Origin of the sequence: Bacillus sp. ILBB4 (assembly GCF_035064545.1) — a bacterium.
Lineage (GTDB): Bacteria > Bacillota > Bacilli > Bacillales > Bacillaceae_H > Priestia.
Genome location: NZ_JAIQVD010000005.1, coordinates 173014 through 230684, shown reverse-complemented (window position 1 = coordinate 230684; position 57671 = coordinate 173014). Strand labels below are relative to the sequence as shown.

General features: G+C 38.2%; 54 protein-coding genes (2 of these 54 only partly in view). 10 read left to right on the top strand and 44 right to left on the bottom strand.

Annotated elements, in window-relative coordinates:
• The 7 genes from hprK to uvrB all read right to left on the bottom strand — a co-directional run.
• On the bottom strand, positions 1-890 hold the 5' portion of the coding sequence (gene hprK / locus LAV82_RS22015; RefSeq protein ID WP_013059726.1) for an HPr(Ser) kinase/phosphatase. Its footprint begins 46 nt before the window's first position; only the first 890 of its 936 coding nucleotides appear in the window; its start codon is at positions 888-890; the stop codon falls past the left edge of the window.
• Between the two features lie 190 nt (positions 891-1080).
• On the bottom strand, positions 1081-1446 hold the full coding sequence (locus LAV82_RS22010) for a phage holin family protein (RefSeq protein ID WP_013059727.1): 366 nt from the start codon (positions 1444-1446) through the stop codon (positions 1081-1083).
• A 2-nt stretch (positions 1447-1448) separates the two neighbouring features.
• Complete coding sequence (locus LAV82_RS22005) at positions 1449-1643, bottom strand: PspC domain-containing protein (protein ID WP_013059728.1); 195 nt, start codon at positions 1641-1643, stop codon at positions 1449-1451.
• 41 nt (positions 1644-1684) lie between these two features.
• A complete protein-coding gene (locus LAV82_RS22000; RefSeq protein ID WP_499716891.1) occupies positions 1685-2776 on the bottom strand; it encodes a DUF4097 family beta strand repeat-containing protein in 1092 nt (363 codons plus the stop codon).
• Positions 2777-2815: 39 nt separating this feature from the next.
• Positions 2816-3127 carry a hypothetical protein gene (locus tag LAV82_RS21995; protein WP_013059730.1) on the bottom strand — a complete coding sequence of 104 codons (312 nt, stop codon included), beginning with the start codon at positions 3125-3127 and terminating at the stop codon, positions 2816-2818.
• Between the two features lie 87 nt (positions 3128-3214).
• Complete coding sequence (uvrA, locus tag LAV82_RS21990; RefSeq protein WP_211078588.1) at positions 3215-6091, bottom strand: excinuclease ABC subunit UvrA; 2877 nt, start codon at positions 6089-6091, stop codon at positions 3215-3217.
• A gap of 6 nt (positions 6092-6097) precedes the next feature.
• Positions 6098-8077, bottom strand: coding sequence for an excinuclease ABC subunit UvrB (gene uvrB, locus LAV82_RS21985; protein WP_013059732.1), 1980 nt, complete (start codon positions 8075-8077; stop codon positions 6098-6100).
• A gap of 335 nt (positions 8078-8412) precedes the next feature.
• Here uvrB and LAV82_RS21980 point away from each other — a divergent pair, with 335 nt between their 5' ends.
• Entirely contained in the window at positions 8413-10074 is a 1662-nt protein-coding gene (locus LAV82_RS21980; RefSeq protein WP_211078589.1) for a sigma-54 interaction domain-containing protein, read from the top strand.
• 65 nt (positions 10075-10139) lie between these two features.
• Here the strand turns inward: LAV82_RS21980 and pruA are convergent, their stop codons facing one another.
• The 8 genes from pruA to ftsE all read right to left on the bottom strand — a co-directional run bounded on the left by pruA (position 10140) and on the right by ftsE (position 19121).
• The gene (pruA, locus tag LAV82_RS21975) at positions 10140-11711 is read right to left on the bottom strand and encodes an L-glutamate gamma-semialdehyde dehydrogenase (RefSeq protein ID WP_499716890.1); all 1572 of its coding nucleotides are present in this window, start codon (positions 11709-11711) and stop codon (positions 10140-10142) included.
• A gap of 27 nt (positions 11712-11738) precedes the next feature.
• Complete coding sequence (locus tag LAV82_RS21970; protein WP_499716919.1) at positions 11739-12653, bottom strand: proline dehydrogenase family protein; 915 nt, start codon at positions 12651-12653, stop codon at positions 11739-11741.
• A 315-nt stretch (positions 12654-12968) separates the two neighbouring features.
• Entirely contained in the window at positions 12969-13199 is a 231-nt protein-coding gene (locus LAV82_RS21965) for a DUF2198 family protein (protein ID WP_029711203.1), read from the bottom strand.
• Between the two features lie 20 nt (positions 13200-13219).
• Positions 13220-14410: a PDZ domain-containing protein gene (locus LAV82_RS21960; RefSeq protein WP_499716889.1), complete on the bottom strand. Its 1191-nt coding sequence runs from the start codon at positions 14408-14410 to the stop codon at positions 13220-13222.
• 162 nt (positions 14411-14572) lie between these two features.
• Positions 14573-16012 carry a S41 family peptidase gene (locus tag LAV82_RS21955; protein ID WP_013059738.1) on the bottom strand — a complete coding sequence of 480 codons (1440 nt, stop codon included), beginning with the start codon at positions 16010-16012 and terminating at the stop codon, positions 14573-14575.
• Between the two features lie 173 nt (positions 16013-16185).
• Positions 16186-17394, bottom strand: coding sequence for a murein hydrolase activator EnvC family protein (locus tag LAV82_RS21950; RefSeq protein ID WP_499716888.1), 1209 nt, complete (start codon positions 17392-17394; stop codon positions 16186-16188).
• Positions 17395-17554: 160 nt separating this feature from the next.
• Positions 17555-18445 (bottom strand): permease-like cell division protein FtsX, encoded by an 891-nt coding sequence (gene ftsX / locus LAV82_RS21945; protein ID WP_014457813.1) that lies wholly within the window; start codon positions 18443-18445, stop codon positions 17555-17557.
• The gene (gene ftsE / locus LAV82_RS21940; RefSeq protein WP_013059741.1) at positions 18435-19121 is read right to left on the bottom strand and encodes a cell division ATP-binding protein FtsE; all 687 of its coding nucleotides are present in this window, start codon (positions 19119-19121) and stop codon (positions 18435-18437) included. Before ftsE ends, ftsX begins: the two co-directional genes overlap by 11 nt.
• Positions 19122-19462: 341 nt before the next feature.
• On the opposite strand from ftsE, the gene LAV82_RS21935 reads away from it, so the two are divergent.
• Complete coding sequence (locus tag LAV82_RS21935; protein WP_013059742.1) at positions 19463-19999, top strand: flavodoxin family protein; 537 nt, start codon at positions 19463-19465, stop codon at positions 19997-19999.
• Positions 20000-20024: 25 nt separating this feature from the next.
• Here LAV82_RS21935 and cccB read toward each other — a convergent pair whose 3' ends face one another.
• The 6 genes from cccB to secA all read right to left on the bottom strand — a co-directional run bounded on the left by cccB (position 20025) and on the right by secA (position 27238).
• Positions 20025-20339, bottom strand: a complete 315-nt coding sequence (gene cccB / locus LAV82_RS21930) for a cytochrome c551 (RefSeq protein WP_013059743.1) — start codon at positions 20337-20339, stop codon at positions 20025-20027.
• 124 nt (positions 20340-20463) lie between these two features.
• Positions 20464-21180 (bottom strand): twin-arginine translocase subunit TatC, encoded by a 717-nt coding sequence (gene tatC, locus LAV82_RS21925; protein ID WP_013059744.1) that lies wholly within the window; start codon positions 21178-21180, stop codon positions 20464-20466.
• Between the two features lie 59 nt (positions 21181-21239).
• A complete protein-coding gene (locus LAV82_RS21920) occupies positions 21240-21458 on the bottom strand; it encodes a twin-arginine translocase TatA/TatE family subunit (protein ID WP_013059745.1) in 219 nt (72 codons plus the stop codon).
• 26 nt (positions 21459-21484) lie between these two features.
• Positions 21485-23218 (bottom strand): alkaline phosphatase PhoD, encoded by a 1734-nt coding sequence (phoD, locus tag LAV82_RS21915; RefSeq protein WP_499716918.1) that lies wholly within the window; start codon positions 23216-23218, stop codon positions 21485-21487.
• Positions 23219-23523: 305 nt separating this feature from the next.
• A protein-coding gene (prfB, locus tag LAV82_RS21910; protein WP_115655064.1) for a peptide chain release factor 2 occupies positions 23524-24622 on the bottom strand; the annotation gives its coding sequence in 2 pieces (ribosomal slippage) (positions 23524-24558 and positions 24560-24622; 1098 coding nt in all).
• 99 nt (positions 24623-24721) lie between these two features.
• Positions 24722-27238: a preprotein translocase subunit SecA gene (gene secA / locus LAV82_RS21905; RefSeq protein ID WP_499716887.1), complete on the bottom strand. Its 2517-nt coding sequence runs from the start codon at positions 27236-27238 to the stop codon at positions 24722-24724.
• A gap of 226 nt (positions 27239-27464) precedes the next feature.
• Between secA and LAV82_RS21900 the strand changes: the two genes are divergently transcribed.
• Positions 27465-27869, top strand: a complete 405-nt coding sequence (locus tag LAV82_RS21900) for a GNAT family N-acetyltransferase (RefSeq protein ID WP_211078599.1) — start codon at positions 27465-27467, stop codon at positions 27867-27869.
• Between the two features lie 71 nt (positions 27870-27940).
• Here LAV82_RS21900 and hpf read toward each other — a convergent pair whose 3' ends face one another.
• From hpf to LAV82_RS21875, 5 genes are all read right to left on the bottom strand, one after another.
• Complete coding sequence (gene hpf / locus LAV82_RS21895; protein ID WP_013059750.1) at positions 27941-28492, bottom strand: ribosome hibernation-promoting factor, HPF/YfiA family; 552 nt, start codon at positions 28490-28492, stop codon at positions 27941-27943.
• Positions 28493-28681: 189 nt separating this feature from the next.
• Positions 28682-29020: a flagellar protein FliT gene (gene fliT / locus LAV82_RS21890; RefSeq protein ID WP_499716886.1), complete on the bottom strand. Its 339-nt coding sequence runs from the start codon at positions 29018-29020 to the stop codon at positions 28682-28684.
• Positions 29021-29022: 2 nt separating this feature from the next.
• Positions 29023-29424 carry a flagellar export chaperone FliS gene (gene fliS / locus LAV82_RS21885; protein ID WP_211078601.1) on the bottom strand — a complete coding sequence of 134 codons (402 nt, stop codon included), beginning with the start codon at positions 29422-29424 and terminating at the stop codon, positions 29023-29025.
• Between the two features lie 16 nt (positions 29425-29440).
• Positions 29441-31237: a flagellar filament capping protein FliD gene (gene fliD, locus LAV82_RS21880; RefSeq protein ID WP_499716885.1), complete on the bottom strand. Its 1797-nt coding sequence runs from the start codon at positions 31235-31237 to the stop codon at positions 29441-29443.
• Between the two features lie 201 nt (positions 31238-31438).
• A complete protein-coding gene (locus LAV82_RS21875) occupies positions 31439-32125 on the bottom strand; it encodes a hypothetical protein (RefSeq protein WP_499716884.1) in 687 nt (228 codons plus the stop codon).
• A 325-nt stretch (positions 32126-32450) separates the two neighbouring features.
• On the opposite strand from LAV82_RS21875, the gene LAV82_RS21870 reads away from it, so the two are divergent.
• On the top strand, positions 32451-33848 hold the full coding sequence (locus LAV82_RS21870; RefSeq protein WP_013059755.1) for an amino acid permease: 1398 nt from the start codon (positions 32451-32453) through the stop codon (positions 33846-33848).
• 37 nt (positions 33849-33885) lie between these two features.
• Here the strand turns inward: LAV82_RS21870 and LAV82_RS21865 are convergent, their stop codons facing one another.
• A complete protein-coding gene (locus LAV82_RS21865; protein WP_211078604.1) occupies positions 33886-35598 on the bottom strand; it encodes a high affinity choline transporter 1 in 1713 nt (570 codons plus the stop codon).
• 619 nt (positions 35599-36217) lie between these two features.
• Here LAV82_RS21865 and betB point away from each other — a divergent pair.
• A complete protein-coding gene (gene betB / locus LAV82_RS21860; protein ID WP_499716883.1) occupies positions 36218-37708 on the top strand; it encodes a betaine-aldehyde dehydrogenase in 1491 nt (496 codons plus the stop codon).
• A 21-nt stretch (positions 37709-37729) separates the two neighbouring features.
• Positions 37730-38932, top strand: coding sequence for a choline dehydrogenase (gene gbsB / locus LAV82_RS21855; RefSeq protein ID WP_016765895.1), 1203 nt, complete (start codon positions 37730-37732; stop codon positions 38930-38932).
• Between the two features lie 42 nt (positions 38933-38974).
• Here gbsB and cudC read toward each other — a convergent pair whose 3' ends face one another.
• The 15 genes from cudC to LAV82_RS21780 form a co-directional block, all read right to left on the bottom strand.
• Positions 38975-39529, bottom strand: coding sequence for a choline uptake/conversion transcriptional regulator CudC (gene cudC / locus LAV82_RS21850; protein WP_013059759.1), 555 nt, complete (start codon positions 39527-39529; stop codon positions 38975-38977).
• 228 nt (positions 39530-39757) lie between these two features.
• Complete coding sequence (gene csrA / locus LAV82_RS21845; protein ID WP_211078607.1) at positions 39758-39988, bottom strand: carbon storage regulator CsrA; 231 nt, start codon at positions 39986-39988, stop codon at positions 39758-39760.
• A gap of 24 nt (positions 39989-40012) precedes the next feature.
• Complete coding sequence (gene fliW / locus LAV82_RS21840; protein ID WP_013059761.1) at positions 40013-40435, bottom strand: flagellar assembly protein FliW; 423 nt, start codon at positions 40433-40435, stop codon at positions 40013-40015.
• An 81-nt stretch (positions 40436-40516) separates the two neighbouring features.
• Positions 40517-41398, bottom strand: coding sequence for a flagellar hook-associated protein FlgL (gene flgL / locus LAV82_RS21835; RefSeq protein ID WP_499716882.1), 882 nt, complete (start codon positions 41396-41398; stop codon positions 40517-40519).
• A 2-nt stretch (positions 41399-41400) separates the two neighbouring features.
• Positions 41401-42924 carry a flagellar hook-associated protein FlgK gene (gene flgK, locus LAV82_RS21830; RefSeq protein ID WP_499716881.1) on the bottom strand — a complete coding sequence of 508 codons (1524 nt, stop codon included), beginning with the start codon at positions 42922-42924 and terminating at the stop codon, positions 41401-41403.
• Between the two features lie 18 nt (positions 42925-42942).
• The gene (locus LAV82_RS21825) at positions 42943-43404 is read right to left on the bottom strand and encodes a flagellar protein FlgN (RefSeq protein ID WP_223269021.1); all 462 of its coding nucleotides are present in this window, start codon (positions 43402-43404) and stop codon (positions 42943-42945) included.
• A 21-nt stretch (positions 43405-43425) separates the two neighbouring features.
• Positions 43426-43680 (bottom strand): flagellar biosynthesis anti-sigma factor FlgM, encoded by a 255-nt coding sequence (flgM, locus tag LAV82_RS21820; RefSeq protein WP_029319359.1) that lies wholly within the window; start codon positions 43678-43680, stop codon positions 43426-43428.
• A 159-nt stretch (positions 43681-43839) separates the two neighbouring features.
• Positions 43840-44253, bottom strand: coding sequence for a TIGR03826 family flagellar region protein (locus LAV82_RS21815; RefSeq protein WP_499716880.1), 414 nt, complete (start codon positions 44251-44253; stop codon positions 43840-43842).
• A gap of 61 nt (positions 44254-44314) precedes the next feature.
• Positions 44315-44908, bottom strand: coding sequence for a ComF family protein (locus LAV82_RS21810; protein ID WP_499716879.1), 594 nt, complete (start codon positions 44906-44908; stop codon positions 44315-44317).
• A 95-nt stretch (positions 44909-45003) separates the two neighbouring features.
• Complete coding sequence (locus tag LAV82_RS21805; RefSeq protein WP_499716878.1) at positions 45004-46512, bottom strand: ATP-dependent helicase ComFA; 1509 nt, start codon at positions 46510-46512, stop codon at positions 45004-45006.
• 79 nt (positions 46513-46591) lie between these two features.
• The gene (locus LAV82_RS21800) at positions 46592-47437 is read right to left on the bottom strand and encodes a DegV family protein (protein WP_098196941.1); all 846 of its coding nucleotides are present in this window, start codon (positions 47435-47437) and stop codon (positions 46592-46594) included.
• Positions 47438-47543: 106 nt separating this feature from the next.
• Positions 47544-47981: a YaaR family protein gene (locus tag LAV82_RS21795; protein WP_211078610.1), complete on the bottom strand. Its 438-nt coding sequence runs from the start codon at positions 47979-47981 to the stop codon at positions 47544-47546.
• Positions 47982-48100: 119 nt separating this feature from the next.
• A complete protein-coding gene (gene fliS, locus LAV82_RS21790; protein WP_211078661.1) occupies positions 48101-48532 on the bottom strand; it encodes a flagellar export chaperone FliS in 432 nt (143 codons plus the stop codon).
• 423 nt (positions 48533-48955) lie between these two features.
• A complete protein-coding gene (locus tag LAV82_RS21785; RefSeq protein WP_013059772.1) occupies positions 48956-49639 on the bottom strand; it encodes a response regulator in 684 nt (227 codons plus the stop codon).
• A gap of 77 nt (positions 49640-49716) precedes the next feature.
• Complete coding sequence (locus LAV82_RS21780; protein WP_013059773.1) at positions 49717-50865, bottom strand: sensor histidine kinase; 1149 nt, start codon at positions 50863-50865, stop codon at positions 49717-49719.
• 439 nt (positions 50866-51304) lie between these two features.
• Between LAV82_RS21780 and LAV82_RS21775 the strand changes: the two genes are divergently transcribed.
• Positions 51305-51940 (top strand): YigZ family protein, encoded by a 636-nt coding sequence (locus LAV82_RS21775; protein WP_029319369.1) that lies wholly within the window; start codon positions 51305-51307, stop codon positions 51938-51940.
• A gap of 196 nt (positions 51941-52136) precedes the next feature.
• Entirely contained in the window at positions 52137-53135 is a 999-nt protein-coding gene (locus tag LAV82_RS21770; RefSeq protein WP_013059775.1) for an LCP family protein, read from the top strand.
• 39 nt (positions 53136-53174) lie between these two features.
• Here LAV82_RS21770 and LAV82_RS21765 read toward each other — a convergent pair whose 3' ends face one another.
• The gene (locus LAV82_RS21765; RefSeq protein WP_013059776.1) at positions 53175-54227 is read right to left on the bottom strand and encodes a glycosyltransferase family 4 protein; all 1053 of its coding nucleotides are present in this window, start codon (positions 54225-54227) and stop codon (positions 53175-53177) included.
• Positions 54228-54856: 629 nt separating this feature from the next.
• Between LAV82_RS21765 and LAV82_RS21760 the strand changes: the two genes are divergently transcribed.
• Positions 54857-55390, top strand: a complete 534-nt coding sequence (locus LAV82_RS21760; protein WP_499716877.1) for an NfeD family membrane protein — start codon at positions 54857-54859, stop codon at positions 55388-55390.
• A 20-nt stretch (positions 55391-55410) separates the two neighbouring features.
• Positions 55411-56940, top strand: coding sequence for a flotillin lipid rafts scaffold protein FloT (gene floT, locus LAV82_RS21755; protein ID WP_499716876.1), 1530 nt, complete (start codon positions 55411-55413; stop codon positions 56938-56940).
• A gap of 36 nt (positions 56941-56976) precedes the next feature.
• Here the strand turns inward: floT and LAV82_RS21750 are convergent, their stop codons facing one another.
• Positions 56977-57671 carry the 3' portion of a WecB/TagA/CpsF family glycosyltransferase gene (locus LAV82_RS21750; protein ID WP_013059779.1) on the bottom strand. It continues 13 nt past the right edge of the window, so 695 of the gene's 708 nt are visible here — the last part of the coding sequence; its start codon lies beyond the right edge, outside the window — the gene reads right to left on this strand; the stop codon is at positions 56977-56979.

Genomic DNA, 57671 nt, shown 5'->3' with positions numbered 1-57671 from the left:
GCAGAAAATTGTTCTGCTGCGTTAATACCCATACGCTTTAAGCGGAAGTTCATTGCTGCCACTTCAATGATAACAGCTAAGTTTCGTCCCGGACGTACTGGCAATGTAATTTTTGTAACGTCTGTATCAATGATTTTCATTTTATCTTCTTCTAAACCAAGGCGATCATAATGTTTCTGCTGATCCCATGTCTCTAACTGAATAACAAGTGAAATTCGCTTATAGCTTCGTACAGCTCCTGCGCCGAATAGCGTCATCACATTGATGATCCCTAGTCCTCGAATTTCAAGCAAATGCTCGATTAAACCAGGCGCATTTCCTACAAGCGTGTCTTGGTCTTCTTGACGGATTTCCACACAGTCATCGGCTACTAGGCGATGTCCCCTCTTAACAAGCTCTAGAGCTGTTTCACTTTTACCAACGCCGCTTTTTCCCATGATTAATACACCAATTCCGTATATATCAACTAATACGCCGTGCAGGGCAGTAGTAGGTGCTAGCCGGCTTTCAAGAAAATTCGTTAAATGGCTGGAAAGTCGCGTTGTTTTAAAGCTTGAACGCAGCACAGGAACTGACTCACGCTCTGAAGCTTCAATAAGTTCTTTCGGTACATCCATTTCACGCGAAACGATGATAGCCGGCGTGATATCTGTACACATCTTTTCCATTCGAACTTTTTTTTGTTCATCATCTAACTGTTTAAAAAATGATAGTTCTGTTTTACCTAACAGCTGGATACGTTCCGCTGGGTAATATGTAAAATAACCTGCCATTTCAATACCTGGACGTGAAATATCACTCGTTGAAATAGGACGGTCGATTCCTTCTTCTCCGCTAATAAGCTCTAATTTAAATTTCTCAATGATGTCTTTTGTACGTACTTTAACCACCGTGCATCCTCCTTTTATGAACAGTCATATACCTGTTCATGTCTACAGTATATCCAACTCTCGCTTTTATGTCGCGTTTGGTTCTACTAGCCACTTTATTTTATCATTAATACGGAAAGAAAAGAAAAAAAGATGGCATAGGCTGCATCGCCTTACCATCTTTTTTAGAAAATTAAATATTGCAAGAAAGTTATCTTCTATTTTGAAGCGGTTCAACAATCACTCGTTGAATAAGCGCATTTAAAAGCGACATGATTACCGAGGCTAAAAGCGCTGTACCAAACCCGTCAATATTAAAAGAATCTCCCATAACACTTTGTGTAATCATCAGCGTAATGGCATTAATAACGAATAAGAATAGGCCAAGCGTAAGAAATGTCACCGGCAGGGTAAGTAAAATTAAAATCGGCTTAACAAACACATTCAAAATCGATAGAATCAAGCTCGCGATAATAGCTGCACTGACTGATTCCAAGTGAAAGGTGTCAATATAACCTGCGATTACGATTAATACGAGGGCATTGATTAAAATACTAATGATTCCACGCAATAACATTTTTAGAAATCTCCTTCTTCATTTGGAACTAAAAACACAAAAATCATATATAAAATGACCGGGGTACCTACTGTAAAAAATAAACTGATGATAAACAATACGCGCAGTAGTGAAGCATCTATTCCGATATACTGAGAAATACCGCCGATAACACCCGCAAGCTTGCGATTTGTTCGCGAACGATACAACTTTCGCACGTTAATCATCTCCTTTGCTTTTTTACTAAACCAAGCGTTTTCTATTTTATAACAATTGAGCCCGTTTTGGATTCAGCTAACAATTTATAGCCTTTAGGCGAAGCGATATTGGCTTTGAAACGAAGTTGTTTCATCACCGTTTCTTTTTTCTCATCTACTATTTCCATCTCAGGAAGTGTACATGTAAAATTCCCAAAGTTAGATTTCAAATCTCCATCAACGGAGAGGTGGGGCGGCGTATAGAGCGTAATGCTCCCCGTAGTCGTTTTGAAAAATGCTTTTTCAATGCGCTCTCCTTTTAAATACGTATCAATATCTCCGTTAAATGTTTGAACGTCAATTTTCTTTGTGTCCCCATCAAATTTAACCGTTCCATTGATTGTTTCAAGCTCACATTTTGAAGCGAGTATTCGAGAAAGTTCCATATGCCCATTTGATGTCTCCATTTCAAGAGAATGGCTATTCACATCGTAAAAGCGGATGGTACCATTAGCTGTTTTGGCTTTCAGGTCTCGTACGCTTAGTCTTTCCCCATCGATTGAACCATTAAACATACGGAGCTTGACGCGTTCATATTCCATTTCTGGAATATAAATAATCGCCTTCACCTTCATTTGTTTTTGCTGAATTGCAAAGCGCAATTTGCCATTTTCAATGGAAAATGCCGTATGCTGCAAGAAAGTGCGGCGCGCTTCATCCGAATTCTCTACTTTGTAGATAGCAGCTTCACATTCTATTCGTACTTCTGTACTTCCCCAAGGGCGGAGTTGGACGCTTCCATTTGCTAAATCTACGTCAATCTCTTGAATATATGCTTCTGATTGTTGAAAGATGTGCTGAACGTCAATCGAAGGCCCAAAGTTAAAATCTAAATCTCCTTCTTTTACTTTTTTTACCGTTTGATCTACAAATGTAAATAATTTTTCCTTTAAAGAGCTTTGAGATGATTTAGAAGCGTACGTTTTTTTCTGTTTTCCTCCTACATAAGGGGATAGCTCAGCTTTATCAGGCGTAGCATAGGAAGAATCATTAGCTGAGTCTTTTTCCAGTGAATTTAGCAAAGTTAAAGCCTCATCCACGCTAAGTTTTCCTTCTCCTACCATCTGTAAAATTTGTTTGCGCTTTTCACTCATACGTTCCATCTCCTCTTTAAGTTTTAGTCATTTAACTTTCTATCTGCTTAATATTTGTATCCCTTTTACAATATTCCATACAAACACAACAACATTAACTAAAGAAACAACAACTAAAGCTACAATTAAAAGAATAAATACCGTTCCACTAGAGCCAGTAAGAGCAGGAAGCAAGAAAAATAAGAATAAGATCGCTGTAGCGATAGGTAATAAATGTGACAAAAATGCAGTTTTTGCATGTTTCTTTACTTCTATGTTATGAACAACAAAATAAATAATAATAGGTAATAAAAATGGTGCAAAGAAAACGCTAAAATAATTTAAGGAAGATAGTATGCGATTTCCTTCCATAATAATCAGCTCCTTATATCATGTATTACGGTTTAATGAGTTAAAAAGTTTCATTCTTTATAAAAAAGACACCAATGCTGGTGTCTTTTAACGAGTTAATGCCTCTGCTTTTTCAACTTTTTTCTCCATACGCTTACGGTCACGTTCTAAAATTGGCTTCAAATAATGACCCGTATAGGATTCTTTTATTTTTGACACTTCTTCTGGCGTACCCGCAGCCACAATTTGTCCGCCTTTATCTCCACCTTCAGGTCCTAAATCAAGCAGGTAATCAGCAGCTTTGATGACGTCTAAATTATGTTCGATCACTAGAACCGTATCTCCATTTTCAACTAAACGCTGGAGCACTTTTAATAATCGTGCAATATCATCGACATGAAGACCGGTAGTCGGTTCGTCTAAAATGTACAGCGTTCTTCCTGTTGAGCGGCGGTGAAGCTCTGAAGCTAACTTTACACGCTGTGCCTCTCCACCAGATAAAGTAGTAGCCGGCTGTCCAAGCGTGATATAGCCAAGTCCTACATCGTAAATTGTCTGCAGCTTGCGCTTAATCTTTGGAATGTTTTCAAAGAAGTGAAGCGCGTCTTCAACGGTCATATCCAATACATCTGAAATGTTTTGATCTTTGTATTTCACTTCTAAAGTTTCACGGTTGTATCGTTTGCCGTGGCAGACTTCACAAGGGACGTATACATCTGGCAAGAAATGCATTTCAATTTTAATAATACCGTCTCCTCGACAAGCTTCACAGCGGCCGCCTTTCACGTTAAAGCTAAAACGACCTTTTTTATATCCACGCACTTTTGCTTCGTTTGTTTGGGCAAATACATCTCGGATGTCATCGAATACACCTGTATACGTTGCAGGGTTCGAACGAGGCGTACGGCCTATGGGAGACTGATCAATATCAATGACTTTATCTAAGTGTTCAATGCCTTTGATTTCTTTATGTTCTCCTGCTTTGCTTTTTGCTTTATGCAACTTTTGCGCCAATGATTTATGAAGGATATCATTTACCAGCGTACTCTTACCTGATCCAGATACACCTGTAACAGCCGTGAACATACCTAACGGAAGCTTTGCTTTTACATTTTTTAAATTGTTTTCTTTTGCTCCTATAATTTCAATCATTCGATCTTTATCTATTGACCGTCTTTCGGCTGGAAGAGGAATAAACTTCTCTCCTGATAGATATTGACCCGTTAAAGAGTTTTCATCCTCCATCACTTCCTGAGGCGTACCTTGAGAAACAACAGCACCCCCGTGTACGCCAGCTCCTGGTCCGATATCAATTAAATAATCAGCTGCCATCATCGTATCTTCGTCATGTTCTACAACAATCAACGTATTTCCAATATCGCGCATATCTTGCATCGTGCGAATTAAGCGATCATTGTCACGTTGATGAAGACCGATAGAAGGTTCATCTAAAATATAAAGAACCCCCGTCAAACGAGAACCAATTTGAGTAGCTAAACGAATCCGCTGTGCTTCTCCTCCTGAGAGAGTTCCAGCAGAGCGGTTTAATGTTAAGTAATCAAGTCCCACGTTAATGAGAAAGCTTAGACGCTCACGAATTTCACGCAGTATCATATCGGCAATCTTCATGTCTTTTTCAGATAGGCTGAGACTTTCAAAAAAATCATATGCTTCTTTTACCGAGAAGCGGGTTGTATCTCCTATATGCTTTTCGTCAATAAGCACCGCTAAGCTTTCACGTTTTAAGCGATTTCCTTTACATTTTGGACAAGCTTGCTGAGCCATGTACTTTTCCATTTGCTCACGGATATAATCTGAACTTGTTTCATGATAACGGCGCTCTACGTTCCGAAGCACGCCTTCAAATTCGATATGATTTTCTCTTACTTGGCCAAAATCATTTTCATAGCGAAAGTAAATTTTTTCTTTACCGCTGCCATATAATACTTTATCAAATAAATGTTCCGGGATATCTCGCACCGGCACGTCCATATCGATGCCGTAATGCGTACATACGGCTTCAAGCAGCTGCGGATAGTATTGAGAACTTGTTGGCTCCCAAGGTGCAATTGCGTGCTGACGAAGCGTTAAGTCATAGTTAGGAATAACTAAATCTTTATCCACTTCCAATTTCGTTCCTAACCCGTCACACGTTGGACACGCCCCGTACGGACTATTAAATGAAAACATGCGGGGCTCAAGTTCTCCAATGGAGAAACCACATTTTGGACAAGCATGATGCTCACTAAAAAGCAGTTCTTCTTCACCTATCACATCAATAATTACTTTCCCTTCTCCAAGGCGAAGAGCTGATTCCAAAGAGTCCGACAAACGAGCGGCTACACCTTCTTTTACAACAACGCGATCAATCACTACTTCAATGGAGTGCTTTTTGTTTTTTTCCAGTTCAATTTCTTCTGTTATTTCACGCATTTCTCCGTCTACTCGAATGCGAACGTACCCTTCCTTTTTAATATCTTCTAACACTTTTACATGGGTACCTTTTCGTCCAGATACCACAGGTGCCAGTACTTGAAGTTTTGTGCGTTCAGGGTATTCTAAAATTCTATCTACCATTTGCTCAATCGTTTGAGATGTAATTTCAATTCCATGATTAGGACAAATCGGCTTTCCTACACGAGCAAACAAAAGGCGTAAATAGTCATAGATTTCCGTCACAGTTCCGACGGTTGAACGAGGGTTTCGGCTCGTTGTTTTTTGATCGATTGAAATAGCAGGGGACAATCCTTCGATCGAATCTACATCTGGCTTATCCATTTGACCTAAAAACTGTCTTGCATATGCCGAAAGCGACTCGACATAACGTCTTTGTCCTTCTGCATAGATTGTATCGAAAGCCAAAGAAGATTTACCAGAACCTGATAACCCTGTTAACACCACTAATTTGTCTCGTGGGATTTCAATATCGATATTTTTCAAATTGTGGGCTCGTGCACCTTTTACCACGATTTTTTCCATCGCCATGTTTTGTCACCCTTCCGCTTTTAATTCTAGAATCAAGTCACGAAGCTCAGCTGCGCGTTCAAAGTTAAGCGCTTTGGCTGCTTCTTTCATTTCTTGTTCCATTTCTTCTACGAGCTTTGCTTTTTCTTTTTTGTTGAGCTTATCAAATGCCGGTGCTTCTTCATACGTTTCTGTATCTTCTGCTACTACTGTTGCACGAATTGAGCCTCGAACTTCTTTTTGAATCGTTGTTGGTGTAATACCATGCTCTTCATTGTAAGCTTCTTGAATACTTCTACGACGCTTGGTCTCATTGATAGCAATGTCCATGGAGTTTGTGATGCGATCTGCATACATAATGACATGTCCATTAGCATTTCGCGCAGCACGTCCGATGGTTTGAATAAGCGATCGTTCTGAACGCAAGAATCCTTCTTTATCCGCGTCTAATATGGTTACTAACGAAACTTCCGGAATATCTAAACCTTCACGAAGTAAGTTAATTCCTACAAGCACATCGTACTTTCCAAGCCGCAGCTCTCGGATAATTTCAATACGCTCGAGCGTCTTCACTTCAGAGTGAAGATATTGAACTTTAATGCCGATTTCTTTTAAGTAGTTCGTTAAATCCTCAGACATTTTCTTTGTTAACGTCGTAACGAGTACTCGTTCATTTCGCTTAATCCGGTCATGAATTTCTCCAATTAAATCATCAATCTGCCCTTCAATTGGTCGAACTTCAATATTTGGATCCAATAATCCCGTTGGACGGATAATTTGTTCAATCACATCAGGTGCCTTCTCAAGTTCATAAGGACCTGGTGTTGCGGAAACATGAACAATTTGGTTAATATGCTGTTCAAATTCATCAAATTTAAGCGGGCGGTTATCTAATGCGGACGGCAAGCGGAAACCATGGTCCACTAACACTTGTTTACGCGCTTGGTCTCCATTGTACATTCCTCTAACTTGAGGAATCGTAACGTGTGATTCATCCACAACAAGAAGGAAATCTTCCGGGAAGAAGTCCAGCAGTGTATAAGGTGTAGAACCAGCGGGACGAAGCGTTAAATGACGAGAGTAGTTCTCGATTCCCGAACAAAAGCCCATTTCTCTCATCATTTCTAGGTCGTAGCGCGTGCGCTGCTCCAAGCGCTGCGCTTCTAAAAGCTTGCCTGCTTCTTTTAGCTTCTCTAGCTGTTCTTCTAGTTCTTTTTCAATATTTTGAATGGCAACACGCATTTTTTCTTCTCTCGTGACAAAGTGAGATGCCGGGAAGATAGCTACATGTTCACGATCACCAATGATTTCTCCTGTTAGAGCGTCAACTTCTCGGATCCGATCAATTTCATCGCCGAAAAACTCGACGCGAATACAGTGTTCATCTCGAGACACAGGGAAAATCTCCACAACATCACCGCGAACGCGAAACGTTCCGCGCTTAAAGTCAATATCATTTCTTTCGTACTGTACATCTACTAGCGTACGAAGCAGCTGATTGCGCTCTTTTTCCATTCCTACTCGAAGAGATACGACCATTTCTTTGTATTCTTCCGGAGACCCTAAGCCATAAATACAGGATACGCTGGCAATAATAATGACATCTTTTCGTTCAAAAAGAGAAGAAGTTGCCGAGTGACGAAGTTTATCAATTTCATCATTAATGCTCGCATCTTTTTCAATAAATGTATCTGTTTGAGGTACATAGGCTTCAGGCTGATAGTAATCGTAGTAACTGACAAAGTATTCGACTGCATTATTAGGAAAAAACTCTTTAAACTCACTGTACAATTGACCAGCAAGCGTTTTGTTATGAGCCATAATTAGTGTCGGCTTATTTATTTCCTTAATAACATTAGACATGGTAAAGGTTTTTCCCGTTCCTGTAGCACCTAACAAAACTTGATGCTGCTTACCTTCTTTAATTCCTTTCACGATCTTTTCAATTGCCTTTGGCTGATCACCTTGCGGTTGATATGGGGATACTAATTCAAACTGATCTTTCAAATGAAGGCCTCCGTTTCTATTTTCTTGTTTTATCTATTTTTATTACGATATGTAAAAACCGAAAACGCGAACTGATATTCGTATTTTATCACTTTATAATCATAAATGAAACTAATGAGTATTAATCTTATATAGTGTTTGTTTGTTTTTATTTTTTACCCTGTTACTTTATTACCCACTAAATTCTTATACTACCCTTTTCGAAGGGAATACAACTCTTTAGATGAAAGCAACAAAAGAAAGTAAGCTGCGTTATTGTTTGAAAAAGATAGGCTTTTGCGCCAATTTCTAAATTATGATACAGTATAAAAAATATGTACTGAGAGGGGTTTAGTATGGCAAGCGTTGATCAAGTTCTTATAAATAACTCCTTTACAACAGTTGAAGAATCAACTTCTTTAGCTAAAGTGAAATCTAAACTTTCAAACTATGACTTCGTTGTAGTCACAGCAAATACCTTTTATGTAATACACAAAGATGAACGATACCTTTTAACAGGTCATGACAGGGCATCTTCCATAAAGAAAGTAATAGCGGATACAAATTGGCCTTCATCTTCTACTTCTACGTTAGCCAATTTACAAGCCAACACAAACTGGAACAGACCAGTCCTCATTCAAGCAGAAAACCAAGAAACCACAATAGGACTTGTAACACCTTCACAGTGGATTACACATTTGCATAGCCAAAATGAGATATTAGCTTCCTATTTTGATACATTGGCAGAAACCATTAATGATGCAGTGACAGCGGTCGATAATGAAGGAAATGTAATCTTGTGGAATACTGCTGCGGAACATACGTATAAGATTCAGAGAGATGATATTATTGGTAGAAAAATCGGAGAGCATTTCAAAGATGAATCCATCATTCTACATACGATTCTAAATGAAGGGCGCCCTGTTCGCGGAACGTATCATCGTCCTAATGAACAAACTCACGTGCTCATCAATGCATCTCCTATTATAAGAAACAATCGAGTCATAGGTGGAGTCGCAACTGAACATGACATTACCAATATTGTAAGATTAAATGAAGAAATTGATGTGTCTCTTCTCATTCCGAAAGATAATCCATTTTCTTCTTTCGCGGGTATCAGTCCTGAAATTAAGCAAGCCGTTGACATTGCCAAAAAAGTGGCATCTACAGATATGCCTATTTTATTAACAGGAGAACCTGGTTCTGGGAAAGAAATGCTGGCTCAGGCCATCCACTACGGGGGATCCAAACATAAAGAACCTTTTTTATCTTTAAATTGTGCCACTATTCCATCGGGACTCCTGGAAATTGAGCTCTTTGGTCATCAAAAAGATGTCTTTTCAGAAGATCCAACGACCATTGCGGGAAAACTGGAGCAGGCTCATAACGGGACGTTATTTATTGAAGAAATTGATAAAATGCCTCTTGAAATTCAAGTGAAGTTTCTCCGTTACTTGGAAGAACGATCCTTTTATCACGTTGGAGGCACGGAAGAAATTCAAGTCCAAACCCGAATTGTAGCCTCTACCACGACGCCTTTGGAAGAGTTGCTAAAAGCCGGTGAATTCCATGAAAATCTTTACTATTTGCTGACCGTCATCAACATTATTATTCCGCCGCTTCGAGACCATAAAGAAGACATCGAAGCATTGACTCAGCAATTTGTACAGGAATTTAGTAAAAAGTATAAAAAGAAGGCTCCTTTCATCAGCTCTGAAGTTCTCGAAGCCTTTATGCAATACGACTGGCCAGGCAATATTCGCGAGCTGAGAAATACGATTGAACGAATGATTTTTCTAAGTGATCAGTCATTGATTACCCTTACGCACCTTCCTGACAACCTGAAGGATGCAAGTTCTTTCACAGAAGTTCAAAAAGAGGAAGATTCTCTTCAAGAAGCTAGGCTAATAGAAGAGACTCTTCAAAAAACCTATGGAAACAAAAGTGCAGCAGCAGATCTGCTTGGCATTTCACGCGGCACCCTTTATAACAAAATCAAAGAATATGGATTAAACTAATCAAAAAATTCGACACAAGCATTTTTAGCTTCGTGTCGAATTTTTTGATTTCCTTTAGATTGAACTTATTTCTGTTTTCTCGCTGCCATCTTCCCTTGTGTAAATAATAGAAGATAATCATATCCTCCGGCTTTCGAGTCCGTTCCGGACATATTAAAACCTCCAAAAGGATGAACGCCAACTAATGCTCCTGTACATTTTTTGTTAATATATAAGTTACCGCAGTGCATAGTAGCTAACGCCCTTTGAATTCTCTCTTCGTTTTCAGAGAAAAAAGCTCCCGTCAAACCGTAGTCAGTTTCATTGTAAATCTCAATGGCTTCTTCCCAGTTAGCTGCTTTTGTCAACGCGAGGACTGGTCCAAAAATCTCTTCTTGCATAATTCGTGCTTTTGAATCCACATCTTTGAATACTGTAGGCTCTATATAGTAGCCATTTCCAGGAGCTTTAGCTCCCCCGGCAATAAGCTTTCCTTCCTCTTTGCCAATTTCAATGTAGGCTAATACTTTTTCATACGCTTTTTGATCAATAACAGGCCCCATAGAAGGATTGTCTTCAGGCAGTCCGACGGTTAATTCTTTTGTTAATGCGGCTACCTTTTGGGCAATCTCTTCATAAACAGATTCTACAACAATCGCTCGAGAGCCAGCAGAACACTTTTGTCCTTGAAATCCAAACGCAGATGCTACGATCGCTTGCGCTGCTGCATCTAAATCTGCCGTTTCATCTACCACAACGCCATCTTTTCCTCCCATTTCAGCAATGACGCGTTTCAGCCAAATTTGTCCAGACTGTACTTTTGAGGCACGTTCATAAATGCGACATCCTACTTCTCTTGATCCCGTAAAAGAAATAAAACGAGTTTGAGGATGTTCGACTAAATATTCTCCAACTTCTATGCCATCTCCAGGGATAAAATTCAGAACACCAGACGGAAGACCGACTTCTTCCATTAATTGAACAAATTTCGCAGCAATAACCGGTGCAGAATCAGCTGGCTTTAAAATAACCGCATTTCCAGATACAATTCCCGCTACAGTCGTTCCAGCCATAATGGCAAGCGGAAAATTAAAAGGTGAAATGACTACTCCTACGCCTAAAGGAATATACGTCATCTCTGTTGTTTCACCTTCTACCGGCGTTAAAGGTTGATGCTGATTCGTTTCACTTAAACGAATCATTTCTCGCGCATAAAATTCCATAAAGTCAATAGCTTCCGCGGTATCCGCATCAGCTTCTGCCCAGTTTTTCCCCACTTCATAAACGAGCATGGCAGAAAATTCATACTTTCTTTCTCTCATCAGCTCTGCTGCTTTGAATAAATAATCAGCACGTTCAGCAGGCGGGACGTTCTTCCATAATTGAAATGCTGCTAACGCTTCTTGCATTGCCTGCTCAGCATAAGCTTTAGTGCCACGGCTTACTCTACCAATCACTTCATCTACCTTTCCCGGGTTCGTAGAGATAATCACTTCTTCTGTTGAGATTTTATCTTTTCCAATCGTGAGAGGATACATTTGTCCCAGTTCTTTTTTCACTTTCACTAACGCCGCTTGCATCGCTTGTTTATTCTCTTCTAATAAAAAATCAGTAAACGGTTCATTTTTAAAAACTGAGTTTTTTGTACTTACTGTCATTTCAACCAGTCCCCTTTAATTAGAAATTTATTTCGCGAAGTTTTTCAGCACAAACCATACGTTGGCGGGACGCTCGGCTAGGCGTCTCATGAAATACCCAAACCAATCAATGCCGTAAGGAACATAAACCCTGACTTTATATCCTTCTTTTACTAGACGGTCCTGCAGCTCTACACAAATTCCATAAAGCATTTGGAACTCAAATTGGTCATTTGAAATACCATTTTCTCTTACTAATCGTTTTGTGTACTGAATCATTTCTTCATCATGACTTGCTACAGCTGTATAGTGCCCATTTAATAAATGCATTTTAATGATTTTTTTATAGTTTTCATCTACGTCTTTCTTTTCCGGAAATGATACTTCTGGTGATTCTTTATAAGCTCCTTTTACTAGACGTAAATTGGCTTGATATTGATGTAAGTCATTCATATCTTGTTCTGTACGATAAAGATACGCTTGAATCACAATTCCAACATTATCGAATTCTTTGCGTAATTCTTTATACATATCAAGGGAGATTTGGCAGTGCAAGTAGTCTTCCATATCAATTCGAACAAAAATATTATTCATCCTGGCCGTGTGTAGAATTCTGCGCATATTTTCCATACAAAGCTCTTTGCTAATATCCAATCCTAAAGAAGTCATCTTTAATGATAAATTTGATTGAACGCCCGATTCTGCAATGGCTTCTAGTGCCTGAATGCACATGGCAGTAGACAACTTGGCCTCCTCTTCTGTAAAAACAAATTCTCCTAAATGATCGAGTGTAACAACTTTCCCACTATTGTTAAGCTCCTTGGATGTTTGAATTGCTGATTCGGTTGAGTCTCCAGCAACAAAACGAGCTGCCCCCATCCTCAATCCATACTTTTTAGCTAATTTGTTCATTGAATGATTTTTGCCAAGCGACTGAAACATCGTTCTCATTAATACTTCCATCAATCCTAAACCTCCTTTTATTTTTAAAAATCAAAAATAAACTAAATTTTCAGATTAATAATTTTATTTTTGTATACCCTTCTCACATTTCTGTACACTTATTTAAATATATTTATACACAAGTGTTTAAAACATTTTACACATAAACATATTTGTCTAATTAATTTGATTATACTCGTTCATTAAATGAACCGAAACAATATTGTTATAAGTTCTAACTCATTTTTTTACATAAAAAAGCTCTCCACGTTGTGTAGAGAGCTTTTGTGTACAGTTTAATAATAAGCGATTAACTTATCATCAAAGCAACAATCTTTATTTTCCAGCAGCTAACATGCTTTTTGCATATATAAAACCGATGGCTGCTGAAAGTAAATCTATTAAAATAATAAGCGGATAATCTGCGTACCCTTTATATACAGAAACAGCTATCAACAAAAGCGTCAGCGCTGTGGCAACATATAAGTTATATGTTACTCTAGCAAACAGAACAAGCAATATGGCGGGTAGAAAAACTGCGGCAATCGTTTTGACTTCCACAAACATTTCTCCTTTTTATCCGTCTTTTAACCAGCTTGTGAATCACGTTTTGTATAATTGTGTACAAACAAAATACCTAGTTCATGATGTTCGTTGTCATACAATGCTCGCTGAGTAAAGCGAACTTCTCCATTTTCGTCAATAACTTCTAGCTTACAAAAAGCACGGTTATTAACTTGTAATGCTTCATAAAATTTATGGACCTCAGATACAGCGATTCCATTTACCTTAATAATCACTTCTCCTACTTTCAAACCCATTTTCTCAGCCGGAGAATGAGGGATGATTCCTAATACAACCAAACCTTGTGTACGCTTAGTAAACAGTGCGGGCGCCTTTTCATCGCTTCGACGCTGCTGCAAACGAATCCACTCTCTTCCTATGATCGCTAGAATAACAACAGCTACAGCGGCAAGAGGATAAAAAATAGCAGCAATCGTAATGATCGTTAATCCCACGCCTAATGCTAATACACGCTTACCGGTAAATTCAATAGATTTAAACGGCACCATACTTTGAATTCGCTGATAAAAACCGATAGCAAAAGGAACAAAAAACAGGCTAAATGATGTTCCGTCAATAGATAACACAGGCCACCATGGAAACATAGACGTAATGGCGCTGCCTGGAATTAAGACAAAAAGCGGGACAACCCATAATTTTTGAGAGTAATGAGCCCCAATTTCCTGCCCTCTTTTACTTTTCACAATGGCTGGAGACGTACCTTTTGCTCCAAATTTCCAAATTAAATATCCTTCTGCTAATACAAGCAGAGACATTAAAATAGTCAGAGAAGGTAAATCTGCGTTATGAGCTTGCACAGACCACGTTTGAATAAATCCTTCACCGAAACCAGATGCCGGAATAACCAAGGTTGCAAGCACAGCCAGTCCTACGGTGTAAGAAGGAGAAAGCCATTTAAACGTCCAAGGGCCGCTTATGATAAAAGTTAAAACAGCTACAAGCACAATCATTCCTATAGATACATAGACACCTAGCAACACGGTAACAACAGATAAAATCAACCCAATAATGATACCTGGAAAAAATAAATATTTTGCTTCTAAAATAAAATCAAACACGCGAACATGAAAATTCTGACGCTCTCTCTTGACGCGAGAAAGACCTACAAAAAACGAGACGAGCAGAAATAGATACGTTAACGGATGCAAAAACAAACGCCCGATACCTTTTAAGAGCTCTAATGCAAAATCCATTTTTTCACCACCTGTATTTTTCACATTTTTATTACAACATTTACGATTGATTGTTATGTATCATAGGCTTCTTTATTTTATCAAAATGCATCACTAACCGACAATGTTGTTTTTACTAAAAAAGTTCCGTGCTTTGGAAAAGCACGGAACTTTTTCTACTTCTTATTGACTAGCTAGCTTTAAAGCCGTTTGAAGCTGACGATCTTCATCTTTTGATTTAATTTTTTCTAGAAGTTTTGTTTGTAAAAGCGCTGCTGTATCTTCATCGATTTCACCTGTAGCTTTTTGCTTATTGGCTTTTTGGAATGCAGTTACAGCTGTTTCTGTCTCTTTACTAAAATATCCGTCTGTACGTCCAGGTTCAAAGCCAAGGCCTTTTAGCATCACTTGAGCATTCTTCACTTGGTCACCTGTCATATCACGTGTTAATGGCTTTTTATCAACTTGAATTGGATTTGCATAATAATAATCCGGCTGTTTGACTTCTACCGTTGGTTTTATACCTTTTTCGTTAATCCAGTTTCCATCAGGCGTTAGCCATTTATAGAACGTTAGTTTTAAATTACTGCCGTCTTCCATTGGAACAGCTTGTTGAACCGTTCCTTTTCCATAGGATTTTTCACCGACTAGCTTGTATCCTCCTGCTTCTTTTAATGCCCCGGCAAGAATTTCAGAAGCGGATGCACTTCCTCCATCAATCAAGGCCACAATTGGATAATCCTTTTGCTTTTTCATTGAAGAAACCACTTTTTGACGTTCACCGTTACGATCTTCAATTTGGATATATGGCTTTTTATTCGTTACTAATTTATCGAGCATTTTTTCAACGCTCGTTAAATAGCCACCAGGATTTCCCCGAACGTCTAGAACTAAGCCATCAATATTTTTATTTTCAAGTTTTTTCAACTGTTTCGTAAATTCGTCTCCCGTTGACTCAGAGAATGACGTAATTTCCATGTAGCCAATTTTTTTATTGTTTACATTTTTAACAGAAGAATAGACGGTTTCAATTGGAATCTCATCTCTTACAACTTTTACTTTCATCGTTTCTTTCACGCCTGGTCGTTGAACATCTAATGTCACGGTAGAGCCTTTTTTACCGCGAATTTTTAATACTGCTTCGTTCAATTCCAGACCCGCGATACTTTTACCATCGATCTTTAAAATCTGATCATTTGGTTTTAATCCTGCTTTTTCCGCAGGAGATTGTTTAAAAGGAGCTACGATTGTTACTTTTCCATCTACCATGCTTACTTCAGCACCAATTCCCTCAAACGATGAATCAAGAGACTGCGTGAATTGCTGTGCCGTTTTCTTATCCATGTAAGATGAGTGAGGGTCTCCTAGGGTTTGTACCATTCCTTGGATTGCGCCATCTAATAATTTTTTGTCATCTACATCTTTGTAATATTTTGAAGATATCAGTTCATAAGCTTGCTTGATTTTGTCTAGCTCTTCCTTTTCCACTTTACTATCATTTGAAGAAGTTGTAAGGGGGGTACTGACCGTTCCAGCATTTGCATACTGAATGCCAAAATATGTACCTGCTGCTCCAACAACTAAGGAGAGTGCCATTAATAGTGCAACGATTTTCCGATTCAAGTTCTTTCATCCTCCTCAACCTTAAGCCATCTCTTCTTATTATAATAGATACAACCAAAACTATGTAATAAAAAGGATGCATGTGTTATTTGTAGCAAAAGGCACCACACAAATCAAGTGCGATGCCTTTTTGTTAAACTATATGTTGAGCTTGTACCACGTATGCTAGGAACTTAAAATTTAATATAACTTTCAGGGTTTACAGCGGAACTTTTGCCTTTCCAATCGCCTTTATGCAATTCAAAATGCAGGTGAGCACCAAACGAACGTCCTGTGTTCCCTATATAACCTAATTGTTGACCTTTATTGATAGATTGACCGCTTGAGACGCTGTAGCTCTCTAAATGAGCATAAACTGTAACCCACGTCTGACCTTCTACATTGTGACGAATAAATACAGCATTACCAAAAGAAGAAGAATGATATGCTCTAATTACCTTTCCGCTTGCTGCGGCTACAACTGGCACACTTTCTCCTCGCTTTCCAATATCAATACCGTAGTGTCCTCTTCCAAACGTTTCTCGATACCCAAAATGAGATGTTACCGGGCCCTTTGCCGGCCTCATAAACGACCCGCTTGTAACAGGGGGTGCCTCCTCTGTTGCCCCGGCTTTTTCAATTTCTTGCTGTTGAGCTTGTGCTGCATTTTTTTGATCAGCTAAAATAGAAGCTTGCTCTTCTAATCCAACGGCTTCTTCATTAAATTCTTTTTCCTGATCTTTGAGCGTTTGCATGAGCTGATTCTTTTCATCCACTTGTTTTTGCAGCTGCGCACGAAGATTTTTAAGTTCTTCAAGCGCTTGATTTACTTCCGTTAGCTTGTTTTGAACTTTTGTTTCTTTCTCTTCTTTTGCCTTTTTATCAGCTTCATGCTGCATTAACAAATCGCGGTCAGCCCCTACAATTGTCGAAACCGCACTCACTCTGCTAATAAAGTCTCCGAAGCTTTCAGAGCCTAGCAGTACATCTATGTAATCCACAGACCCGCCATTTTCCTGTAAAGCACGAGCACGTTTTTTTAATAGCTCATTTCGTTTGTCAATTCGTTTTTTTACAACGTCAATCTCGCTTTTCAGCTTTTCGATGTCTTGCTTTGCTTTTTCTACTTCAGATTCACGGCTGCGGATATCTGCATTCGTTTGTCCGACTTCTGAATCCAAGCGCGCGATCTCAGCTTCTTCGTTTTTTTGCTTTTCTTTAACCTCTTTTAATTTCTCTTTATTTTGATTAATATTTTGGTTCACATCATCACTTTTTTTCTCTAAATCAATGAGTTTAGTAGTGCTGGCACTTTGTGCATAAGCAATTTTTTCATTACCTATCCAAGCCGTACTTAGTCCAACTAAAACTGCTGCTGTCATTACTAATGTCTTACGTGTCATTTGTTTCTCCCTATCTGCACATATTTCCCCGTATAAACGGGCATTAGCAAGACCCCCATTAGCACTTTTTTCTATTTTTATGTGTAATTACACAACAACCTCACATTTGATAAGCATCAAATGTGAGGTTGTTGTAATCTATTATGTTAAAAATCTATTCTTATTTTCGCAAGAACTTACGGATGGATAATGTACTTCCCCACATCCCAATTAGACCGCCGATCACTAGTAATAATAGTGACACTTGAAGCACGAATGGAAAGGCAGGTAAAAGTTCAAAGAATCCATCAAACTTAGGTTGAACTTCATTATATAAAACGCTGTACACACCGATAATAACTGCAATTGGCACAATAGAACCAAGCACTCCTAAAAACAGACCTTCAATAAAGAACGGCCAGCGAATAAAGGAGTTTGTGGCTCCAACTAAGCGCATAATTTCAATCTCTTCACGGCGAGCTACAATCGTAATTTTAATTGTATTTGAAATTAGGAACATTGCTGTAAATAGAAGCCCTAAAATCAGCACTACTCCGATATTACGAGCTACTTTCAGCACTTTAAATAACTTTTCAACTTGATCTTGTCCGTATTGAACTTTTGCTGCATACGGATATTTCTCAATTTGTTTAGCTACTTTTGCGACATCAGTCGGCTCTTTTGTTTTAACAACAAATACATCATTTAATGGGTTTTGCTGTTCAAACGGTTCAAAAGCTTGTCCTTCATCACCCATACTATTAATTAAATCTTTTAGCTCTTTATCTTTAGAAGAAAACGTCACCGTATCAACTTGCTTAATTGCATCTAGCTTTTCTTTCATTGCTTTTCGATCATCTGCTGTCGCTGCAGCATCAACGTGAACGCGAATTTCCACATCATTTTCAATCAATTTAGCAATGTGGTTTAAATTCATCATCAACATAAAAAATACGCCTACAAGCAGGAGCGTCACGGTAACAGCACTTGCAGATGCGAATGTCATCCAACCGTTTCTTCCTAAACTTTTAGATCCTTCACGTAAGTGGCGACCGAATGTCCTAGCCTTCATATCCGTATTCACCTCTTACTTCATCGCGCACAACATTTCCATTTTCAATCGCAATTACGCGCTTTCGAATTGCATTTACAATTTCACGGTTATGCGTTGCCATTAAAATAGTCGTACCGCGTTTATTAATCTCCTCAAAGATATCCATGATTTCCCACGAAGTCTCCGGATCAAGATTCCCTGTCGGTTCGTCGGCGATGACAACCTTAGGACTATTCACAATTGAACGCGCAATAGACACACGCTGCTGCTCTCCTCCAGATAGTTCATCAGGGAAAGAATCCATTTTACCCTTTAACTTAACAAGCTCTAGCACCTCTAGCACCCGTTTTTTAATTTCTTCGGGACTTTGCTCAATTACTTCTAGTGCAAAAGCAATGTTTTCATAGACCGTTAATTTTGGAAGCAGCTTGAAATCCTGAAAGACTACACCAATATGACGTCTAAAGATAGGAACTTTGCTATCTTTTATTTTTGCTACATTTGCACCGTTTACAATGATATTTCCTGAAGAAGGCTTTTCTTCACGATACATCATTTTAATAAAAGTGGATTTTCCTGCTCCACTTGGTCCTACGATATAAGCAAACTCACCTTGATTAATCTTGATGCTAATGCCATTGATTGCTTTTACACCGTTCGGATACGTTTTATATACATTTTGCATTTCAATCATAAGTAATCACCTAATCAAGTGTGTTATTTTAATACTATGTAAAACTTGTCAAAATACGACAAAACTCTACAATTCAAACCAAAAATTCGACTCTTCTCACGCGCTTTCTCATTATAACATCACTCTTCGTGAAAATAAGCCCCAAAAATATTACATTTTTATTTCAAATATGACATAAGTAGGATATTTTTAGTAAGGCATGAGAATTTATCCTTATTTTTAATTTTGTTATTTTTTACTGTTTATTTGCTTCTTATGAATATCGTTAGGCAGAGCACATTTATGTCTACTTTTGTACAAACAAGGTATGATAAATAAGAAAAAAGATGAGGAGAGATAGCATGATCACCATTTATGGAAGCTCACGAGAAAATGGAAATACGGAAGAATTGGCTAAAGCAGTCTTAAGTGGCATTGATACTGAAGAAGTTTACTTACGTCAGCATACCATTCACCCCATTACTGATATGCGTCACGATGAACTTGGGTTTACCAATCAACAAGATGATTATTATGATATAGCGAAAAAGATGGCAGCGCATGACACTATTTTATTTGTTACGCCTCTTTACTGGTATGGTATGAGCGGATTAATGAAGAACTTTGTGGATCGTTGGTCTGAAAGTCTTAGAGATTCGACAATCAACTTTAAAGAACAAATGAAAAATAAGCGCGTGTATGTATTAGTAGTAGGAGGCACAGGCGCATCTGTAAAGGCTCTTCCTCTTATTATGCAATTTCAATACATTGTCGATTTTATTGGCTCTTCTTTTAGCGGATACATCATTGGAGAAGCAAATGCACCTGGAGACATAGCGAAAGATGTCAAAGCTCAACAGCAGGCCGTTGTCTTAAACCAAAAATTAAAGCAGTTTTAACACAAAAATAAGACGGATATCCGTCTTATTTTTTCTTTGCCAGCCAAGCGGCAACTTTTTTTGCATCTTCTTCATTAATCAGTCCCTTTGGCATACCGCCTTGACCATTATTGATAATGTTTTCAATTTCAGCTTCTGAGTGCTTGCTGCCTACATGCTGCAAGCTCGGCCCATTTGCTCCTCCTAAATCTACACCGTGACAGCCTGTACAGTTTTTCTTCACAATATCTTCTGCACTCGCTGAAGATTCACCAGCAGATTCATTTTTAGAGCTTCCTCCGCCGCACGCGGACAAAACAAGCGCTAGACCGATTGTTAACGTCAGTAATACTTTTTTCAAGCCTTCTCCCCCTTGCTGTAGAGTTTTCACTCTATTATAACCTACTCCAGAATGTTTAAAACACTCTGTTTACAAGGACTTTGTTTCAATTTCATGAATTCTCTCATCACACTTATGTATACGATTAAGCAATTGATTCGTTTCCTAAACGTTTTTTGTATACTACGCGCGAAATTGTCACACTGAGCTCATATAAAAGCAGAAGTGGGACAATAACTAAAATATCTGAAATAAAATCAGGAGGAGTAATAAGTACGGATATCACAATTAAAACAAAATATGATAGCTTCCTTGCTCTAGCTAACCTTAATGGATTTAGAACCCCTAAGCGCGTTAAGAATAGAACAACTAAAGGCATTTCAAATAAAAAACCAAACGGTAAACAAAGATTAAGCATAAAACGAAAATAATGCTCAGCCGTAAACATCAGTGAAAACTGATCATTCGACAGGCCCGTTAAAAATGCTAAAACCATTGGAAATAAAATAAAATAACCGAACCCCAGCCCGCTTACAAACAAAAGAAAAAAGAATGGAATGAAGGTAATCAGAACCTTATATTCTTCCTTTTTTAACCCAGGTGAAACAAACTGAAATACTTGATAAGCAGCTACTGGAAGTGTAAAAGCAAGCGCAAAAACAAATGCAATCACCATATAAATCCATACGATTTCACTTGGTCCAAGTACCGCAAGCTTGCCGTCCAAATCTTTCACTAGCCACTGATAAATATCTTGTACAAATACAAAACTGACAATAAGTAAAACTACAAATGCACAAAGTGTTTTAATAATACGAACACGCAATTCTTCAAGGTGCTCCATCAAGCTCATTTCTCCCATTGTATTTCTCTCCTTTCTGACAAGTAGAAATAGACGAGTTTCCTCGTCTATTTCCTTACTTACAATGTGGATTCATTCTCTTTTTGTTCAGAAACCGTTGCAGTCTGCTTTTCTTTAACACTTTCATCATCTGATACGAGCCCTTTTGCTGCTCCTTTAAATTCAGTTAATGTTCGTCCAAACGCTCGTCCAACTTCCGGCAGCTTAGACGGTCCAAAAATTATTAAGGCAATGACTAAAATAATAACCAAACCAGGGATTCCAATATTAGAAAACATACTTGACCTCCTTTTCCTTACTCAGTTTACTGCTGGACTTTTTCTTTCTTTTTCAACTCTTGTTTTTCATGTGCTTTCCCGTGTGCCCGCATACGATCTTCCTCTACTTCCTTAGAAATCTTTAGTCCACGCGGTACGTTATTTACTTCAACTTCCTTCATACCTTTGCCATCTTTTTTATATTGAAAGGAAGCTCGAGTTGAAATTTCCGCACCAGGTTCTGTTACAAAAGGCACAACGCGATAATCGGCTTGCCATACATCAGGAGTCACCGTACACCTTACATATCCTCTGTAATCATTAAAAAATGTGAGGTGTGGATTTTGACTTAAAATTTTATCCGTATCAGCTCGTTTATCTGCTCCGTCCCCTCCGGAAGTGATGGAGGTGCCGATGAACTCTGCACCAATAATTCTTGAATTAAGGTTAGCAAAATCCGCGTATAAGTTAGAAGCCCAGTTAGCGTGTACATCTCCAGTTAGTACAATGACGTTGTCCAACTTTTTCTTTTCAATAAAATCAATGACGCGCTGACGATTCGCCGTATACCCATCCCATGCATCCATGCTGTATGTAGGCTTAGCAGCCGTTCCAAATTTTCTTGGCGCGAAGAAAATTTGTTGAGCCAGTACGTTCCAATGACACGCTGACTTTTCAAGATTAGTAAACAGCCATTTTTCTTGTTCATTCCCCAATAGCGTACGTTTGAGATCAAGAGATTCTGGCGTTTGCGGCTTTGTTCCGTCTCCGTTTGCTTGATCGTCTCTGTATTGACGCGTATCCAACACTTGAAAAGAAGCTAGTTTTCCATATGAAAAGTCACGATATAATCTCATATCCGCTCCGTGGGGCAAAGATGTTTGACGCAAAGGCATGTGTTCGTAATAAGCTTGATAAGCTGCCGCGCGGCGTTGGATAAATGCTTCTACTGATTGGCCTTTTTCAGGAATTACATTTGCATAATTGTTTTCTACTTCATGATCATCCCACGTCACAATCCACGGAAAAACAGCGTGAGCAGACTTCAAATTGGCATCTGACCTGTACTGAGCATGCCTGTTTCGATAGTCTTGCAGCGTTTGAATTTCTGCGCTGCTGTGAGTACGAACGTTTCCGCTTGCAGCCACGTACTCGTTTGGTCCATATTCATAGATGTAATCACCCAAATGAACGACAAAATCTAATTGTTCTTTAACCATATGCTCATAGGCTGTAAAGTACCCATGTTCATATTGCTGACACGAAGCAAATGCAAACGTCATAATGGCTACTTCTGCATTTGCTGAAGGAAGTGTTTTTGTTTTTCCAACCGGGCTTAACTCATGGCCGCTTTTAAATCGATAATAATAAATATGACTCGGCTTCAATCCTTTTACATCAACGTGAACCGAATGAGCAAGTTCAGGTCTAGCCACTTCTGTTCCTCGTTTGACAATTTGATGAAAGTCTTCATCTTCACTAAGCTCCCATTTTACTGGAATAGGTTGATTAGGCATTCCCCCGCCATTCAACGGGTCTGGTGCTAATCTTGTCCAAAGAACAATGCTATCTGCTAAAGGATCTCCTGATGCGACGCCTAGAGTGAACGGATAACTTGAAAATTTAGGTGCTGCAGCTGAAACTTCTACTGCATTTAAACCAATAGACTGAGCAATTGTTAAGCCAAGTGATACTCCCGCTACTTTTCCAGCTCCTTGCAAAAAACGCCGTCTATCAAACCCTTTACTCGAAGAAAAGCTATTCTGTTTCACTTGCTCTATTAATTCGTTTAACGATTTATTTTCCACTGCACATGCCCCTTCCTCATGGTTTAACTCAAATTATAAATACTGTTTGTAAAAGGAATATAAAGGATTGTAAAGAAGCACTTACCGCAAAACAGGTATTTTTAACCATTTTGTTTCATTGACAAAATAAGCGAACTGACGACAGCAACCTTTAAATTTCTGCATTTTCTTAATTTTCTTTTTAACAATAGTTCTTTACGCTCGTTTTTCTTCATCCAAATTTCACAAATTCCCAACAACTAAAAAAAGGCAGCATACCTAAGTATGCTGCCTTTTAATTAAATATGAGAACGTAAATACGCATCGATAAACGGATCTAGATCTCCATCCATTACGCTTTGCGTGTTTCCGACTTCCGTATTTGTGCGGTGATCTTTTACTAATGAATACGGATGGAATACGTACGAACGAATTTGACTTCCCCACCCAATATCTTTTTGTTCTCCGCGAATTTCAGCTAGCTGTTCTTGCTGCTTTTCAATTTCTAATTGATACAGCTTAGATTTTAACATTTTCATTGCTTGCTCACGGTTTTTAATTTGTGAACGTTCCGTCTGACAAGATACGACTACATTAGTTGGGAGGTGAGTAATACGAACAGCTGAATCTGTTGTATTGATATGCTGACCTCCGGCACCGCTTGCACGATACGTATCAACCTTCAAATCTTCCGTACGAATATCAATTGAAATTTCATCATTAAATTCCGGCATTATGTCGCACGATACGAATGATGTATGACGACGGCCTGATGAATCAAACGGAGAAATACGAACGAGACGATGAACGCCTTTTTCAGCTTTTAAATACCCATACGCATTATGACCTTTAATTAAAAGCGTTACACTTTTAATACCAGCTTCATCTCCAGGTAAGTAATCAAGCGTTTCTACTTTGAAACCTTTTTTCTCCGCCCAGCGCGTATACATACGTAGTAACATTGAACCCCAATCCTGTGATTCTGTTCCACCAGCACCTGGGTGCAGTTCTAAAATGGCATTATTTTTATCATACGGCTCGCTTAAAAGCAGCTGTAATTCAAAGTCATTCATGCCTGATATAAGCTCTTTTAATTCACTAACTAGTTCTTCTGCTAAATCTTCATCGTATTCTTCTTTTACAAGTTCATAAGACACTTGTAAATTTTCATATGTTTCATCCAAGTGGTTAAATTGATTTACTGCATCTTTCAAGCCATTGGCTTCATTAATAACAGTCTGAGCTGCCTGTTGGTCATTCCAAAAATTTGGATCAGCCATAGTCTCATCTAATTCATCGATACGAGCTTGTTTTGTATCGAGGTCAAAGAGACCCCCTAAAGTCCGCTAATCGCTTAGCTGTTTTGTCAAGTTCTTGCTTAATTTCTACTAAATCCATGAGTTGAACACCTCTATTTTATTTTTGACGCACAGGAAGGAAATGAGAAGACTCATTTCCTTCCTGTACTAATTCATTCTACACTAATTGACTCTTACTTTATGATTCTTTACCGCAGCAGTTTTTATACTTTTTGCCACTTCCGCAGATACAAGGATCATTTCGGCCAACTTCTATCGCATTTACTTTTGGCTTCTTCTTAGCCGGCGCGTCTCCTTCTTTTGGATGAACAGCCGCCTGACCTTGCGCTACCTCTTGACGCTCAAGGTTGTTGTTAATTTCTGCTTTCATGATATACTTCGTCACTTCTTCTTCAATGGTTGCAATCATATTTTCAAACATCGCAAAACCTTCCATTTGGTATTCGCGAAGAGGATCTGTTTGGCCGTACGCACGAAGGTGGATACCTTGGCGAAGCTGATCCATCGTATCAATATGATCCATCCATTTAGAATCAACCGCTCTAAGAACAACAACTTTTTCAAATTCACGCATTTGTTCTTCAGGGAGCTGCTCTTCTTTTTCATTATAACGAGCTTTTGCATGATCTACCAGCAGTTCTACCATTTCTTCAGGCTCTTTACGGCGAAGATCTTCTTCTGTGACTTCACCTTCCTCAAGAACATTAGCATTTACGTAATCAATAATCGCTTGTAAATTCCATTCTTCTTCTAATTCTTCACGCGGTGTGTTTACTTCAACCACACGCTGTAGCGTTGATTCAATCATACGTTCTACAATCGCACGCAGGTTGTCTGAATCAAGTACTTCAAAGCGCTGTTTGTAAATAACTTCACGCTGTTGACGAAGCACGTCATCATATTGAAGCAATTGTTTACGCGCATCGAAGTTATTACCTTCAACGCGTTTTTGAGCGGATTCAACAGCTCTTGTTACAATTTTACTTTGAATTGGCTGTGAGTCATCCATGCCAAGGCGATCCATCATTGCCATCATATTATCTGAACCAAATCGGCGCATTAATTCATCTTCCATGGATAGATAGAATTGAGATACCCCTGGATCCCCTTGACGTCCAGCACGTCCGCGAAGCTGATTATCAATACGGCGTGATTCATGACGCTCTGTACCAATTACAGCAAGACCTCCAGCTTCAACGACACCTTCACCTAGTTTGATATCCGTACCACGACCGGCCATATTTGTTGCGATTGTTACCGCACCTTTGTGACCCGCATTTTCGATAATATCCGCTTCACGCTCATGCTGTTTTGCATTTAAAACGTGATGGGGAATGCCTTTTTTCTTTAATAAAGCTGATAAAATTTCAGATGTTTCAATCGCAACTGTACCAACAAGAATAGGCTGTCCTTTTGCGTGGCGCTCGGCAATATCTTCTACTACCGCATTAAACTTGCCTTCCATTGACTTATAAATTAAATCTGCTTTATCATCACGTGAAATTGGCTTGTTTGTCGGAATAACAACAACGTGCATATTGTAAATATTACGGAATTCTTCTTCTTCCGTTTTAGCTGTACCGGTCATACCTGATAATTTTTCATACATACGGAAGTAGTTTTGGAATGTGATCGTAGCTAACGTCATGCTTTCATTTTGAATCTCAACATTCTCTTTAGCTTCGATAGCTTGATGCAAGCCGTCGCTAAAACGTCTTCCTTTCATTAAACGACCAGTAAATTGGTCAACGATTACGACCTGATCTTCATCAATTACATAATCCACATCATTTTGCATCGTTACATGTGCTTTAAGCGCTTGGTTGATGTGATGGTTTAGCGCTACGTGTGAAATATCAAATAAGTTTTCAATGCCAAATGCGCGCTCTGCTTTTGACATACCTTCTTCGGTTAGCTGAACGCTTTTTGTTTTGATATCAAAAGTAAAATCGGTTTCTTTATCAAGCGTGCGAACGAATGCATTAGCTTGAATATAAAGAGCAGTCGATTTCTGCGCGCTGCCGGATATAATAAGCGGCGTACGTGCTTCATCAATTAAGATAGAGTCAACTTCATCGATTACGGCAAAATGAAGCGGACGTTGAACCATTTGTTCTTTGTAAAGCACCATGTTATCACGTAAATAGTCAAATCCGAGTTCATTATTTGTACTATACGTAATATCCGCTGCATATGCTTCTTGCTTTTCTTCACGCGTTAAATGGTTTAAATTTAAACCTACTTTCAAGCCTAGGAATTCATATAAACGACCCATTTCACTAGCATCACGGCTCGCTAAGTATTCATTGACTGTTACTACATGTACACCTTTTCCTGTAATGGCGTTTAAGTATACAGGCATAGTAGCTGTCAACGTTTTACCTTCACCCGTTTTCATTTCCGAGATATTCCCTTCATGCAGAGAAATACCCCCCATTAGCTGAACTTTGTACGGATACATGCCTAACACACGTTTCGCTGCTTCACGTACAACCGCAAAAGCTTCATCTAATAGGTTATCGAGCGATTCGCCATTTTGGTAGCGTTGTTGAAATTCAGCCGTTTTTTCACGAAGCTGATCGTCTGTTAAAGACGCTATTTCAGGACCTAACGCATCAATTTGGTCCGCCATTTTTTCTAAACGGCCGATTTGGCGCTGATTGCCGTCAAACACTTTTTTAAATAATCCAAGCATATTAAAACGCTCCTCTATTTATAATCAGTACATTTTATACTATTTTCATTCATATCTGTATCTTTCATTATAAAACATTCTGAGTAAAATTGTAACATTGCAGCTAAACAAGTAGCAACTTGTACCCTTTTTCGTCTGTCTCTTTACTAGTACTACTCTATTAACGAGTTATTTTCTATTGTGATTTCCCCTGCCTCACTCTTACAATAAAAAAGGGGAATGTAGAATGAATGTTCAATCGATTACAAAAGAACAAGCTTGGGAAGTCCGACATACCGTCATGTGGCCTGATAAAGATTTCAGTTATATTCAGCTGAAAGATGATCTATTAGGCATTCACTATGGACTGTTTGAAGAAGGAGAGTTAAAATCAGTTGTTTCCTTATTTATAACAGGTAATGAAGCTCAATTTCGAAAATTTGCTACTCTCAAAGAAGAACAAGGAAAAGGATATGGGAGTCGTCTACTAGAGGAGGTTTTTCTCAAAGCTAAGAACCTTGGGGTACGAAAGATATGGTGTAACGCACGAGAAAATAAAGTCTCTTTTTATCAGGCATTCAACATGAAAGAAACCACGCGTGTATTCACCAAATCTTCTACGCGCTATGTAGTGATGGAACTATTTTTTTAAGCAGCTAAAAAGCAGCGTGCGGAGGCACGCTGCTTTTACTTTACTGCTCTTGTTTAAGAGAGCCTATAATCTTAGTTTGGTTCAATCAATCCATATCGTCCATCTTTTCTTCGATATACAACGTTTGTAATGTTGGTCTCAGCGTTTGTAAATACAAAGAAGCTATGTCCTAACATATTCATTTGCAAAATAGCCTCTTCACTATCCATTGGCTTTAAGTTAAATCGTTTTGTACGAACTAGCTCTAATTCATCTTCTTCAGTTGCAACTGCTACGTTCGCTTCGCTTTCTAATGCTGCGAACAGATACTTCTCAGCGCCTTTTTCACGCATTTTTCGATTTACTTTTGTTTTGTGTTTACGAATTTGACGCTCTAATTTATCTAGGACAAGATCGACAGCTGCGTATAAATCACTGTGTGTCTCTTCAGCTCTCAATACGAGATCATTCATTGGGATTGTGACTTCTATTTTTTGATCGTTATTGTAGACTTTTAAGTTTACATTTACGTCAGCAGTTGGTGTTTCGTCGAAATAACGCTCTAACTTACCAAGCTTTTTCTCTACGTATTCCCTAATTGCTGGAGTCACCTCAATGTTTTCACCGCGAATGTTATACATCATGTTCGAACTCCTCCTTTAATCCATTGCTATACCTCTACAATTCTACAATACCCGACACAATCCCTTCCTAAACTATTAAATTTTTTTGAAAATTCAGTGAAAATTTATGGAACCTGAGAAAAGTTTATGAAAAAACCAAAAAAATAGACCTTCTTCATAAGAAGAAGGGTTGTATTTTTTTACGCAGAATTAATTTTTTTTATCGTAAAACATCCCATCAAACGTTTTCATTTCGTAAGGGTTTATATAGCTGTTACTATGCTTTTTTTTTGCTTTTAGTAAACGGAGATCTATCATAATTTGATGCCGAATTAAGATGAGCTTTTGATCAATTTCCTTATTCATTTTGACAATTTTCTTACCCATCGATTCATTATCCCTATTTTCTGGCGGCAGTTTTTCTATGAGCTCACCCCTTTTTAATAGAAGATACTCTAACTTTTGAATGCCTTCTTCTCGATTTTTGTCAGAAAATGTTTGAATAAGCCGATAAATCTCATCAGTTAGCTGATATAGGTCGTTAATCATATTTATGCTTGACCGCCGCTTCCATGGACTTGCTGGCGGTGAAGCTGCACAACTTGCTTCCATGTATCCCGGAATTCTGTTACATATTGTTCGGCTTCATCCAAGCTTGCTGTGTCATTTTTTGTATTTGCTTCAATTAAACACTGGCTAATATAGTCATACATAGCCATCATAGACTTAGCAACTTGCACGTTTGTATCAAGGGTAATCATTAATTCTTGAATAATATTTTGTGCTTTTAACAGATTCGTATTTTTCAGCTCAATATTTTTTTCCTGTATGCCTGTTCGTGCAAGCTTGATAAATTTTAAACACCCGTTATACAGCATAAGCGTTAACTCTCCTGGAGAAGCAGTCTGAACAGCTCCTTGCTGATACGCTTGATATGGATTATTTGCTGCCATAAACGTTCACTCCTTCTTAACTAAAATATTGCGATAACTGCGCGCTTTGAGCATTTGCATTTTGAATGGCTTTTTCCATTGCTGTAAACTGACGATAATACCGGTCCTCTACTTGTGTGAGCCTGCTTTCAAAACTAGTGATTTGGCTATTTACGCTTTTTAAATTCCGCCCAAGCAAAAATTGTTCACTTGTCCATGTTGAACGGCCAGCGCGCTGCTCAACTTTGGATACGGTTTGAGTAATCGTATCTCGTAAACGTCGTACAATCCCTTTTTCACTTGTTGTACTCCCACTTTTCATAAATAAATCCATTACAGACTGCGGATCTTTTTCAATTGCTTCTTTTAATTTAGTTCCGTCACCTTCTATGACTAGCTTGCCTCGATCGCTATAGTTTGCGCTAGTTGAAATACCAATGTCGGTTAGCTGCGAAAATGCTCCGCTCACTCCTGATACAGAGGCATACCAGTTAGAACGCATTTGGTTTAGCCCGCTGGATAAAATTGAGTCTCCTTTTAACAAACCGCTTTTCGCCTTTTCATCCCACTGTTCAGCTTGTTTATCCGTTAGTTTTTCTCTTTCTTCATCAGTCAAAGGCTGATAGTTCCGGTCTCTTTCTTCCGTAATCTTTCCGTTAATCTTTTCAATCAGTTCATTGTATTTGGTCATAAAATCTTTAATTGTATCAAATACTTTCTGCGTATCATTGCTTACATTAACGCGCACATCTCCTGTGAAATTATTTTGAAGGGTATAGGTAACGCCTCCCGTTGTAAATGTATTGGACTTACGAGTTGTTTCTAGACCGTTTAGCGTAAATTTTGCGTCTGTTCCGCCGGTTTCTTTTTGAGTATCTAATTTTAAGAAATTTGTTAAAAACGCTCCTGAAAACACCATCTTTTGACCGCCTGCACCACCGGCTTTTGACAAATCTCCTGTGTCTTTGCGAGTAAAGACAACTTTATCTGTTCCTTCATCGTAAAAGGCTGAAATACCTACTTTTGAATTACTAAGTTGGGTCAAAACAGTATTTAATGACGCTGAACCATCAAATTCAAACGACATACTGCCGTCTGCATTATCTCCTGTTGCTTTTCCGCTGCTGTCATACGTTGTAATAGAAAACTGGAGGACATTTTGCTTATACGTAAAACCTTGAACAGTGCTACCGTTTGCTAACGTGGAACCGAATGTCATTTCTCCCGTATTCATATTCACAAATACATCATTCTCTCCTATTAAAGTAGGATCGCCTGTAGTTTTTATATTAAATTCTTGAGAAGACTCTCCATTTTTCACTTGAATAGCAGAAGGCAGGCTTCCCTCAAAAATAGCTCCTTTGGATAACTTGGCAGTCTTTGTATCAGCACTTATTGTAATATCAGGTTGCTTGACCTCTTTTCCACTCCACGCACTGCCAAGCAAGTTTTTTTGCTCCCATAAACTTTTAGCAGGGTCAATAGTGCCTTCTGAAATTTTCCCATTACTGATATTTTGCGCAGCAGTCGCCATTGTCACGTTTGAAAGTGTATAAGACGCGTTACCTGCTGAGGAAGTAGCTGCCGCTTTTACTTTCGTTTCATCCGATGAAGATACCGTTTTGGATGAATAAGAAGACTGCAAGGTCATATTAAAAGCGAGATTATTAAATTCCGATAACAGCAGGTTCATAGAGCGATAATCATCTCGCTGCCACTCTAACGCTTGCTTTTGTTTTTTCATTTTATCAATAGGCATACGTTCAGCCTTCATTAAATCACTGACAATTTGATCAATATCCATTCCGCTTGCTAACCCACTTACTCTTACCACTTACCATCACCACCGTTTTTTATTCATCTATTCATCAACTGTTAGCCATAAAACATGAGTATATTTTTTCGAATCACCCTATTCGTTTATAGGTTCAACACTTCTCTATTTTGTATCGGTAAAACAGTCATTTTTTTCATAGGTCAAATGGTGCAAGATAGAAAAAGCTCACTTATTTTTCTACAATAAGTGAGCTTTTTATTATTGGCCAAACAAGTTCAGTTTCTGGGATAAATTTCTTTGAATATCCTTAGGAATAAGATATGGTGCTAGATTTATAATATCTCGTAACGAATCAATGGTTACAGAGGCAGATAAATTTATATATTCATCCGTTGTATCTGCTTGCTCAAACGAAATGGAATCTGGCAAATTATTGAGCAGAGTAATTTCATTCATTTCTTTATCAACCGTGACATCAGAAGCCTTATCAATATTTAAGCGATCCCATACAACAGACATCGGAATCGGCATTCTTCCTAAATGCACGCTATTCACCTTTAAAACAAGCTTTCCATTTTCGGCATTTGGTGTTACGTCAACTACAAACTGTGATTCCATAAAAGACACTACATGTTTATTAATATAAAATTTTATATGTTTCGGAAGCAACTCGGCTTCTGCTCCGTCAACTGTTTCATCACTTTCATAAAGGTAGCTGCGCAAATAATCATTAACATCGCTCTCGCTTAACCGGTATCCTAGAACAGGAGATCCGCCGTTCAGTTCTAGCGATGTGGCATGATCGGACTTTTCTTGTGCCAGTGAAGATAATGAAGCAGTATGATCAAGCTTTTCAACATTTCTAACGGGACTAACGAAAAAATACACCCCAACTAAAAAAATAATAAATAGAAAAAGAACACCTATAAATTTTTTCAAACACACGCACCCTCTCAAACATTCTTCTTGGAATATAATACCGATTTCTCTTTTATCATACAAGATATATAAGATAGTTGTCGAAAACTTGTATAAAATGTACGTATATACCAGACATCCCAAATGGCGAATAAGTCTATGATGAATAAATCGAGTCTTTTTTGACTTAAAATGCGTCAATTTTAGTAACTTAAAGTCGATTTTTATAGGAATTTGGCAATTGGCACACTTCTTGCTTATTATAAAGGTAAGGGGAGGAATTTCTATTTATATTTTCAGAATTTACTTTATTTTCTAATAGTCTTTCGATAATTTTAAAGGAGTGAATACGATGGGAAACAAAACAGAATCACACGGAAAGTTAAAGCAACGTCACGTTTCCATGATTTCCATTGCAGGTATTATCGGAGCCGGCTTGTTTGTAGGAAGCGGATCCGTTATTAACGCAACAGGCCCAGCAGCAGTAGTTTCATATGCAGCAGCCGGACTGCTAGTCGTTCTATTGATGCGTATGCTCGGTGAAATGGCTATGGTAAACCCAGATAAAGGCTCATTCGCAACATATGCTCAGCAAGGAATTGGCGCGTGGGCAGGTTATGCTGTTGGATGGCTTTACTGGTTTTTCTGGCTAATTGTAATTGCGATTGAAGCAACTGCAGGAGGAGCAATTGTTCATGAATGGCTCCCTTCCGTACCAATTTGGCTTTTAAGCTTAATCTTAACCTTTGCATTAACTTTAACAAACTTGTTCTCTGTCAAATCATTTGGAGAATTTGAATATTGGTTTGCTATGATTAAAATTGTGGCAATCGTTGCTTTTATGGGAATCGGTTTAGCTATTATTTTCGGATTGATCCCAGGTACATCTTCACCTGGTCTAGCTAATTTAACGGGCCACGGAGGCTTTATGCCAAAAGGTACGAACTCTATCTTTTTAGGAGTTATTACCGTTATTTTCTCTTATTTTGGAGCTGAAATTGCGGCTATTGCAGCTAGTGAATCAGAAAATCCAGCAAAAGCTATCACCACTGCTATTCGCAGTGTCGTATGGCGAATTTTAATTTTCTATATTGGTTCAGTTGCTATTTTAGTAACTCTTTTACCTTGGAACTCAGCTGATTTACTAAAAAGTCCATATGTAACAATGTTAGAAATGGTCAATATTCCAGCAGCTGCACAAATTATGAATTTAGTCGTATTAGTATCCGTTTTGTCTTGCTTGAACTCTGCTTTGTATACGAACTCACGAATGATTTTATCATTAGCTCAAAAAGGACAAGCTCCTCGCGCTTTAGCAAAAGTAAGCAAATCAGGCGTGCCGGCAAGAGCTGTATGGATTAGCACAGCTGCCGCATATGTATGTGCTATCTTTAGCTTCGTTTCGCCGGATAAACTCTTTTTATTCTTAGTTAATGCATCGGGAGCCATTGCTCTTATTGTGTACTTAGCTATCGCTATTTCTCATTTACGCCTGCGTAAGAAAATGAATCGAGCAAACCAGCCAATTAAAGGGATGAAAATGTGGTTGTTCCCGTATTTAACATACGTAACAATTGCTGTTATTACCGTGATCTTCTTATCAATGGCATTTATTGATTCGATGCGCTCACAGTTTTTCTTAACTCTTGGATTAACCGCTGTGGTTCTTCTTTCATACTCGTTCATCAAAAAAACAAACAACAAGCGACCTGACGATCAATTTTCCGAGTCAGAAAATATTGCAAAATAAAAAAGCCGCAGATGCGGCTTTTTTATTTTGCTTTTGATTATTTCTCAACCAATATGTCACGATGAAGATTTCGAAGCGGCTGAGGAGGGCAAATACGTCGCGTCGCGTAAGAAACGATAAGAATGGTTAACAACCCGCCTGCCATCGCAAATGTACGAAACGGAAACATGACCACTCCGTCTTCAATCATCGGATACGGAAGTAGCGCTTTTAAATGAAGCAGCGGTTCTCCTCCACCTATTCGAAGAACAAGAGACACAATAAACCCAGCCAAAGATCCGTACCAGTTAGCTCCTTTAAAGAATAAAGCACAAACCAACTGCGGAAAAAGTATACAATACACTAGGTCCCCTGATAAATACCATAAAGAGTAGACACTCTCAGAGTTTAAAGCAATTAGAGTTGCTCCCGTTCCAATGATAATGATAGAACGTTTAATAACTTTATCTAACTGCGCCTGTGTCGCATTTGGTTTTACAATCGGACGATACACGTTCCAGGCTGCCATCCCCGACGCTGAAAGCAACGAAGCCGCTACTGCAGCCATAACGGCAGCAGCTAGGCCTCCAAGCGCAATCGCTCCTACTAAATCGGGCGTTAGGTATTTAAATACATACGTTAAAATCATGGACGCGCTCTCAGGGCTTGACGCTCCAAATGAAGACCAGTCTGCACTATAACCTATCATTCCTATTAATGTTGGAGGCAAGGCCGCTAACGCGCAAAAGATGCCCGCTGTAATAGATAGCCACATTGCTGCTTTTTCATTTTTAGCAGATAACACGCGCTGAAAATAAATTTGCCATGGAATACCACCAAAAATAAGTAAAAATGTGCTATCCCACCATTGCCAATATGTATTTCCCCATTTCGGATCTTCCCAGCCTTTTAATGGAGGAAATAAATGAAGAGAACCATTCATGCCTTCTGAATAAGTAGAAAAAACGGCTCCAACCCCTCCCGTATTCGAAAATGCAAAGGGAAGCACCAGAAATAGCCCTAAAAACATAATAGAAAGCTGTAAGATATCGGTATGTGCTACTGCCCACAAGCCGCCAATCACGGTGTATGCAATGGCAATAAGTGCGGAAAGAATGATGGAAATTGAAAAACTGAGGCCTAAAATCACACCGAATGTTGTTCCTAAAGCAGTTAAGATAGCTGCGCTCCAAAACAGCTCTCCCAGTATAGCTGGAAAATAAAGAACCGTAGCCATTTTCTTACCGAAACGAGATTCTAGAGGATCGAGCATTGTCATAAACTCAAACCTTCTCATCTTTCTAGCAAAAAAGATACCGCCTAAAATCAAGCTGATTGAATAACACCATGGCGCTTGAGTCCATGTCAGCCCTGAGGAATAAACGGTTTCGGCCGTTCCAGCAATATACCCTCCACCTACCCAAGTGGCGGTCATTGTGAACATTGAAATCCATAGCGGCATAGATCTTCCTGCAACAAGCATATCATCTGATTTTCCTTTTTTACTTGCAGCGGCTCGAGCACCAATAAAATAAATAACACCATACATAATGAACATTAAAATGAGGCCTGGCCAATAGAGATCTGGATTATAGAGAGAATAGATAAATGCGACAACCATAAAGATGGAAAATCCTATAATAGTTGTCCATAAGGGGGTTAGTAGACGGTTGTTCCTGTTTGATTTCCCTGAAAAGTCAGAAGTCTCATTCGACTTTTCAGGCCTGGCTTGTTGTGTGTCTGAACGAAATGGTTTTTTAGCATTTTGCATCGTCTCACATCCTTTAAATTGATAAAGAAATCTAAAGACAAGCTTGTCCTCTATTCCTTTTTCCTACCAGCATACAATTAAACCTAAAAATAGATTTTTTAGAATAAAATATAAATAGTTGGATTATAAATACCAATGCGAAGGGGAGAAATTACGTTTATATAATTATATTAAAATAATTTAAATCGACTTTTTTTATTGAACTCACAATTATTTTTCATCTTCCATCTAAACTCCTTTCTTAATTTCCACATTCAAAATCCTTTGTTTTTCAAGGTTTGTATGCAAGCAGATATAGTACTATGGTTAATATATCTGAATGTTTAGGATATTGTCAAAAAATTTCGAGTGTTTTTATATAAAAAAAGAATAATATTCTCATAGCTCATACATAAAAAAACCTTTTGTATCAAGGGACATAGCAATCAGTGATTTTTTATCACTTTTTGTTAAATTTTTTCTTAATATCCGAATGATTAGTCTCTTACAGAGCAGATAATCTAATAAATTCTGAACATTTTGAGTTTTTGGATTTGACTAAATTAAATAACCGATGCTATAATTCGAATTGTTAAGAACGTTAAATATAAATTTAACAAATTCTATTATTTGGAGGTTGATGCTATTGGAACAAACACTTACGCTTGAAAAAATGCACATAAACGGCGAATGGGTTGAAGCACGCAGCGGCGAGAAAAGAGAGATTATAAATCCTTTTAATCAAGAGGTTATCGCTGTCGTTACAGAAGGAAATCGTGCTGATACTGTAGAAGCTATTGAAGCAGCTAGAAAAGCTTTTGATGCAGGTGAATGGTCTAAATTTACAGCGGCCCAAAGGGGTTCTTTACTATTTAAAGTAGCGGAAGAAATTCGTAATGATCGTGAAGAACTCGCTAAACTTGAAACCTTGAATACTGGAAAAACCCTCGTTGAAAGCCTGGCAGACATGGATGGAATTGCTGATGTCTTTCAATACTATGCTGGATTAGCAGATAAAGATGGTGGACAGATGATTGAGTCACCTAATCCCGATTCTGTTAGCCGCGTTGTCCGCGAACCTGTAGGTGTATGCAGCCAAATTACTCCTTGGAATTATCCTTTATTGCAAGCCTCTTGGAAATTGGCTCCGGCACTTGCTGCTGGGAATACAATTGTTATTAAACCAAGCGAAATCACCCCTTTAACAACTATTCATATGATGAAAATTTTTGAAAGAGTTGGCTTTCCAGCAGGCGTCATTAACATTGTACTCGGCCCGGGTGCGACCGTTGGACAAGAAATGGCAGAAAGTCACTTAGTAGATTTAGTTTCCTTTACAGGTGGCGGTGTATCTGGACGTAAAGTCATGCAGGCCGCCGCAGGCAACTTTAAAAAAATCGCTCTTGAACTCGGTGGGAAAAATCCGAATATCGTCTTTGCTGACGCTGACTTTGACACTGCGGTTGACCATGCATTAAATGCGGTCTTCTTTCATGCCGGTCAAGTTTGTTCAGCTGGTGCAAGATTACTCGTTCAAGATGATATTCACGATAAATTTGTTTCAGCAGTTATTGAACAAGCCAAAAAAATCAAGCTAGGAGACGGCATGGATGAAGCCACTCAAATGGGACCCGTCATCTCAAAAGAACACCTAGCTAAAGTGGAACATTACATTGAGCTTGGCAAACAAGAAGGTGCTTCCCTTGTTTTAGGAGGCAAACGTCCAACTCAGGACTCTTTACAAAAAGGCTTATTTATCGAACCAACTATTTTTACAAACTGTCATGGAGATATGAAAGTTGTCCAAGAAGAGTCATTCGGTCCGATTATGACCATTGAGCGCTTCAGCACTGAAGAAGAAGCAGTCGCACTTGCTAACGATACAATCTATGGATTAGCTGGAGCCGTTTGGACAAGTGATATGAATCGAGCTGAACGTGTAGTGAAAGCACTCCGTATGGGAACAACTTGGATTAACGATTATCATCCCTACTTCCCGCAGGCTCCTTGGGGAGGATATAAGCAATCTGGGATCGGAAGAGAGCTTAGCCACATTGGGCTAGAAGAATATACGGAAATTAAACATATTTATACGAATACAAATCCACAGCCAATGCGCTGGTTTCAATAAAATTCAAGGGGGAATGTAAAGATGTTTATGCGATTTGAAAGAATGGAACGTTTAAAAAGTTTTGAGATGCCAACGGTTGTAAAACATGGAATTGGTGCTGTAAAACATACTGGAGAAGAAGTAAAAAACCTAGGTGTATCTAAGGTTTTACTAGTAACAGATCCTGGTGTAAAAAAAGTAGGTTTAGCAGATCCTGTAATCGCTAGTTTAAAAGAAGCGGACGTAGACGTTATTCTATTTGACCAAGTAGAAGCCAACCCTTCTATTCACGTGGTAGCAGACGGCACAAAAATGTACAAAGAAAATGGATGCAACGGACTAGTAGCTGTTGGAGGCGGAAGCTCAATGGATACGGCAAAAGCTATTGGTGTAGAAGTAGCTCATAATGCTCCCGTCTTAGATTATGAAGCAGCTGAAGGAAAAAAACCTTTAACAAAACGTATCCCTCCTTTAACAACCATTCCTACAACTGCGGGTACAGGAAGTGAAGTCACACAATGGGCTGTCATTACAGATCCTGTTCGTGAGTTTAAGTTTAATACAGGTGGACCTTTAATTGCTGCTCACTTAACAATTATTGATCCAGAACTGCACGTATCTATGCCTTCACATATTACGGCCGGTACAGGAATTGACGCATTAGCTCATGCAATTGAATGTTATACATGTCACTTTGCACAACCAATGACGGACTCTGTTGCTTTATTGGCTATTGAGTACGTTGGAAAATACTTACGACGTGCAGTTGCAAATGGACAGGATATCGAAGCACGCTATGGAATGGCGCATGCAGCTATGCTTGCTGGCCTTTCATATGGAAGTGAATCTGCAGGAGCAGCTCACGCGATGGCTCAAACATTAGGAGGCATTTATCCAATTGCCCATGGCCCTTGCGTAGCAGCAATGCTAGGTCCTGTAATGGAATATAACTGGATGGGCGAGCCTGAAAAATTTGCGCGCATAGCTCAAGCTTTAGGAGTTAATACACACGAATTAACGCTTGAAGAAGCAGCTCAAGCAGCTGTTCGTGAAGTATATCAACTAGTTAAAGATGTACAAATCCCTTCTTTAGAAGAACAAGGTGTTCCAAAAGAAGCGGTTTCTCGCTTAGCTCAAGAAGCATTTAATGATCCACAAACAGTTGGTAACCCTCGTGATTTAACTGTAAAAAGTTACGAATGGATTTATAACCGCTGTTTTGAAGCTACACCATTAACCGTATAAAAATGATAAAAAGGCTGTTGATTTTTCAACAGCCTTTTTTATTTACTCTTTCGCTAATTCTTCATTTAAAATATCGATGATTCTTCGGTCGTCAAAAACTTTCACTACTTTTTTCAAGAAATGATAATAATGTTTGGACTCTATAATCTGCGCTAAATTACGCTTTGCTTTTACTGCGATCTCCTCAGGCACATCTTCATTATTTAAGAGAATCTGCAGCTTGTTTTCCGCTTCTTCGATTGCCTCTAAATTAACTGAAATTTCTCTTTGCCACTTCTTACAGAAAAATGAAAAAAAGGACTTAGAAAAATCTTTTTCTGCTTCATATAAGTCTTTTCGAACACCTTTTTTCCACACTTTGTGGACCATATCAATATTTTGCAGTGAACGAATGGATGTACTCATCGTTGGTTTACTCATACCCAATTCTTCACTCATTTGATCTAATGTAACAGGCTCATCCATAAAATAAAGCATGCCATACAGCCTTCCTACTGAAGGTGTGACCCCATATAAATCCATTGTATCAGCTAAAGCACTGACAACCACATCTTCTGCTTCTTTTAATAAATCATGATACTCTTGAACATCACTCATTTACTCTTCTCCTCTTTTATTAAATTTATTTGAATTATATTTAATAAATTTAATGATACACGATAAAAAGGAAAAAAACAGAAATTCAGTTCAATTTTTCTGATAAAAAAGAAGCCTTTCTCTTAAAGAGAAAGGCTTAAGACATAGTGGGGAATACTATATGTTTATCTTTCCCGATTTAGATATTATTTATACTGTATATTTTTGATGATTTTCAAACTGATCGTTTTATTGCTTTTTCGGTAATTGTTTCAGCATATCAATAGCATGTAATGTAATTTGAGAAGCACTTTTATTTTCGTTACGTATTTCTTCATAAATCTCTTGTCTATGAATATCTACAGACTTTGGAGCTTGAATTCCTAACTTTATTTGATCACCATTAACTGCAAGGACGGTCACTTCAATTTCATCACCTATTTTGATTGTTTCATTTAACTTTCGTGTTAAAACAAGCATGGACTCACTCCTTATCTATTCATCTTACTCAAATAACCTGTGCTTCGTTTCGTAAGCTGTATTCATTAAAATTACTTGCTTAGCAAGCTGTTGCTTTGTATTAATAATAACAGGAGCCTGCAAATTAGCCGTTATCTTTTCCACAGAATCTGACATCGTAAGCAATACGTAAACAGCTGCATCTTCCGCTTGTTGTAATTGAAGCTTTTCGATTTCCTGAAGTTCTAGTTGAAAATCATAATCTAAAAAAAACTGAAATGGATCCGTGATAATAAAAGCTAATTCTTTGGTTTGAATAGACTGCAGAACTTGGAAAGCTTCGGCTTCTGGAAGTGGTAAAATAACAAATTCAGTTTCTTCCAAAAAACCTGGAATCCCTTGATTGAATGTCAGTGTTTGCTGATTATCTATTTCTATATCTCCATGATAGCTTGTTGAAATTTTCATCTCATCACACCTTTGCTAATTGATTTTTTCTTGTTATCTTTTTTCATTGTAAAAAAGCTCCTTCTGTTTAGAAGGAACTTTTTAACGCAAGAAATCTAGCAGCGTAGGCTGAATAATTTGAGCCCCTACTCCCAAAGCAGCACGATGCACGCTTTCTTGTACGGTTAAATCCGTAATGACTTTTTCAATATCTGCATCTTCATTATTTGAAAGCATCTTAGTAGCCGTAATTTCCTGTGAATCAAGGCGGTTTTCAATCAGCTCAAGCCGATTGCTTCTTGCTCCCAATTCAGATCGCTCCGCTAATAGCGTAGACAGCTGCGTGTCTACCTGTGTAGAGAGATCTTTTAGTGAGTTTACATCGTTTTGTTCAAAAGCTGTTTGAACATTGTTCATTAAGTCGAATGCACCTTGTCCAAAAATATTTTCAGGGTGAATATTGACTCTCAGCTGGATACCTTTTGAGACTTCAACTGAAAAAGGATCCAGGTTAATATTCGATTCTATCATACCGCTTGCATTCTCACTTATAGGCGCTGCTCCTACATTTACACCGTTAAAGATATAGTTTCCTGCCACCTGCGTATTGCCTACTTGCATATAATCCAGCTTTAACTGTTCAATTTCACGTGCAATTGCTTGGCGGTCATCACTTTCATTCGTACCGTTTAACCCTTGCACGACCAGCTCTTTAGTGCGCTGAAGAATGGAGTTGACTTGTTCAAGTCCGGATTCTGAACTATCAAACCAAGACTGAACTTCTGTTAAATTACGTTTATATTGATTTACTTCAGAAAGATTAGAACGATAAGCCATTCCTTTAGTAGCCACTACAGGGTCATCTGAAGGACGAGTAATTTTCTTTCCCGTTGATAATTGGTTTTGAAGTGTCTCCAGCTTATTATAGCTATTGCTAATCTGTTTTAATGAATTAGCCGCTAACATTCCTTGTGTGACGCGCATCTTTACCTTCCTCCAGTTCCAAGACCGTTTACAATTTTATCAAGCATCTCATCAATCATAGTCACCATACGGGCACTAGCGTTATATGCATGCTGAAACTGAATCATATTGGTCATCTCTTCATCTAATGAAACTGCACTGGTAGACTGGCGCCTTTGCTCTACAGCTCCCTGAAGAGTTTCTGAATTACTTTTTAAGCGGTTGGCTTGTTGGGCATCTACTGACATTTGGCCAATAACAGATTGATAAAAGCCATCTAGGGAAACGCCTTGATTCCCGGAATTAATAAGCACCTTTTGACGAAATTGAGACAATAGCTGAGCATTTTGTCCATCTCCTTTGCGGCCAGTTCCATCATCCCCAGAGGAGGCCGAAGAAGCAGCAGCAATATTGTTTGTGTTTTGTTTAATTTTATCAGCAATAACAATTCCAGCTGCAGCTCCTTCTTTCTGAGAAATCTCATTAAAAAAGGACATACCAGTATCACCATCTAGCGTGACACCTTGTTGGTGCTTATCATTAAACCAATTTACAAATTCATATGCCATTTCATCTAAATCATCAATCATTGAAGCGTAAACACCTGTTTTATTACCACTATTATCTACATATCCAGAAGCCCCAATTAACCCTTTAAGTTTTCCTTGAGGAAATGACTCAGGGTTCCGTATCTCATCCCCTATATGAATTTCCGTCACATAGGAATCTTGATTTGTTTTCAAACTGATGGCATTTACTTGATGAGTTTTCCCATCTAAAAGAGTAATAGGCCCTTGAGACGTTTGAAGCTGAACCGTTACCACTCCTTCTGACGTTGCAGAAGCGTTCCCGCTGCTTTTTGTATACTCTAAAGAAACCGGCATAAATTTAGAAATCTCATCTAGCAGCCGATCTCTTTCATCATACAAATCATTAGGCAAATAGCCATTCGGTTCTACGTTTTGTATTTGTTGGTTCACATTACTTATTTGCTCTAACAAAGAATTCACTTGTGTTACCGCTACGTCACGCTCGTTTTGTAAATCACCTTGAACCGTTTTTAAAGAAGTAGATAAATAAGAGAAAGTATCGCCTACTGCTTCAGCTCGTTCAATCATAACAGACCTGGCTCCTGCTTCTGAAGGGTGTGAAGCTACATCTTGAATGGACTCAAAGAATTGATTAAAAACAGCTGAAAGTCCATCTTCAGTAGGTTCATTCATAATTTCCTCCATTTTTTCAAGAGCACCAGCGCGCGCCTCCCAATACCCCACTTTAATGGTTTCATCTCGATACTGGGTATCTAAAAATGTATCACGTATTCGCTCTACCATGCTGGCTTCTACTCCCATTCCTATTTGGCCCGCAGTTCCAGTCTGATTCATCCCTGGGGCTGGATAAGCTGGGAACGTTTCTAAACTTACTCGCTGACGCGTATAGCCCGGCGTATTTGCATTAGATACGTTATGGCCAATCGTGTAAAGAGCCACTTGTTGGGCATCCATTCCTCGTTTAGCCACCTGCAAACCATGAAATGTTGAACTCATTCTGCTTTCCTCCGTTCTTTATGCCTTCGAATTAAAAATAGAGTTGGACTGAAACGATCTATTATTTGTTTTTGTGTAATTGAACGAATCCTCTCGTTTCGATGGAACAAGAAGGTCTAGTTCGGTATGAATCAGCTGCAAAGACTGTGTGAGCAGCTGATTGTTTAAGTCATTTGCATACTTTATATCTTGAATTATATCTATTAGCTGTTTTTGAAAGGGTATCAAGATGGAGTACTCAGAGAATGAGCCTGCTATTTCTTCAATGGAGCGAGCAGCATGTCCGCTTTTTTCCATCGCTTCTATACGTTTTGTTTCCAGTGCAGAAATAGCAGCTATATGAGATTGCTCTTTTTGCAAAGAAGCCGTCAATGCCTTTACATCTTGTTTAATAATAAAGTTCGTTTTCTCTTTAACAATAACAGACAAACTTTTGTGAAGCGTTACTTGTTTTTCTAGTATCGTTTGAATTTCTTGCACGTTCAATCAATGTCAGTCCTTTTATTTTTTATAGAAATCTACAATACTTTTAGCAATTTCTTTTCCGTTAATTTCGTATGTTCCGCTGTTAATTTGCTGTTTTAGTTTCTCCAATTTTTCAAGTCTTTCTGGAGATGGTTCATTTCCCTGAAGTTTCTTCGCCTCAGATGAAATATGAATCTGATCTTGTGGATTCTTTTTAGAGACCTGTTCTATTTTTTCCGATTGTTTTTTGTACGGATTTATTCCAAATAAGTTCGATGGGTTAATCTTCATCTCTCTCACCTCTTTTTATATTTGTATCCGTTATCTCTATTCATTATATCGGAATTTCCGCCTAAACCTTTAGCATCGGCAAGGAAGTTGAGACCATTTTCACAGTCCACCTTAAACATAGGTCTATAGATAGAGAATCTTCAAACACTCAGCACACTTTCACTCTTTTTTCCTTTCGTTAGAACGATAGGTGGGACGCGTCGGCTCTTCATTTGAACGAATCATCTCACGATTATGCTTTTCTAACCCATGTTTAATTTCTTGAGAGCATGAATGACAAAGTTTCCCTTCTCGAATCTGAGCGTTGCATTGCATGCATGGATAGCTTATATTTGGAAAATTAGTTAACACTAAGCGACCTTGTCGAATAAATTGATAAATTAACGAATCTGAAACGCCCGTTTCTTTCATCACTTCGTAAGTCGTTGCTGTACGATTTGCTCTCTTCTTCAAGAATGAAGAAACACGTTGAAACAGAGCTTCTTCTTTGTCAAAACATGATTTACATATGTTTATTGATCCACTTTTTACAAATAAACGACCGCATTCCCTGCAATTATCTAACGTTCCCATATTCGAAACTCCTCATTTGTTTTTTATTTTACTATCGGTCAAAGTTTTAAATTATACATCTTCATGCACGAATTAAAGTGAGCGAATGAACTGAACGTGCCCCAGCTTCCTGCAAACAATTTGCCGCTTGGCGCACGGTTGCTCCTGTTGTATAAATATCATCAATCAAGAGAAATTCTTGATTCGTAACCATTGAGGAATCGACTACTTTAAATTCCAGCCTTTCTGCCAGCCGACTTCGCCTATTTTTCTTTGATTGCTTTGTTCCTGAACAGCGAACAAGAGGCATTTCTATGTTGTCACTGATCAGTTCAGCTAGCGCTAAAGATTGGTTAAACCCTCTCTCATATAATCTCTCGTCCGTTAAAGGTATAGGAACTAGTATAGCTTTTGGATTACATTCTTTTTTATAGAACTTATACCACTGCTCCTTGAATGCTTGGATAATTTCATAATCTCCTTGAAATTTAAAACGTTCTATTATGCTTTGCATAAAATCATTGTACGTATAAAGAGAACGGTTGAAAAAAGAAGCATCATTCCATTTCTGACAGTCCATACATGTGTCTAGCTCATAATGAGAAGAAGCGAGGTCTGCAAGAGAACGGCCGCATCCCCTGCAAATGCTACTGGTGATGATGGGACATTTTTGCAAGCAAACAGTGCAAATCCTGTCCGTTGAAGAAGGTTTTAACAATGCCCTCCAATCGAAAGAAGAGACAAGAGGTTCAAAACAAATCAGACATATTGTCATCGATCAACCAGCCCTTCCTTATAAGCTAGAGCATTCATATATTCAATATGCTCTTTTGCTTTTCGCATAGACAGAGACTGCCCATAATGAAAAAAGACCACGTCTCCCGTTGGAAATTGAGCACTCCTCCCCACTCTTCCTGAAATCTGAACAAGAGCACTTTCAGTAAAAATCGTTTCTTCTGCTCCTAATACTGCAACATCTATGTTGGGAACCGTTACGCCTCGCTCTAATATTGTTGTCGTTACTAAAATAACTAGCTGCCCTTCTCTAAATTTCATTACTTTTTCTTTTCGCTGGGAATCTTCAGCATGGACACCGTCTACCTTTTGGGTTAGCTTCCGAATCATGTCTGTGATCGGAGCAATCCACTTAATTTGCGGGACGAAGATAAAGCATTGTTTCCCTTCATGTATTCTTTTTTTCAGCCATTTCTCAACATTAGCAGGCAAAGTATCTGTTTTCATTTTTTTCTTCCAATTGCCGCACCATTCAAACCGAGGAACAGGAATAAGCATTCGGTGATAGCGGGCTGGAATTTTAACTACTTGTTTTTTCCCTTGCTCAACGTCTTTTTTTAATGATTCATTTGGAGTCGCTGTTAAATAAATCTTTGATGCAGCGTGTTTAGCTGCTTTTGCAACAGCATAGTGCAGCATAGGCTCTGTCGAATACGGGAATGCATCTACTTCGTCAATAATCAGCACATCGAATGCTTGATAATAATGCAGAAGTTGATGAGTGGTGGAAATAATAAGAGAGGATTCATGAAAACGGTCTTCGCTGCCTCCATACATAGCCAGCACAGACATATCCGGAAATGCCGATTGAATTCTTGGCTTTAACTCAATAACTACATCTGTTCTTGGAGTAGCAATACAGACTTTCTTTCCGCTGTTCAATGCTGCTTCAATACCTTTAAATAAAATTTCCGTTTTTCCTGCTCCGCAAACAGCCCAAATTAACAGCTCTTCATCCTTTTTTATAGCTTGAATGAGTTCATTTGAAGCACGTTCTTGAGCTTTAGACAGCATTCCTTTCCAATTCATCACGCTGCTTTTTGGCAGGACATTACTTGTTGGTCCTTCCCAGTTTATAAAAGGTGTGCACTCACTTACTTTCCCCATTACAATACACGCTCGGCAATAGTAGCACTCCTGGTGACATCTACTGCATGGAAATGAAGCAAAATAAAAGGGGCTATCACTTCCACACCGGTTGCATTTATATCTGTTTTCTTTCTGGGTAAGTGCTTTTTGATAGGAAATATATCCGTTTAGATAATGTTCATGAATGAGAGATAAAGGATAGGGAGTCTGAGTTAGTAGAAGTTGCTTTCCGCTTAGAGAACGCTGAAGATCTAAAGAGTAGGGGTATGAAGGATTTAAAGGTGGAGTTCTCCACGTATCGATTTTTGAGAGAGGAAAAGCAGCTGGGCTAGGTACTTGAACGGGATTTAGCAATTCTTGTTTAACAGTAAAAAGCATATCTTCATTCCTTTCCATGTTTATCGTACACATCTATATACGCAAAAAAAGGTGTTTTTTCCTGCAAAAAAACCAAATCAAATGATTTGGTTTTCGATTACTTTTTATACCAGCCTATACCGATGGCACCTTCACCTAAATGTGTGCCAATGACAGCGCCAAAATAAGAAAGGCTCCATTCAATATGAGGATATTCTTGTTCTAACTCTCGTTGAATTTCTTTTGCTTCATTTTCACGATTAGAATGAATAACTACAGCCTTCATAGGTACGTTTTCTTTTGCATCCTCATCAAGAAGCTCGGTAATTCGTTTTAATGCTCGTTTACGCGTACGAATTTTTTCAAACGGAACAATTTTTTTAGATTCAAAATGGAGCACGGGCTTTACTTGAAGAAGACTTCCAATAATAGCCTGAGCAGCATTTAGACGACCTCCACGCTGCAAGTGAGATAAATCATCTACCATAAAATACGCACGCATTGATAGTTTCATCTCTTCAAAACGCGCAATGATTTCGTCAGGATGTTTATTTGATTGGACCATCTCGGCTCCTTCAATCGCATAAAAGCCTTGAACCATACAGCTGATTTCTGAATCAAATACGTGCACGTCAAAGTCTTCTACCATGCTACCTGCCGTCAAAGCACCCTGATACGTTCCGCTAATTCCACTAGATAACGTAATAACGATAGCAGCATCGAATTGATCTCGTTTTAACTGTTCAAACAACTCTACAAATTCTCCGATAGCAGGCTGAGAAGTGGTTGGAAGATTTTTTGCTTCTTTAATTTTTTCAAAATATTGATCTGCAGTCATATCTACTTCTTCACGATATGTTTCTTCACCGAAAATAACGCTTAGCGGCACCATATGTATATGATAGTTTGATCGAATTTCCTCTGATATATAGGCGGTACTATCTGTAATAATTGCTGTTTTCATAAGATAGGGATCCATCCTTTGTTATATAAAATAATTTCACTCTATTCTACAACATTTAGGATTAAAATGCATGTAACGAGAGGTTTACCTATTAGTAAAAGCTCCCTCACGTATACATATTAATTAACAAACCTTGAATTTCTCCAACCCGCTTGAGTAAATTTAAATTGTCTTTTTCTTTTTGAAGGATATCATTTGTCAAGTCAACTAGTTTCGTATCCACTTCTTTCACTAACTTATATACTTTAGTCGTTCCTCTATGATTAAATCCTCTTTCTTCATGAAGTTCAAAACCATTTTTAACCACTTCGTTCATAAACTGCTTCACAAGCGTCTTGTATTTCCGCAAAGAATCAATAGTTTGACTTTTCACTAACTGCTTTCCCTGTTCTTCAATTTTATTTATCACTTGAGTTAAATGTTCATAGGTTAGTTCTTTTTGTTTCTTGGCCATTACTCCTGTAAATGAAACCGAACCACTTACTTCTTTTTCTCTAATGAGATTCATGGAAGAAGAAAGACTGTTAATTCGCTGTACCTCCACTATGTATCTCTCCTTTCTCTGTTAGTATACACTCCATTCAATTTAGACTTTTAGATGTGCTAGCTTGATTAGCTGAAAGTTTCGAGAGGCATCTGATGCGTGGATATGATGATTATCCTTTAGCTAAGAATGATACTTATGTGCCGTTCATAAGAAGACAGCTTGTTTTTTCGGAGCGAAGAGGTAACTTTAGGCGTCGCTTTTAACACTTCATTCCAAGCGTTAGAAAGCTTCTTCATCATTTGTTGAACTTCACATAAAATAAATGTATCTTTTTTTAAATTAGCCCTAATTAATCGCTCAGACATATAGTTGTATAGGGTATCTAACTGCTCTGCAATGATACCTGCTTGATATGTTAAGCCAATTCCTAGCCGATATAAAATATCGTTGCACTGTTTAATTTTTTCATTCGCTGTAAAATAATCGCTGTGTTGAATTGCTATAACAGCTTCATCAATATTTTGAATAAATTTTTCATACATCATAGCTGTTAGCTCTTGCGGAGATTTATGATAGATTAATTCTTCCGTTATAAAATTCAGCTTCATCACCTTCTTGTCTTCTTTAAATCAGTTTTCTATTTATTTCACTAAAAGCTAACTTTTAAATTTTTTAAAGGACACCAGTTGAGGTTTGAATAAATTCTTCTACGACCTCATATGTATCTGAATGTATTAAAGACCTTTTTTTACAAGAGCATGCATCAACTTGATGGACATTGTTTTGAGGTATGGATGCTTTCGTCGAAGGTTGTAGGATCCTTAAGATTCCCTGTATGCTTAAACGAAGTTAAAGGACGAGTAAATGTGTAAAGGTATCATCCTTTGCCTTCCTAAAAGATATTTTCTCCCCTTAACTTATCGGTTGTTTTCCTCTCTCATTAAACATGACTTTTTACCTACAATTTCAAAAAAAAGTTATAAAAAGAAAAAAAAGTCCGATATACCTAGTGGTATATCGGACTTTTGAACTTATCTTACTTCTACCCAACCGTTTTTGATTGCCACAACAACAGCTTGAGTACGATCATTTACATTCATTTTTTGCAAAATATTACTCACATGGTTTTTAACGGTTTTTTCACTAATATATAATGCTTCTCCGATTCCTCGGTTACTTTTACCATCAGCTAACAGTTGTAGCACTTCGCACTCACGACGTGTTAACAAATGTAGTGGACGGCGAATCTCAATTGGTTCGTGCGGATAAGAAGACGATTGTCCTTGAGCTGCTAGTCGACGGTACTCTTTTACTAAACTATGCGTTACCTTAGGGTGTAAATATGAACCACCTTCTGCAACTACTTTCACCGCCTCAATTAACGCATCCGCATCCATTTCTTTTAGCAGATAGCCTCGTGCACCTGTTTGTAAGGCATGAGTTACATATGTCTCATCATCATGGATAGATAAAATAATAACTTTAGCGTCCGGATTTACTTCTACAAGCTTTTTCGTAGCTTCTACACCATTTACAGCCGGCATGTTAATATCCATGATTACAACATCAGGTTGATGTTCTTCTACAAGGTCAATAACTTCGCTACCGTCGTCACCTTCTGCAACTACTTCAAAATCTTTTTCGAAATCTAAAATTCTTTTTACTCCTTCACGGAATAATTGGTGATCGTCGATTATGATAATTCTTGTCTGCATGTTTGATTCCTCCCCAAATCGAACAACAAATGTTTTACTCTATATTGACCCCTATTTATATACATATCTCTGCCTTTTTAAGCGGCTATAATCGGTACTTTAATCATAACAAGCGTGCCTTGGTTAATTTTCGAATGAACAGAAATAGTCCCATCTAACAAATCAACACGCTCTTTCATTCCTATTAAGCCGAACGAATTCTCTTTTTTCTCTTCTTGATTAAAACCGCAGCCGTCATCTTTGACAAGCAAAATAGCGTGTTCATTGTTGAACTCTATCTTCACTTGGATTTCCGTCGCGTCTGCATGTTTTAATGCGTTCGTTACAGCTTCTTGCACTAAACGAAACAGTGCTACTTCTAATTTTGAAGCAGTTCGCTTCTCTTGTCCAATGGAAATAAACGTAATCCGAGGCTTGCCTTCGTTATAATCTTCGATTGTATCAAGATATTTACGCAGCGTCGGAATTAGACCTAAGTCGTCAAGTGCCATCGGTCTTAAATCATATATAATTCGACGCACTTCGTATAGGGCAGAACGAACCATTTTTCGTAAATCTCGAATTTCTTCCATTGCTTCTTTTGCACTACGTTCCCGGTAAATTCGGTCAATTAATTCCGATCTCATCATAACATTTGCAAGCATTTGAGCTGGGCCGTCATGAATCTCTCTTGACAAACGTTTCCGTTCCTCTTCCTGAGCTTCAATAATCCGAAAGCCAAAATACTCTTTTTGAATGGCATCTTCTACTATTTCCCCTACTTGTTTTAAATCACTTGTTAAATAATTTAACACAACGGAAATTTGACCTACTAGGTGATCTGCACGTTTAATCGTTTCTTCTAATGTAAGCAAGCGTCTTTCTAGTTCATCTCGACGATTACGCAGCTGATATTCGCTTTGCTGATTCATCAGCAGCTTGGTTTGTAATTCATGTGCTTTTTCATAAGCGTCTTTTACTTCAGGCTCTGAATAAATTTGAAAATGTCGGCTCACATCAGACAAACGCTTTCGAGCCAACCTTGCCTGAGTTTCCAATTTATCGCCTTGCTCTATCGTCTCAAGAACTTTCCCTTTTAACACTTCTAACTCTTCTTTTATTTGCTGATATTCTTGTCTGGCATCTTCAGAAAGACGATAGACTTCATTTTTACTATCTCCCACTGTGCCAATAATCTTCTCGAAAATTTCATCAAGTGCCTTGCTTGTTAATTTATGTTTCGACATTTACTCACCCCAAACTATACTCACATTCGGAGAAATGTCTATACGTTCATGCTATATATAGTATTCGTATGACCTATCTGAATTGTGAGGATAAGATCCATATTTTCTCCCTATCTGACTTTTTATATCCAAAAAGTAACGGTTGTTTTTAGTACCCTCAAACTCGACATCAATCGACGCTTGACTCGCGTTATTTGAATAGATTACCATTTACGCTCACTCTTCAACAGTGACTAACTGCCTGTTTAAACCATTTCATTATTTAGCTATACAAGCCTGCACACTCTTTTATTATAACGTATATTCTGTATAGCTTGTTCAAGTGATGTTGAATTTGATTAATTGATGTCTTTTCATAAACATTTTATACTAATAGCAAGTAAACAGTACGTAAATACCCGTTTTTCTTCTATTTATAACGCTAAGGAGGATTTTTTGATTGTTATCACAATATTATACCGTAAAACAAGAAGGTTCACATGAAATCACTATTCAAAAATCTAGATTCATTTGTCATATGAAACGTGTAACAACTGAGGAAGAAGCTCAGCAATTTATCCAAGACATTAAAAAACAGCACTGGAATGCTACTCATAACTGTTCAGCTTACCTAATTGGAGAACGAGATCAATTTCAAAAAGCAAACGATGATGGAGAACCAAGTGGAACAGCAGGCGTACCAATGTTAGAAGTGCTCAAAAAAAGAGGCTTAAAAGATACCGTGGTCGTCGTTACGCGCTATTTCGGAGGCATTAAATTGGGCGCAGGTGGCTTGGTGCGCGCGTATGGAAAATCCGTTTCCGAAGCGTTAAATGAACTAGGTACAGTCAAACGAACTCTCATGGCGGTTATGCATACAACCGTCGACTATACATGGCTTGGAAAATTAGAAAATGAGCTTCGCAGTTCCGTTTATCTATTAAAAGAAATCCACTACGCAGATATGGTAGAGATTGAAACATTTGTAGAGGAAGCTCAAACAGAAGCATTTACTGAATGGATGACCGAGCTAACAAACGGCCAAGCAAACATTCGAGCAGGTGAGACGACCTATTTAGAAGAAGATGTAGAATGAATTATTTACTCTTATTAAAAAACATTGTACAATTGATAAATAGCGCAACTATTCTGATGGTTGCGCTACTTGTCAATGAGTAAAAAACCTCGTACAGATGCATAGCTTTGACGAGTTTGATTCATACATTCCAATTTATAACACATACTAAGTGTCACAATAAGTGTTCGAATATACGAATAAAAGGAGAAACCGTATGGCTCAATATAGACGTTTTCAAAAAAGAGTAAACAAACGGAAAAGAAAACGAAGGCTTTTTACATTTTTTCTGTTACCTATCCTTATTTTAGGGCTTTCTGCAACCGCTTATGGCTCTTATTTATTTGTTAAAGCTAAAACAGTAGCTTCTGATTCTTATGAAGGACTTGGAGATCGCGATAATTCTCCTATGCGTGATCGTAAAATCGATCCCAAAAAAGATGATATATCCATTTTATTTATGGGCGTAGATGATAGTGAAACCAGGAAATTCGGAAAATCAGCCCGTACGGATGCTTTAATTTTGGCGACCTTTAACGAAACCAATAAAACCGTAAAGCTTGTAAGCATACCTCGAGATTCGCGGGTTTATATACCTGAAGTGAACAGAAAAGATAAAATTACTCATGCACATGCTTACGGAGGTCCAAAAGCAACTGTAGAAACGGTAGAACAGCTGTTTAATGTCCCTGTTGATTACTATGTTAAAGTGAATTTTAAAGCTTTCACAGACATTGTAGACTCACTTGGGGGAATCGATTTTGATGTACCTTATGCGATGAGTGAAAAGGACTCAAAAGATCGTCATAATGCTATTGTCTTAAAACCAGGAAATCAACATTTAAATGGCGAAGAAGCGTTAGCTGTTGCTCGAACACGAAAACAAGACAACGATATTGAGCGAGGAAAAAGACAACAGCAGTTGATTGAAGCCATGATTAAAAAAGCTGCTTCCATTGGATCACTAAATAAATATGGAAATCTTATCGAAGCTGTTGGCGATAATATGAAAACGAATTTAATGTTCGGTGAAATGCTTTCGTTTTATGATTATGCTTCGAAAAAAGTAGACATCGAAACCATTAACTTAGACGGTAGCGATGAAAAAATTAACGGCGTGTACTATTTTAAACTAGACAATGATTCAGTGGAAAAAGTAAGTGAAAAGCTCCGCAAGCATTTAGGCATTGAATCAACTTCAGATACAACAGAATAATTAAAAAAGACCTCTTGGATATCCAAGAGGTCTTTTTAATTAATTTTTTAAACGAAGTCCACGAACCATGTTAAGAATTGGCCTATATGTCTTATCAACTAGTCCTATCTTTTCAACAATAATTTCAATGGCTACAAGGAGTATAGCTAGTACAAGAAAAGACCCCCACATTGTTTGTACCTTTGAGAAGATAACTGCCGCTAAACCAAATATCGCACTCATTCCATAAATAATTAAAACCGTTTGTCTATGGCTGTACCCTAAGCGCAACAAGCAATGATGCAAATGAGATTTATCAGGAGCCGATAGCGGTTGATTTTTTACGATTCGGCGAATAATAGCAAAGAACGTATCTGAAATTGGTACCCCTAAAATAATAACTGGAACAATGAAGGAAATAACCGCTACATTTTTAAATCCTAACAGAGACAATACAGAAATCATATAGCCTAAAAACAGTGCTCCTGTATCGCCCATAAAAATCTTAGCGGGGTGAAAGTTGTAAAACAAAAATCCGAGCGTACTTCCCAATACGATGAAACCCATGCTTGTCACAAATACATTGCCCATCATAATAGCCATACCCGAGATGGTAATCAATACAATAGAGGAAACGCCGGCAGCTAATCCATCCAATCCATCAATTAAATTAATAGCATTGGTAATTCCTACAATCCATAATACCGTAATTGGAATACTTAACATTCCGAATTCTAATTTTCCGCCAAACGGCAAGTTAATGAAGTCAATTTGGACTCCACCGTATACAACAACAATTAATGTCGCTACTAGCTGACCGCCTAATTTGATTTTAGCGGATAGCTCAATCATATCATCTAAGACACCGGTAATGATGATAATGATGCTTCCGATTAAAATCGGCAGCGCATATTTACTGTCAGGCTGTAAAACGAGGTATCCAATAAGAAAACTAAAAAATATCGCCAAACCTCCAAGGCGAGGCATAATTTTTTGATGAACTTTTCGTTGATTTGGTTTATCCGTTGCACCTATTTTAAACGCCAGCTTCTTAACCAGCGGAGTGATCAGAATAGATGTAATAAAACAAATAAACAAGGTCAAATATAGCATGGAGACCCTCCTCAGGTTTATGTTAACCAAAACCATAAAAAATGTATCCAACTTTATATAATTGGATAGTATTTCAAATTGTGTATAACAATAATTACTTACTTATTCCCAAAATGGATTATATCACAATGATTCTACTACTTAAATAGAAATTTATTCTCAAAAATTAGCACATTTACAAACTATCAATAGAAAAGAACTGTATTTTTTGGTGTATAAACAGCTGATTTACTTTATTCTTATGTGGTTATTTTATGTAGAACATTTTCTTTACTATACTTTATGAAAATATAAGCGAACTCCCCCCTTTTCGTCTAATTTATTCGTCATCTCTAACTCTTTTTCCTTTTTATTAAGCATATTTAAACCTTTATTTTTATTTCACATGGCCCCACTCATTATATGAACAAACTTTTGACCTATGCATGTCCACTATTTCAAACCACATTCACTGAATCGTTGTCCTTATCTTATATCATTTAAAAGTTAAAATATAGTGAAATGGATAGAGATGAAATTAAACAAAAAAAGGAATTTTATCAAAAAAATGAAACTTTTTTCGATACGGTTCGTAATACATAGTAGGAACAGCATCAATCATCTTACATAAAGGGGGTGTTGAATGAACTATGTTCGGTCTATCTGTTCAAACAGTGTATTTGTATGGATTAATTATCTGCGGAAGTATCACCTTCTTATACATTTTATTTAGCGATTTATTAGATGGATTATCTGAAGCGATACCTTTTTTTAACCCCACTCTTCTTTTTTCTTTTTTAACATTCTTTAGTGCCAGTGGATATTTGTTCACCTATACGTCATTGCAAAATTATTGGATTATTTCGATTTCCGCTCTTATTGCCCTTCTACTCGTTATTTTGCTCAACGTTTTTGTATTGATTCCTTTATCATCGGCTGAAGAGTCTCTTGCTTTTACTGAAGATTCGTTAAAAGGAAGACTTGGTACCATTATTACTTCCGTTCCTGCAGATGGTTATGGAGAAGTATTTATCGAAGGTGTTAGCGGCACTATCTCCAAACCCGCAGCCAGCTTTAAAAACACTGCTATACCTTTAGGCAGCAAAGTGCTTGTTGTAGATATACAAAGGGGCAACGCACTCGTTGTGATTTATGAAGAAGTTATGACCAATCACTCATTATAAATAGTATTAGGGGGAGTTTTATGTTTTCAACACTTATATTAGTTGTCGTTGGAATTGTTGTTTTTTTATTGATTGCGCTGATTGCCGTATTTATTACAAAATACCGTACAGCAGGTCCAGATGAAGCGTTAATTGTAACAGGAAGCTATCTGGGAAACAAAAACGTGCACATCGATGAATCCGGAAACCGCATTAAAATTGTTCGCGGCGGCGGTACGTTTGTGCTGCCAGTTTTTCAGCAGGCTGAGCCTCTAAGCTTACTGTCAAGCAAACTGGAAGTATCTACACCTGAAGTATATACAGAACAAGGTGTTCCTGTTATGGCTGATGGGGTATCAATCATCAAAATTGGAGGTTCTATTTCAGAAATTGCAACGGCCGCTGAGCAGTTTTTAGGCAAAGCAAAAGAAGATCGTGAAACCGAAGCTAGAGAAGTCTTAGAAGGTCACCTTCGCTCGATTCTTGGTTCTATGACGGTAGAAGAAATTTACAAAAACCGTGAAAAATTCTCTCAAGAAGTACAGCGCGTAGCTTCACAAGATCTAGCTAAAATGGGGTTAATTATTGTATCGTTTACAATTAAAGACGTTCGGGATAAGAACGGCTATCTAGAATCTCTAGGGAAACCTCGTATTGCTCAAGTTAAGCGAGATGCTGACATCGCAACAGCGGAAGCTGAAAAAGAAACAAGAATCAAGCGTGCTGAGGCTCATAAAGATGCCCAAAAAGCGGAGCTTGAGCGAAATACAGAAATCGCGGAAGCTGAAAAAATGAATCAGTTAAAAACCGCTGAATATCGTCGCGAACAAGATATTGCCAAAGCTCGTGCTGACCAAGCATATGATCTAGAAACAGCTCGCGCGAAACAAGATGTAACAGAACAAGAAATGCAAATCCGCATTATTGAACGTCAGAAACAAATTGAATTAGAAGAAAAAGAAATTCTTCGTCGTGAGCGTCAATACGATTCTGAAGTAAAAAAGAAAGCAGATGCAGATCGTTACTCTGTTGAGCAATCCGCAGAAGCTGAAAAAGCAAAACAGCTTGCTGAAGCAGACGCCAACAAATATCGAATTGAAGCAATGGCTAAAGCTGAAGCTGAACGCGTTCGAATTGATGGTTTAGCAAAAGCTGAAGCTCAGCGTGCCCAAGGTGAATCTGAAGCTGAGATTATCCGCTTAAAAGGTTTAGCTGAAGCAGAAGCTAAACAAAAAGTAGCTGAAGCATTCGAGCAGTTCGGTCAAGCGGCTATTTTAGATATGATTATCAAGATGCTTCCTGAATATGCAAAACAAGTTGCAAGTCCTTTAGCAAATATCGACAAAATTACGGTTGTGGATACAGGAAGCAACGGTGAAAACAGCGGAGCTAATAAAGTGACTGGCTATGCAACAAACTTAATGTCTTCTCTTCAAGAATCGCTGAAAGCATCCTCAGGTATAGATGTGAAGGAATTGATTGAAAACTTTTCTGGAAAAGGAAATGTGCGACAAAGCTTGCACGAACTAACGGATGAAATCAAGCAACAAAACAAGAAAGAAGATATCTAAAAATAAAAAGCATGCGGACATAATCCGCATGCTTTTTTAACCTCTTAACACTCGGAGAAGAAACCTAGGTAATTCTAACTGACGCTTCCATCTCCATGGTTCTTTTAACAGTCGATAAAGCCACTCTAAACCAAACTTTTGAAAAACAGCAGGTGCTCGGTTCAATCGTCCTGAAATAACATCGAACGAGCCCCCTACGCCTTGATAAACAGAAGGATTAAGTTTCTCTTTATGAGCAATAATCCAATTTTCTTGGGCTGGACTGCCTAAAGCCACAAAAACAATTTCTGCTCCTGAATCATTAATCGTACGTTCAATGACTTCTTCATTTTTTTCGTAACCATTTAATGTTCCAACAATTAAAATCCCTGGAAACATCTCTTCCAACTTAGCTTTGGCTTCATCTGCAATTCCAGGCTTGGCTCCGTATAAAAAAATTCTTTTACCGTTATTCGTTGCTTCTTTACACAGCTTCAGCATCATATCAATACCCGTTACACGCTCACGAATACGTCCCTTTTTGAGCTTTGAAGCTAAAATCACACCGATTCCATCTGGAATTTGATAAGTCGCTTGATTTAATAGTGACTTTAATTCCCTGTCTTCTTGTGCTTTCATAATTTTTTCAGGGTTGATTGCTACAATAAATGATTTTCGGCCTTTATCTATATCCTGAAGTAACTTTACCGCTAGCTCATCGTACGTGTCGCTACAAACGTCTATTCCTAAGA

What these genes read in the sequence shown, in the direction of transcription:
- LAV82_RS22010 (WP_013059727.1), bottom strand. Translation starts at nt 1,446, where the DNA reads ATGTTATTGCGTGGAATCATTAGTATTTTAATCAATGCCCTCGTATTA.
- LAV82_RS22000 (WP_499716891.1), bottom strand. Translation starts at nt 2,776, where the DNA reads ATGAGTGAAAAGCGCAAACAAATTTTACAGATGGTAGGAGAAGGAAAA.
- LAV82_RS21995 (WP_013059730.1), bottom strand. Translation starts at nt 3,127, where the DNA reads ATGGAAGGAAATCGCATACTATCTTCCTTAAATTATTTTAGCGTTTTC.
- uvrA (WP_211078588.1), bottom strand. Translation starts at nt 6,091, where the DNA reads ATGGCGATGGAAAAAATCGTGGTAAAAGGTGCACGAGCCCACAATTTG.
- LAV82_RS21980 (WP_211078589.1), top strand. Translation starts at nt 8,413, where the DNA reads ATGGCAAGCGTTGATCAAGTTCTTATAAATAACTCCTTTACAACAGTT.
- pruA (WP_499716890.1), bottom strand. Translation starts at nt 11,711, where the DNA reads ATGACAGTAAGTACAAAAAACTCAGTTTTTAAAAATGAACCGTTTACT.
- LAV82_RS21970 (WP_499716919.1), bottom strand. Translation starts at nt 12,653, where the DNA reads ATGGAAGTATTAATGAGAACGATGTTTCAGTCGCTTGGCAAAAATCAT.
- LAV82_RS21965 (WP_029711203.1), bottom strand. Translation starts at nt 13,199, where the DNA reads ATGTTTGTGGAAGTCAAAACGATTGCCGCAGTTTTTCTACCCGCCATA.
- LAV82_RS21960 (WP_499716889.1), bottom strand. Translation starts at nt 14,410, where the DNA reads ATGGATTTTGCATTAGAGCTCTTAAAAGGTATCGGGCGTTTGTTTTTG.
- LAV82_RS21950 (WP_499716888.1), bottom strand. Translation starts at nt 17,394, where the DNA reads ATGACACGTAAGACATTAGTAATGACAGCAGCAGTTTTAGTTGGACTA.
- ftsX (WP_014457813.1), bottom strand. Translation starts at nt 18,445, where the DNA reads ATGAAGGCTAGGACATTCGGTCGCCACTTACGTGAAGGATCTAAAAGT.
- ftsE (WP_013059741.1), bottom strand. Translation starts at nt 19,121, where the DNA reads ATGATTGAAATGCAAAATGTATATAAAACGTATCCGAACGGTGTAAAA.
- LAV82_RS21935 (WP_013059742.1), top strand. Translation starts at nt 19,463, where the DNA reads ATGATCACCATTTATGGAAGCTCACGAGAAAATGGAAATACGGAAGAA.
- tatC (WP_013059744.1), bottom strand. Translation starts at nt 21,180, where the DNA reads ATGGGAGAAATGAGCTTGATGGAGCACCTTGAAGAATTGCGTGTTCGT.
- LAV82_RS21920 (WP_013059745.1), bottom strand. Translation starts at nt 21,458, where the DNA reads ATGTTTTCTAATATTGGAATCCCTGGTTTGGTTATTATTTTAGTCATT.
- secA (WP_499716887.1), bottom strand. Translation starts at nt 27,238, where the DNA reads ATGCTTGGATTATTTAAAAAAGTGTTTGACGGCAATCAGCGCCAAATC.
- LAV82_RS21900 (WP_211078599.1), top strand. Translation starts at nt 27,465, where the DNA reads ATGAATGTTCAATCGATTACAAAAGAACAAGCTTGGGAAGTCCGACAT.
- hpf (WP_013059750.1), bottom strand. Translation starts at nt 28,492, where the DNA reads ATGATGTATAACATTCGCGGTGAAAACATTGAGGTGACTCCAGCAATT.
- fliT (WP_499716886.1), bottom strand. Translation starts at nt 29,020, where the DNA reads ATGATTAACGACCTATATCAGCTAACTGATGAGATTTATCGGCTTATT.
- fliS (WP_211078601.1), bottom strand. Translation starts at nt 29,424, where the DNA reads ATGGCAGCAAATAATCCATATCAAGCGTATCAGCAAGGAGCTGTTCAG.
- LAV82_RS21870 (WP_013059755.1), top strand. Translation starts at nt 32,451, where the DNA reads ATGGGAAACAAAACAGAATCACACGGAAAGTTAAAGCAACGTCACGTT.
- LAV82_RS21865 (WP_211078604.1), bottom strand. Translation starts at nt 35,598, where the DNA reads ATGCAAAATGCTAAAAAACCATTTCGTTCAGACACACAACAAGCCAGG.
- betB (WP_499716883.1), top strand. Translation starts at nt 36,218, where the DNA reads ATGCTATTGGAACAAACACTTACGCTTGAAAAAATGCACATAAACGGC.
- gbsB (WP_016765895.1), top strand. Translation starts at nt 37,730, where the DNA reads ATGTTTATGCGATTTGAAAGAATGGAACGTTTAAAAAGTTTTGAGATG.
- cudC (WP_013059759.1), bottom strand. Translation starts at nt 39,529, where the DNA reads ATGAGTGATGTTCAAGAGTATCATGATTTATTAAAAGAAGCAGAAGAT.
- csrA (WP_211078607.1), bottom strand. Translation starts at nt 39,988, where the DNA reads ATGCTTGTTTTAACACGAAAGTTAAATGAAACAATCAAAATAGGTGAT.
- fliW (WP_013059761.1), bottom strand. Translation starts at nt 40,435, where the DNA reads ATGAAAATTTCAACAAGCTATCATGGAGATATAGAAATAGATAATCAG.
- flgL (WP_499716882.1), bottom strand. Translation starts at nt 41,398, where the DNA reads ATGCGCGTCACACAAGGAATGTTAGCGGCTAATTCATTAAAACAGATT.
- flgK (WP_499716881.1), bottom strand. Translation starts at nt 42,924, where the DNA reads ATGAGTTCAACATTTCATGGTTTGCAGGTGGCTAAACGAGGAATGGAT.
- flgM (WP_029319359.1), bottom strand. Translation starts at nt 43,680, where the DNA reads ATGAAGATTAACCCATCGAACTTATTTGGAATAAATCCGTACAAAAAA.
- LAV82_RS21815 (WP_499716880.1), bottom strand. Translation starts at nt 44,253, where the DNA reads ATGGGAACGTTAGATAATTGCAGGGAATGCGGTCGTTTATTTGTAAAA.
- LAV82_RS21805 (WP_499716878.1), bottom strand. Translation starts at nt 46,512, where the DNA reads ATGGAAAGGAATGAAGATATGCTTTTTACTGTTAAACAAGAATTGCTA.
- LAV82_RS21800 (WP_098196941.1), bottom strand. Translation starts at nt 47,437, where the DNA reads ATGAAAACAGCAATTATTACAGATAGTACCGCCTATATATCAGAGGAA.
- fliS (WP_211078661.1), bottom strand. Translation starts at nt 48,532, where the DNA reads ATGAAGCTGAATTTTATAACGGAAGAATTAATCTATCATAAATCTCCG.
- LAV82_RS21785 (WP_013059772.1), bottom strand. Translation starts at nt 49,639, where the DNA reads ATGCAGACAAGAATTATCATAATCGACGATCACCAATTATTCCGTGAA.
- LAV82_RS21780 (WP_013059773.1), bottom strand. Translation starts at nt 50,865, where the DNA reads ATGTCGAAACATAAATTAACAAGCAAGGCACTTGATGAAATTTTCGAG.
- LAV82_RS21770 (WP_013059775.1), top strand. Translation starts at nt 52,137, where the DNA reads ATGGCTCAATATAGACGTTTTCAAAAAAGAGTAAACAAACGGAAAAGA.
- LAV82_RS21765 (WP_013059776.1), bottom strand. Translation starts at nt 54,227, where the DNA reads ATGCTATATTTGACCTTGTTTATTTGTTTTATTACATCTATTCTGATC.
- LAV82_RS21760 (WP_499716877.1), top strand. Translation starts at nt 54,857, where the DNA reads ATGTTCGGTCTATCTGTTCAAACAGTGTATTTGTATGGATTAATTATC.
- floT (WP_499716876.1), top strand. Translation starts at nt 55,411, where the DNA reads ATGTTTTCAACACTTATATTAGTTGTCGTTGGAATTGTTGTTTTTTTA.